The organism is Pseudomonas tolaasii NCPPB 2192, from assembly GCF_002813445.1.
In the GTDB taxonomy this organism is placed as follows: Bacteria; Pseudomonadota; Gammaproteobacteria; order Pseudomonadales; family Pseudomonadaceae; genus Aquipseudomonas; species Aquipseudomonas tolaasii.
Genome location: NZ_PHHD01000001.1, coordinates 2,178,369 through 2,236,039, shown reverse-complemented (window position 1 = coordinate 2,236,039; position 57,671 = coordinate 2,178,369). Strand labels below are relative to the sequence as shown.

41 protein-coding genes (2 of these 41 cut by a window edge) are annotated in these 57,671 nt (G+C 62.5%); 31 read left to right on the top strand and 10 right to left on the bottom strand.

The genetic code is table 11. The annotated features are described in order from the left end of the window. From accC to ATI14_RS10235, 9 genes are all read left to right on the top strand, one after another. Positions 1–230, top strand: partial view of an acetyl-CoA carboxylase biotin carboxylase subunit gene (gene accC / locus ATI14_RS10275; RefSeq protein WP_017253856.1) — the 3' end only. Its footprint begins 1,132 nt before the window's first position; only the last 230 of its 1,362 coding nucleotides appear in the window; its start codon lies beyond the left edge, outside the window; it ends in the stop codon at positions 228–230. Positions 231–501: 271 nt separating this feature from the next. Beyond that, the gene (gene prmA / locus ATI14_RS10270) at positions 502–1,380 is read left to right on the top strand and encodes a 50S ribosomal protein L11 methyltransferase (RefSeq protein WP_016972519.1); all 879 of its coding nucleotides are present in this window, start codon (positions 502–504) and stop codon (positions 1,378–1,380) included. 30 nt (positions 1,381–1,410) lie between these two features. Next, positions 1,411–2,646: a DUF3426 domain-containing protein gene (locus ATI14_RS10265; RefSeq protein WP_080520625.1), complete on the top strand. Its 1,236-nt coding sequence runs from the start codon at positions 1,411–1,413 to the stop codon at positions 2,644–2,646. Positions 2,647–2,831: 185 nt separating this feature from the next. Beyond that, positions 2,832–3,845, top strand: a complete 1,014-nt coding sequence (gene dusB / locus ATI14_RS10260; RefSeq protein ID WP_016972521.1) for a tRNA dihydrouridine synthase DusB — start codon at positions 2,832–2,834, stop codon at positions 3,843–3,845. Next, positions 3,842–4,162, top strand: a complete 321-nt coding sequence (gene fis / locus ATI14_RS10255; protein WP_002555375.1) for a DNA-binding transcriptional regulator Fis — start codon at positions 3,842–3,844, stop codon at positions 4,160–4,162. The genes dusB and fis overlap by 4 nt, the downstream gene beginning before the upstream one ends. Positions 4,163–4,244: 82 nt before the next feature. After that, complete coding sequence (purH, locus tag ATI14_RS10250) at positions 4,245–5,852, top strand: bifunctional phosphoribosylaminoimidazolecarboxamide formyltransferase/IMP cyclohydrolase (RefSeq protein ID WP_016972522.1); 1,608 nt, start codon at positions 4,245–4,247, stop codon at positions 5,850–5,852. Between the two features lie 167 nt (positions 5,853–6,019). After that, positions 6,020–7,312 (top strand): phosphoribosylamine--glycine ligase, encoded by a 1,293-nt coding sequence (gene purD / locus ATI14_RS10245; protein WP_016972523.1) that lies wholly within the window; start codon positions 6,020–6,022, stop codon positions 7,310–7,312. Between the two features lie 101 nt (positions 7,313–7,413). After that, positions 7,414–10,185 carry a hybrid sensor histidine kinase/response regulator gene (locus ATI14_RS10240; protein ID WP_080520626.1) on the top strand — a complete coding sequence of 924 codons (2,772 nt, stop codon included), beginning with the start codon at positions 7,414–7,416 and terminating at the stop codon, positions 10,183–10,185. A gap of 164 nt (positions 10,186–10,349) precedes the next feature. Beyond that, positions 10,350–10,946, top strand: coding sequence for a MarC family protein (locus ATI14_RS10235; RefSeq protein ID WP_017253590.1), 597 nt, complete (start codon positions 10,350–10,352; stop codon positions 10,944–10,946). On the opposite strand, the gene ATI14_RS10230 is transcribed toward ATI14_RS10235, so the two are convergent. The 5 genes from ATI14_RS10230 to cobG form a co-directional block, all read right to left on the bottom strand. Next, positions 10,943–11,722, bottom strand: coding sequence for a hypothetical protein (locus ATI14_RS10230; protein WP_031320111.1), 780 nt, complete (start codon positions 11,720–11,722; stop codon positions 10,943–10,945). The genes ATI14_RS10235 and ATI14_RS10230 overlap by 4 nt on opposite strands. A 238-nt stretch (positions 11,723–11,960) precedes the next feature. Then, positions 11,961–13,598 carry a precorrin-3B C(17)-methyltransferase gene (cobJ, locus tag ATI14_RS10225; protein WP_016972525.1) on the bottom strand — a complete coding sequence of 546 codons (1,638 nt, stop codon included), beginning with the start codon at positions 13,596–13,598 and terminating at the stop codon, positions 11,961–11,963. Continuing rightward, on the bottom strand, positions 13,598–14,329 hold the full coding sequence (locus ATI14_RS10220) for a precorrin-2 C(20)-methyltransferase (protein ID WP_016972526.1): 732 nt from the start codon (positions 14,327–14,329) through the stop codon (positions 13,598–13,600). The genes cobJ and ATI14_RS10220 overlap by 1 nt, the downstream gene beginning before the upstream one ends. Then, entirely contained in the window at positions 14,329–14,955 is a 627-nt protein-coding gene (locus ATI14_RS10215; RefSeq protein WP_016972527.1) for a precorrin-8X methylmutase, read from the bottom strand. The genes ATI14_RS10220 and ATI14_RS10215 overlap by 1 nt, the downstream gene beginning before the upstream one ends. Further along, positions 14,948–16,294 carry a precorrin-3B synthase gene (gene cobG / locus ATI14_RS10210; protein WP_016972528.1) on the bottom strand — a complete coding sequence of 449 codons (1,347 nt, stop codon included), beginning with the start codon at positions 16,292–16,294 and terminating at the stop codon, positions 14,948–14,950. Before cobG ends, ATI14_RS10215 begins: the two co-directional genes overlap by 8 nt. Positions 16,295–16,332: 38 nt before the next feature. Between cobG and ATI14_RS10205 the strand changes: the two genes are divergently transcribed. Continuing rightward, the gene (locus ATI14_RS10205; RefSeq protein ID WP_016972529.1) at positions 16,333–17,538 is read left to right on the top strand and encodes a bifunctional cobalt-precorrin-7 (C(5))-methyltransferase/cobalt-precorrin-6B (C(15))-methyltransferase; all 1,206 of its coding nucleotides are present in this window, start codon (positions 16,333–16,335) and stop codon (positions 17,536–17,538) included. Further along, positions 17,535–18,311 (top strand): cobalt-precorrin-6A reductase, encoded by a 777-nt coding sequence (locus ATI14_RS10200; RefSeq protein WP_016972530.1) that lies wholly within the window; start codon positions 17,535–17,537, stop codon positions 18,309–18,311. Before ATI14_RS10205 ends, ATI14_RS10200 begins: the two co-directional genes overlap by 4 nt. A 47-nt stretch (positions 18,312–18,358) precedes the next feature. Here ATI14_RS10200 and ATI14_RS10195 read toward each other — a convergent pair whose 3' ends face one another. Then, positions 18,359–18,595 (bottom strand): DUF6124 family protein, encoded by a 237-nt coding sequence (locus tag ATI14_RS10195; protein ID WP_080520627.1) that lies wholly within the window; start codon positions 18,593–18,595, stop codon positions 18,359–18,361. A 491-nt stretch (positions 18,596–19,086) separates the two neighbouring features. Between ATI14_RS10195 and ATI14_RS10190 the strand changes: the two genes are divergently transcribed. The 9 genes from ATI14_RS10190 (at position 19,087) to ATI14_RS10150 (ending at position 29,217) form a co-directional block, all read left to right on the top strand. Beyond that, the gene (locus ATI14_RS10190) at positions 19,087–19,482 is read left to right on the top strand and encodes a DUF2946 domain-containing protein (RefSeq protein ID WP_016972532.1); all 396 of its coding nucleotides are present in this window, start codon (positions 19,087–19,089) and stop codon (positions 19,480–19,482) included. 46 nt (positions 19,483–19,528) lie between these two features. Beyond that, positions 19,529–20,011: a copper chaperone PCu(A)C gene (locus ATI14_RS10185; RefSeq protein WP_016972533.1), complete on the top strand. Its 483-nt coding sequence runs from the start codon at positions 19,529–19,531 to the stop codon at positions 20,009–20,011. A 10-nt stretch (positions 20,012–20,021) separates the two neighbouring features. Next, positions 20,022–20,423 carry a DUF2946 domain-containing protein gene (locus ATI14_RS10180; protein WP_016972534.1) on the top strand — a complete coding sequence of 134 codons (402 nt, stop codon included), beginning with the start codon at positions 20,022–20,024 and terminating at the stop codon, positions 20,421–20,423. Between the two features lie 93 nt (positions 20,424–20,516). Further along, positions 20,517–22,577 (top strand): TonB-dependent copper receptor, encoded by a 2,061-nt coding sequence (locus ATI14_RS10175; protein WP_080520628.1) that lies wholly within the window; start codon positions 20,517–20,519, stop codon positions 22,575–22,577. Positions 22,578–22,699: 122 nt separating this feature from the next. Further along, positions 22,700–24,082: a PepSY-associated TM helix domain-containing protein gene (locus tag ATI14_RS10170; RefSeq protein ID WP_016972536.1), complete on the top strand. Its 1,383-nt coding sequence runs from the start codon at positions 22,700–22,702 to the stop codon at positions 24,080–24,082. Between the two features lie 149 nt (positions 24,083–24,231). Beyond that, entirely contained in the window at positions 24,232–26,340 is a 2,109-nt protein-coding gene (locus tag ATI14_RS10165) for a TonB-dependent receptor (RefSeq protein ID WP_016972537.1), read from the top strand. A gap of 137 nt (positions 26,341–26,477) precedes the next feature. Continuing rightward, positions 26,478–27,266: an ABC transporter ATP-binding protein gene (locus tag ATI14_RS10160; protein ID WP_016972538.1), complete on the top strand. Its 789-nt coding sequence runs from the start codon at positions 26,478–26,480 to the stop codon at positions 27,264–27,266. After that, positions 27,263–28,210, top strand: coding sequence for an ABC transporter substrate-binding protein (locus tag ATI14_RS10155; protein ID WP_080520629.1), 948 nt, complete (start codon positions 27,263–27,265; stop codon positions 28,208–28,210). Before ATI14_RS10160 ends, ATI14_RS10155 begins: the two co-directional genes overlap by 4 nt. Further along, entirely contained in the window at positions 28,207–29,217 is a 1,011-nt protein-coding gene (locus ATI14_RS10150; RefSeq protein WP_016972540.1) for a FecCD family ABC transporter permease, read from the top strand. Before ATI14_RS10155 ends, ATI14_RS10150 begins: the two co-directional genes overlap by 4 nt. 2 nt (positions 29,218–29,219) lie before the next feature. Here the strand turns inward: ATI14_RS10150 and ATI14_RS10145 are convergent, their stop codons facing one another. Continuing rightward, positions 29,220–33,821, bottom strand: a complete 4,602-nt coding sequence (locus ATI14_RS10145; protein WP_016972541.1) for a DUF4329 domain-containing protein — start codon at positions 33,819–33,821, stop codon at positions 29,220–29,222. 291 nt (positions 33,822–34,112) lie between these two features. On the opposite strand from ATI14_RS10145, the gene urtA reads away from it, so the two are divergent. From urtA to ureC, 11 genes are all read left to right on the top strand, one after another. Further along, positions 34,113–35,378 carry an urea ABC transporter substrate-binding protein gene (gene urtA, locus ATI14_RS10140; protein ID WP_016972542.1) on the top strand — a complete coding sequence of 422 codons (1,266 nt, stop codon included), beginning with the start codon at positions 34,113–34,115 and terminating at the stop codon, positions 35,376–35,378. Between the two features lie 107 nt (positions 35,379–35,485). Then, positions 35,486–36,988: an urea ABC transporter permease subunit UrtB gene (gene urtB / locus ATI14_RS10135; RefSeq protein WP_016972543.1), complete on the top strand. Its 1,503-nt coding sequence runs from the start codon at positions 35,486–35,488 to the stop codon at positions 36,986–36,988. Continuing rightward, positions 36,988–38,055 (top strand): urea ABC transporter permease subunit UrtC, encoded by a 1,068-nt coding sequence (gene urtC, locus ATI14_RS10130; RefSeq protein WP_080520630.1) that lies wholly within the window; start codon positions 36,988–36,990, stop codon positions 38,053–38,055. The genes urtB and urtC overlap by 1 nt, the downstream gene beginning before the upstream one ends. Before the next feature lie 8 nt (positions 38,056–38,063). Next, a complete protein-coding gene (gene urtD / locus ATI14_RS10125; protein ID WP_020372600.1) occupies positions 38,064–38,885 on the top strand; it encodes an urea ABC transporter ATP-binding protein UrtD in 822 nt (273 codons plus the stop codon). Positions 38,886–39,013: 128 nt separating this feature from the next. After that, positions 39,014–39,712: an urea ABC transporter ATP-binding subunit UrtE gene (gene urtE / locus ATI14_RS10120; protein WP_016972546.1), complete on the top strand. Its 699-nt coding sequence runs from the start codon at positions 39,014–39,016 to the stop codon at positions 39,710–39,712. A gap of 30 nt (positions 39,713–39,742) precedes the next feature. Continuing rightward, positions 39,743–40,582 carry an urease accessory protein UreD gene (locus ATI14_RS10115; protein WP_016972547.1) on the top strand — a complete coding sequence of 280 codons (840 nt, stop codon included), beginning with the start codon at positions 39,743–39,745 and terminating at the stop codon, positions 40,580–40,582. 177 nt (positions 40,583–40,759) lie between these two features. After that, positions 40,760–41,062 carry an urease subunit gamma gene (locus ATI14_RS10105; protein WP_010213535.1) on the top strand — a complete coding sequence of 101 codons (303 nt, stop codon included), beginning with the start codon at positions 40,760–40,762 and terminating at the stop codon, positions 41,060–41,062. Between the two features lie 9 nt (positions 41,063–41,071). Then, positions 41,072–41,584 (top strand): GNAT family N-acetyltransferase, encoded by a 513-nt coding sequence (locus ATI14_RS10100; protein WP_016972548.1) that lies wholly within the window; start codon positions 41,072–41,074, stop codon positions 41,582–41,584. Between the two features lie 5 nt (positions 41,585–41,589). Beyond that, on the top strand, positions 41,590–42,123 hold the full coding sequence (locus ATI14_RS10095) for a GNAT family N-acetyltransferase (RefSeq protein ID WP_016972549.1): 534 nt from the start codon (positions 41,590–41,592) through the stop codon (positions 42,121–42,123). Next, positions 42,120–42,428, top strand: a complete 309-nt coding sequence (locus tag ATI14_RS10090) for an urease subunit beta (protein ID WP_016972550.1) — start codon at positions 42,120–42,122, stop codon at positions 42,426–42,428. The genes ATI14_RS10095 and ATI14_RS10090 overlap by 4 nt, the downstream gene beginning before the upstream one ends. A gap of 125 nt (positions 42,429–42,553) precedes the next feature. Continuing rightward, a complete protein-coding gene (gene ureC, locus ATI14_RS10085) occupies positions 42,554–44,254 on the top strand; it encodes an urease subunit alpha (RefSeq protein ID WP_016972551.1) in 1,701 nt (566 codons plus the stop codon). Here ureC and ATI14_RS10080 read toward each other — a convergent pair. From ATI14_RS10080 to ATI14_RS10070, 3 genes are all read right to left on the bottom strand, one after another. Beyond that, on the bottom strand, positions 44,251–49,314 hold the full coding sequence (locus ATI14_RS10080; protein ID WP_016972552.1) for a dermonecrotic toxin domain-containing protein: 5,064 nt from the start codon (positions 49,312–49,314) through the stop codon (positions 44,251–44,253). The genes ureC and ATI14_RS10080 overlap by 4 nt on opposite strands. Positions 49,315–49,391: 77 nt before the next feature. After that, positions 49,392–55,109, bottom strand: coding sequence for an NEL-type E3 ubiquitin ligase domain-containing protein (locus ATI14_RS10075; RefSeq protein WP_080520631.1), 5,718 nt, complete (start codon positions 55,107–55,109; stop codon positions 49,392–49,394). A 70-nt stretch (positions 55,110–55,179) separates the two neighbouring features. Then, a protein-coding gene (locus tag ATI14_RS10070) for an NEL-type E3 ubiquitin ligase domain-containing protein (RefSeq protein ID WP_080520632.1) crosses the window boundary here: on the bottom strand, positions 55,180–57,671 show its 3' portion. The gene runs 4,363 nt beyond the window's last position; only the last 2,492 of its 6,855 coding nucleotides appear in the window; its start codon lies beyond the right edge, outside the window; its stop codon occupies positions 55,180–55,182.

The window sequence follows — 57,671 nt, the reverse complement described above, 5'->3', positions numbered from 1 at the left end:
ACAGCGGCTACAAGGTTCCGTCCAACTACGACTCGCTGATCGGCAAGCTGATCACCTGGGGCGCCACCCGCGACGAGGCCATGGCCCGTATGCGCAATGCCCTGGACGAAATCGTGGTGGACGGCATCAAGACCAACGTCCCGCTGCACCGGGACCTGGTGCGTGATGAAGGCTTTTGCGAAGGTGGTGTGAACATTCACTACCTGGAACACAAGCTGGCCAACCAGTAAGTGCTCTGAAACAACAAAGCCGCCTCCGGGCGGTTTTGTTGTTTCAGGGATATAAAAGACACCAGCAAACCCTGTGAGAGCTGACTTCTGTGGGAGCTGGCTTGCCTGCGATAGCATCGACTCGGTTTGACTGATAAACCCAGGTGCCTGCATCGCGGGCAAGCCCGCTCCCACACTTGTTATGTGTACACCCCTCCCGCCGCTCGCGTAAACTTGCGCCCTTTCGCAGCCCCACCCCGCTGCACACTCATTATTTTCAAAGGTGCCCGCCATGCCTTGGCTGCAAGTCCGTCTCGCCATCAGCCCAGAACAAGCCGAAACCTATGAAGACGCTTTCCTCGAAGTCGGCGCTGTCTCGGTCACGTTCATGGACGCCGAAGACCAGCCGATCTTCGAGCCCGAGCTCAACACCACCCCACTGTGGTCCCACACCCATTTGCTGGCCCTGTTCGAAGACGGCACCGATGCCGCCGCCGTGCTGGCCCATATGGAACTGCTCACCGGGAGCCCGCTGCCCGAGCACCACAGCGAAGTCATCGAAGACCAGGATTGGGAACGCAGCTGGATGGACAACTTTCAGCCGATGCGTTTCGGCCAGCGCCTGTGGATCGTGCCCAGCTGGCACGCCGCACCTGAGCCAAACGCCGTGAACCTGTTGCTGGACCCGGGCCTGGCGTTCGGCACCGGCACCCATCCCACCACTGCGCTGTGCCTGGAATGGCTCGACGGCCAGGATCTGAGCGACTGCAATGTGCTGGATTTCGGCTGCGGCTCGGGGATTCTGGCCATTGCCGCGCTGCTGTTGGGCGCCAAGGAAGCCGTCGGCACCGACATCGACGTGCAGGCGCTGGAAGCCTCGCGCGATAACGCCGGGCGCAACAACATTCCCGAAGGCAAATTCCCGCTGTATCTGCCGGAGCAATTGCCCCAGGTGCAGGCCGACGTACTCGTGGCAAATATTCTCGCCGGGCCGCTGGTTTCGCTGGCGCCGCAACTGTCGAGCCTGGTCAAGCCGGGTGGCCGCCTGGCGTTGTCGGGCATCCTCGCCGAGCAAGGCGAAGACGTGGCCGCCGCCTACGCGCAGGATTTTGATCTGGACCCGATCGCAAACCGCGATGGCTGGGTACGCATCAGTGGTCGTCGGCGCTAGAATGAGTGCTTGCCTGAATCGGATGGCCGCATGACCGACAGTTTCGTCACCCAGTGCCCGCATTGCCAAGCCCGCTTTCGCGTCAGCCACGCCCAATTGAGCGTGGCCCGTGGCGTGGTTCGCTGCGGCTTGTGCCTGCAAGTGTTCAACGCCGCCCGTCAGTTGCTGGAACAACGTGGCCAGGCGCCAGAACCTGAACAGCCCGCCACGGTTGAGCCGACGCCCGAGCCACCACGGGCCATCAGCCAGAAACAGTGGACAGCCGAAGAGCTGGACCTGGACAACCTGGACCTGGACGAAGAACTGGCCAAACTGGAACGCCGCGAAATTCAGCACACTCAACCCGTGAGTGCCGAACGCCGCCAGGCCGGCGCCGACCGCAGGCAAAAAGAAGAGCCCCTCAGCGCCAGCCGTGACACGGTCAAGGCCGAAGAAGAAAAGTGGGCGGCCAGCCTGTTCAGCGAACCGCCCGAGGAGCGTGCACACGCCCCCGAAGACGAACCTGAACCCGTCAAGGCAGCTGCCGCCAGGCCGCGCACCGAACCGTCGATGTCCTTTCATGTTGATGAGGTCGATGACGAACCGACGCTGCGCTCAACCTCCGACGATGACGACCTGGACCCACCCTTCAGCGCGGTCACCGACGAGCTGGACGAACCGGAACCCGAGGACCGTCCGCAGCCTCGCCGCAAGCGCCCACGCCCCGACGCCAGTGTTCACGACGACGTCCTGCAGGACCTGGAAGACGACCCGCTGCACCTGTATGCACACAAGCGCCCTTCCAGCTGGGCGCGCCGCCTGTTCTGGATCGTGTTGGTATTGCTGGCCGCCGCAGGCCTCGCCGGCCAATACATCGCCTATCAGTTCGACGACCTGGCCCGCCAGGACGCCTACCGCCCGTGGTTCCAGCAGCTGTGCCCGAGCCTGGGTTGCACCGTGCCATCGCGCGTCGACATCGCCCATATAAAAAGCAGCAACCTGGTGGTGCGCAGCAACCCGGAATTTGCCGGGGCGCTGGTGGTGGACGCGATCATCTATAACCGCGCGACGTTCTCCCAGCCGTTCCCGCTGCTGGAACTGCGTTTCGCCGATTTGAATGGCGGCCTGATTGCCAGTCGTCGCTTCAAACCTGCCGAATACCTGAGCGGTGAGCTGGCCGGAGTGAGCGAAATGCCCTCTCAGACCCCCATTCACATCTCCCTGGACATCCTCGATCCGGGCAGCAAAGCGGTGAATTACAGCCTGAGTTTCCACTCGCCCGAGTGAATCGCTTCACGTCCAGAGGTTTGACGGCGGATTCTTGACTGAGCCCGGCGCGACCAAACCGCTGGCGATAAAGAAATAACTGCTCAGATTTTATCCAATTCAGCCTTTATCCAGTCATCGAGAGCGGGTATCATGCCAACCCTTTTTCGAACTCTAATGATCCGGCCCCACAACAGGGAAGTCCTATGTCGGCGGTACGCATCGGCCCATACACATTGCAGAACGGCTTGATCCTCGCCCCGATGGCGGGTGTCACCGACCAGCCCTTTCGTCAGCTGTGCAAGCGTTTGGGCGCAGGTCTTGTAGTCTCGGAAATGGTCACCAGCGACATGAGTTTGTGGAACACCCGCAAATCGCGGATGCGCATGATCCACGAAGGTGATCCCGAGCCCCGCTCGGTACAGATCGCCGGTGGAGATGCACAGATGCTGGCGGAGGCGGCCCGGGCCAATGTGGAGCTGGGCGCGCAGATCATCGACATCAATATGGGCTGCCCGGCCAAGAAGGTCTGCAACAAGGCCGCCGGTTCCGCGCTGTTGAAAGATGAGCAATTGGTAGCCGAGATCCTGCAGGCCGTTGTCGCCGCAGTGGATGTGCCGGTTACCCTGAAGATCCGTACCGGCTGGGACCGGGACAACAAGAACGGCCTGACGGTGGCGAAGATCGCCGAACAGGCAGGCATTACAGCGCTGGCGGTGCATGGCCGCACCCGCGCCGACCTTTACACCGGTGAAGCCGAGTACGACACCATCGCCGCGATCAAGCAGGCGGTGTCGATGCCGGTCTTTGCCAATGGCGACATCGATTCAGCCGAGAAAGCCCGGCGCGTGCTGCACGCCACCGGCGCCGATGGCCTGTTGATTGGCCGTGCCGCCCAGGGGCGGCCGTGGATTTTTCGTGAGATCGAGCATTTTCTGCGTACCGGCGACGTGTTGCCGGCACCGGAGCTGATCGAGGTGGAACGTATTCTGCTAGAGCATCTGGCCGCCCTGCACGCCTTTTATGGAGACGTGATGGGAGTACGCATTGCTCGCAAGCATGTCGGCTGGTATCTCGCAACCTTGCCGGGCGCCAGGGAATTTCGCGCCCACTTCAATCGTTTGGATGATACGGAAGCACAGTGCGCCAACGTTCGTGAGTTTTTCAGCGAACGTTACAAGAGCCTGGGGACAGGGGACGGAGAGGGGGTGGCCGCATGACGATGATGACCGAGACTTTAGTGAGTGGAACAACACCCGTGAGCGACAACGTCAATTTGAAACAGCACCTCAACACGCCGAGCGAAGAAGGCCAGACCCTTCGCGGGAGTGTCGAGAAGGCGCTGCACAATTATTTCGCCCACCTTGAGGGCGCTTCCGTCACGGACGTGTACAACCTGGTGCTCTCCGAAGTCGAGGCGCCGCTGCTCGAAAGCGTGATGAACTACGTCAAGGGCAACCAGACCAAAGCCAGTGAGCTGCTGGGCCTGAACCGTGGGACCTTGCGCAAAAAGCTCAAGCAGTACGATTTGCTGTAAGCATTCAATCAAACCAGAAAGGCGCCCGCGTAAAAAACGGTCGCCTTTTTTGCTGACTCCTTTGCTTTTGATGGAAATTGAAATGACCGACCAGACTACCCGCCTGCCGATCCGCCGCGCCTTGATCAGCGTTTCCGACAAGACCGGCATCCTCGAATTTGCCCGGGAGCTGGAAGCCCTGGGCGTGGAAATCCTCTCCACAGGCGGGACCTTCAAACTGCTGCAGGACAACGGCGTGGCCGCAGTGGAAGTGGCGGACTACACCGGTTTTGCAGAAATGATGGACGGTCGGGTCAAGACCCTGCACCCGAAAATCCACGGCGGCATCCTCGGCCGTCGCGGCACCGACGACGCCATCATGGCCGAGCACGGCATCAAGCCGATCGACCTGGTCGCCGTCAACCTCTACCCGTTCGAAGCCACCATCAACAAGCCAGGCTGCGACCTGCCGACCGCCATCGAAAACATCGATATCGGCGGCCCGACCATGGTGCGCTCGGCAGCCAAGAACCACAAAGACGTGGCCATCGTGGTCAACGCCAGCGACTACGCCAGCGTGCTGGAAAGCCTCAAAGCCGGCGGCCTGACCTACGCCCAGCGTTTCGACCTGATGCTCAAGGCGTTCGAACACACCGCCGCCTATGACGGCATGATCGCCAACTACATGGGCACCGTGAACCAGGCCGCCGAAACCCTGAGCACAGAAGGTCGCAGCCAGTTCCCGCGCACCTTCAACAGCCAGTTCATCAAGGCCCAGGAAATGCGTTACGGCGAGAACCCGCATCAGAGCGCGGCGTTCTACGTGGAAGCCAAGCCAGCCGAAGTCGGCATCGCCACCGCGACCCAACTGCAAGGCAAAGAGCTGTCGTACAACAACGTGGCCGACACCGACGCCGCGCTGGAATGCGTGAAGAGCTTCGTCAAGCCGGCCTGTGTGATCGTCAAGCACGCCAACCCGTGCGGCGTGGCCGTCAGCCCGGACGCCGAAGGCGGTATCCGTCAGGCCTACGAACTGGCCTACGCCACCGACACCGAATCGGCGTTCGGCGGCATCATCGCCTTCAACCGTGAACTGGATGCCGAGACTGCCAAGGCGATCGTCGAGCGTCAGTTCGTTGAAGTGATCATCGCCCCAAGCGTCAGTGAAGAGGCTCGCGCCATCGTGGCCGCCAAGGCCAACGTGCGCCTGCTGGCCTGCGGCGAGTGGTCGGCCGAGCGTGCCGCTGCCTGGGACTACAAGCGCGTCAACGGTGGCCTGCTGGTACAAAGCCGCGACATCGGCATGATCGGCAGCCAGGACCTTAAAGTGGTGACCCAGCGCGCGCCGACCGAGCAAGAGATCAACGACCTGATCTTCGCCTGGAAAGTGGCCAAGTACGTTAAATCCAACGCCATCGTCTACGCCAAGAATCGCCAGACCATCGGTGTCGGCGCCGGCCAGATGAGCCGCGTGAACTCGGCACGTATCGCCGCGATCAAGGCTGAACACGCCGGTTTGCAGGTGGCGGGTTCGGTGATGGCCTCCGATGCGTTCTTCCCGTTCCGCGACGGCCTGGACAACGCCGCCAAGGCGGGTGTGACCGCCGTAATCCAGCCGGGTGGCTCGATGCGTGATGCTGAAGTGATTGCGGCTGCCGACGAAGCCGGCATCGCCATGGTGTTTACCGGCATGCGTCACTTCCGCCACTGATCCAACACAGCCGGTGGGCCCTGGCTTGTGTGGGAGCTGGCTTGCCTGCGATGGTATCGACTCGGTGCATCTGATACACCGAGTCGCCCGTATCGCAGGCAAGCCAACTCCCACAGAAAAGCAGCCCACGGTGTACCCCAGAATTTGCGTCATCCGAGGTTTTTGAAATGAATGTTTTGATCATCGGCAGCGGTGGCCGTGAACACGCCCTGGCCTGGAAAGTTGCCCAGGACCCGCGCGTCCAGAAAGTCTTCGTCGCACCCGGCAACGCCGGTACCGCCATTGAAGCCAAGTGCGAAAACGTCGCCATTGACGTGCTGGCCCTTGAGCAACTGGCGGATTTTGCTGAAAAGAATGTGTCCCTGACCATCGTCGGTCCGGAAGTGCCGCTGGTTGCCGGCGTCGTGGACCTGTTCCGCAGCCGTGGCCTGGACTGCTTCGGCCCGACTGCCGGCGCTGCGCAGCTGGAAGGCTCCAAGGCATTCACCAAGGATTTCCTGGCCCGCCACAAGATCCCGACCGCCGACTACCAGAACTTCACCGAGATCGAGCCGGCCCTGGCTTACCTGCGTGAGAAAGGTGCGCCGATCGTGATCAAGGCCGACGGCCTGGCTGCCGGCAAAGGCGTGATCGTTGCGATGACCCTGCAGGAAGCCGAAGACGCCGTGCGCGACATGCTCGCCGGTAACGCTTTCGGCGACGCCGGTTCGCGCGTGGTCATCGAGGAATTCCTCGACGGCGAAGAAGCCAGCTTCATCGTGATGGTCGACGGCAAGAACGTATTGCCGATGGCCACCAGCCAGGACCACAAACGCGTCGGCAACGGCGACAGCGGCCCGAACACGGGTGGCATGGGTGCTTACTCCCCTGCCCCGGTGGTCACCAGCGAAGTGCACCAGCGCGTCATGGACCTGGTGATCTGGCCAACCGTGCGCGGCATGGCTGACGAAGGCAACGTGTACACCGGTTTCCTGTACGCAGGCCTGATGATCGACAAGGCCGGCAACCCGAAAGTCATCGAGTTCAACTGCCGCTTCGGCGACCCGGAAACCCAACCGGTGATGCTGCGTCTGCAATCGAGCCTGGTACTGTTGGTAGAAGCTGCGCTGGCCCAGGCGCTGGACAAGGTTGAAGCGCAATGGGATCCACGCCCAAGCGTTGGCATTGTGCTGGCTGCCGGCGGTTACCCTGCCGACTACGCCAAAGGCGATGTAATTGAAGGTCTGGACGCGGCTGCTACGCTGGAAGGCAAGGTGTTCCATGCAGGCACCGCGCTCAAGGACGGCAACGTTGTAACCGCCGGTGGCCGCGTGTTGTGCGCCACCGCAATGGGTGCCAGTGTCGACGCCGCACAGCAACAGGCGTACAAGCTGGCTGCAAAAATCGACTGGAAAGGCTGCTTCTACCGCACAGACATTGGCTATCGCGCCATTGCCCGTGAACGCGGCGAGAGCCACTGAGTAGCTATCCGTTCGGTTAGGTGAGGGCCTCTGGCCCTTGCCGACTATATGTCGCCCCGCGCATAGTTAACCCGTGCATCAACCTACGAAGGGATTTCGCCGTGCGCTGGCTCAGGATCGCCATAGGTTTCACAGTCAGCCTGCTGACCCTGCTCTGCTTGTTCCCGGCCCAGGCCGCCGCGCAAGGCAGTGGTTGGGCGGTATTGCTTGATGAACAGGCCGACCTGCAACTGAGCGACATCCGTTCCGCCCGCTACACCAACCAATTCAGCCCCATCGAACTCGACCGGATTACCGCTGCGGAACCGGACGGTGCGCTGTGGGTACGCTTCAAACTGCAACCCGGCAAACACGAACAATTGCTGCGGGTATTCGCCCCGGACCTGTCCCACTTGAGCCTTTACGTGCTCGATGGCGATACCCTGATCGAGCAACAAACCACCGGCACCCGCCAACCCCAGGCGGAACGCCCGCTGCCCAGCAGCGACTTCATGTTGCCAATGCCCCAAAGCCAGAAGCCCCTCGAGGTCTATCTGCGCCTGGTCTCGGAACACGAACTGCGCCCCTACATCACCCTCGAACCGGCCGTATTGGCCGCCGCGGACCAGAACCAGACGCTGATCTATGGCCTGTTGTTCGGCGTGCTGTTGATGCTGATCCTGCACAACCTCACACGCTTCGCCTACCACCGCTCACGCAGCAGCCTGTGGCTGGCCGCCTGCGAAGTGCTGCTGATGCTCAGCCTGGCGCTGTTGCTCAACCTGGTGGGCCCGTGGCTGCCCAACTGGCACGCCGTGCAAACGCCCGGGGCCTACCTGGCCCTGCTGCTGACGGCACCGTGCGGGTTGATGTTTGCCTACCGCTTCTTCATGCCACTGGGCCCGCACCCGCTGAACAAACTGCTGATGGCCGACATCCTGTTTATCGTGCTGTGCGGCCTGCTGCTGTTGTTCGTCAACACTTTGCCACTGAACATCATTACCTACGCGCTGGTGGCCCTGGCCGGGTTGAGCATGTTGTTTGTCTCGGCCTATCACTGGCAAAAAGGCTATCGCCCGGCGCGCCTGTTCGTGGCCGCGATGGTGGTGTTCAACATTGGCACCCTGATCATCTTGCCGGCCCTGCTGGGCCTGACGCTGGTGGCGCCGCAAGGTCTGATCGTCACCCTGCTCGGCTTTATCTGCCTCAGCGGCCTGCTGATGAGCCTGGCCCTGGGCGAGCGCCAACGCGCCATTGTCGAAGCGCGCTTCAGCCTCAGCCGCGACCTGGCCGCCAGCAACGCCGAAATCGCCGCCAAGGCCGAGTTCCTGGCGAAGATCAGCCATGAAATCCGCACCCCCATGAACGGCGTGCTGGGCATGACCGAACTGCTGCTGGGCACACCGCTGTCGGTGAAACAGCGTGATTACGTGCAGACCATCCACAGCGCCGGCAACGAACTGCTGACGCTGATCAACGAAATTCTCGACATTTCCAAGCTCGAATCCGGGCAGATCGAACTGGATGACGTGCAATTCGACCTCAATGCCTTGATTGAAGATTGCCTGAGCATCTTCCGCGCCAAGGCCGAGCAGCAGAATATCGAGCTGATCAGCTTTATCCAGCCGCAGGTGCCGCGCGTGATCAGCGGTGACCCAACGCGCCTGCGCCAGGCGATGTTGAGCCTGCTGGAAAATGCCCTGCAAAAAACCGATGAAGGTGAAGTGCTGATCGTCGTCGCCCTCGACGAGCGCAGCACCAAACCGCGCCTGCGCATTGCCGTGCAGGACAGCGGCCTGCCGATGGAAGCCGCCGAGCGCGACGCACTGCTGCACAGCGAACTGCACAGCAAGAATTTCCTCTCGGCCACCCGCCTGAGCGGCCACCTCGGCCTGGTGATTGCCCGCCAGTTGATCCTGTTGATGAACGGCGAATTCGGCATCAAAAGTGGCAGCCACCAGGGCAGCACCCTGTGGCTGACCCTGCCGCTGGACCCGGAACGCCTGGAACACCCGACCTCCGACCTCGACGGCCCGCTCAAAGACGCGCGGGTACTGGTGGTGGACGACAACGACACCTGCCGCAAAGTGCTGGTGCAGCAATGCTCCGCCTGGGGCCTGAACGTCAGCGCCGTGCCGTCGGGCAAGGAAGCCCTGGCGTTACTGCGCACCAAGGCGCACCTGCGTGACTACTTCGACGTGGTGCTGCTCGACCAGAACATGCCCGGCATGACCGGCATGCAACTGGCGGCGAAGATCAAGGAAGACCCGAGCCTGAACCACGACATCCTGCTGATCATGCTCACCGGCATCAGCAACGCGCCGAGCAAGATCATCGCGCGCAACTGCGGGATCAAACGCATCCTCGCCAAACCGGTGGCCGGCTACACACTCAAAACCACCCTGGCCGACGAACTGACTCAGCGCAGCAAGGGTGTGATGCAGCCGCGCCCGGTCATCAGCGCGCCGGCGGCCGTTGCGGTACCCAGCGATTTCCGCATCCTGGTGGCCGAAGACAACAGCATCTCGACCAAAGTGATCCGCGGCATGCTCGGCAAGCTCAACCTCAACCCGGACACCGCCAGCAACGGCGAAGAAGCGCTGGAAGCCATGAAGGCCCAGCGTTACGACCTAGTGTTGATGGACTGCGAAATGCCGATCCTCGACGGGTTCTCCGCCACCCAGCAATTGCGCGCGTGGGAAGTCAGCCACCAGCGCATTCGTACGCCGGTGGTGGCGTTGACGGCGCATATTCTTTCCGAACACAAAGAACGCGCACGCCAGGCCGGGATGGACGGGCACATGGCCAAGCCGGTGGAGCTGTCCCAGTTGCGTGAGCTGGTGGAATTCTGGGTGGCGCAGCGTCAGCAACGCCCGGAACACGCGCCATCCTGATGATCGTTCCCACGCTCTGCGTGGGAATGCATCCCGTGACGCTCTGCGTCACTTTCGGAGCGGGACGCGGAGCGTCCAAAGCGGCATTCCCACGCTGAGCGTGGGAACGATCATCCGAGACTGTTAGACTCCCCCACGACCTCCCCAGCCCGCGAGCCGCCTCCATGCTCCACGTGTTATTCAGCGTCTACCTGAAAATGCTGGTGCTCTACAGCCCGTTCTTCGTGCTGTCCTGCTTCATCAGCCTGACTCGCGGCTACTCCAGCAAGGAACGCCGGCGCCTGGCCTGGAAAGTCGCGTTGGCCACGCTCGTGTCCAGCGTGTTGCTCTACCTGTTCGGCCGGGTGATTTTCAGTGTGTTCGGCATCACCGTAGACGCCTTCCGCATCGGCGCCGGCAGCGTGCTGTTCATCTCCGCCCTGGGCATGGCCCAGGGCAAATCAGCGGTGCAGACCGACAACGTGCAGCAGGATGTCACCATCGTACCGCTGACCATCCCGCTCACGGTCGGCCCCGGCACCATCGGCGCCCTGCTGGTGATGGGCGTCAGCCAGCCGCATTGGGACGACAAGATCATGGCGATTCTCAGCATCGCCCTGGCCAGCCTCACGGTGGGCGTGGTGCTGTACCTGTCCAACCGTATCGAGCGCATCCTCGGCGACCAGGGCTTGCAGATTGTCAGCCGGTTGATGGGGTTGTTCGTGTGCGCCCTGGCCGCGCAAATTATCTTTACCGGGGTTCGCGGCTACCTGGTGCCCTAGATCCGGTATTTGGCAATCGCCAGTTGCACCTTGTCACCCGCGCTTTCGCGCATCAGGCGGATGGTTTTTTCGTTGACCACCGAGGTATTCAGCGCCAGGCAGGTCTGCCCGCTGAAGGCCTCGAACGAGGAGCTGTCCCACTCCAGAAACGGCAACCCCGCCTGTTTGTTCACGCCATGGCTGCTGTACGTCACCAGCACCATCATGACCTCGCCATCGGTTTCGGCGCAGGACGCCAGGCCAAAATCGCCGCCCTGATGCACCGTACTGTTGCGTTTGAACAACTCGAAAGACGCCGGTTGCCGCTTCAACGCCTCCAGCGCATCGGCGGCCAGTTTCGGCAGCACGGCAAGCAGCGGTCCGGCCAGCGAGCTGGTCGCCAGCATTGCCGCAATCATGTTCAGCGCCGCCAACTGCACCGTCAGCCCCTTGCCGGCGCTTGAAACCCGCTCGAAACTGCTGCGCACCGGCAGCCAGCCCAGGCTGATCATGACCTGGATAAATTCGTCGTACCAACGCTCCGTGCCCCGGCTGACCTTCAGCACATCGCTCACATAACTGCTGGCCAGCAGATAGCTTTTGCGGATGTACTCGCGGTTCAACGCCGACATGCCCTCCACAAACGAAATCACGCCGTTGTTCACCACGGCTGCGTTGCTGTCATCTTCGCCGTCCAGTGGCACCGTGGCAGGCAACCCCGGCGCCCCTGGCAGCTTATAGGCGGCGATCAGCTTGCGTCGTTTCACGCTGTTGATCCTGCGGTGATGTCGCTCCATTTTCTGTTCTCCACAAACACCCCGACACGGGGCTTGTGCTCACACTAGTCCAGGCAAAGAAGCGCTTTCCAGACGACAAACATCGCTTGGTCACAGCGTCGAAAAAGCGCTGCCCAGCCAGGCCGGGACTCGCGCAGCCGCTTTCCACGATTCATCGGCAAAAAAAGAAAAAGCCCCGAGTCATGACCGGTTTTCACCCGGCATCACTCGGAGCTTTCTTTCGCCTGACAGGCCGTTTTCAGGAGACGGGCTTTTCGCCATACCAGCGCGGTGTATACACCCACTCACCCCCACCGGCACGCGGGAATGTGCAGGTGGTGGACGAGCCGATCAGCACCATGGTGCGCATGTCCACCTGTTCCGGAGTCAGTTGCCCCAGTGTCGTGACGCGCAGGGTCTGGCCGGGGCGGCCGATGTCACGGCCCAATACCACCGGCGTATCAGCGGTGCGATGCAACGCGACAATTTCCAGTGCACGCCCCAATTGCCAGGGCCGTGAACGCGAGATCGGGTTGTAGAACGCCAGCGCCAGATCAGCCTGTGAAGCCAGGTCCAGACGCTTTTCGATGATCGACCAGGGCTTGAGGTTGTCCGACAGCGACATCACGCAGAAGTCATGGCCCAACGGCGCCCCCGCCTGTGCCGCCGTGGCCAGCGAAGCCGACACACCCGGCAAAATTTCCAGGTCGACCTGATGCCAGGCCGGGTCGCCCGACTCATGCAACGCCTCGATCACCGCCGCGGCCATGGCGAACACCCCCGGATCACCGGACGACACCACCACCACCGAGCGACCTTGCGCAGCCAGTTCGAAGGCGTGCCGGGCGCGCTGCATTTCTTCACGGTTATCGGTGCAGTGTTGAACCTGGTCGTCACGGAACGGCCCGGCCATACGCACATAGGTCTCGTAGCCAAGCACATCGGTGCAGCGCGCCAGTTCCGCCTTCACCGCCGGCACCATCAACTCGGCAGCGCCGGGGCCCAGGCCGATCACGGCAAGGCGGCCGCGAATACGGCCGACTTGCGCCAGGTCCAGCGGTTGCTCGGCGACGCTGATTACGATATCCGCATCCTGCGCCACCTGTGCAAAGCGCAGCGGCACACCCAGCTCCAGTGCCGCGGCGTGCAGCGACGCCTCGGCCATCTGCCCATCGCTGGCCAGCAGGCACGCCAGGGATTGCAGGGCGATGCCCGCTTGCTGCAACGCCGCTCGCACACGCTCGGCCAGTTGCTCACCCGGCTTGCAGGTGACGCACACGTTCTTCGGGTAAATCAGCAGTTCATTGGCGGCCGGTTCCCGGGCGTCACTGCCGATATGAATCGCCAGGCGCGCTTGCTGGTCCTGCGGCAGATTGGCCTGGTCCAGCCACGGCGCGGCGCCTTCGATACGCACGCTTTCACCGGCCAGCAGGTCCGAGACAAAACGCTTGCCCAGTTCCAGGTCCGCCAGCGCATAGCCCTTGGGCGGGTTGAGCAGGCAGGTGCCGAAACGCAGCTCGCCACTGGTGGTGATCGCTGCAGCCACATCCAGCGCGGTGGCAATCTCGCGCGCCATCACATTCACGCCACCCAGCCCACCGAGCAACGGCACCACCGCGCTGCCGTCTTCGGCAACGGCCAGCACGGCGGGCTCCTCGCCCTTCTCCAGCAGCAACGGCGCCAGCGTGCGGATCACGATGCCCGCCGCGCACAGCGCAATCAGCGGCGTGCCTTGTTGATACAGCTCGCGCAGGGTCGCTCCGAATTCGCTGTAGGACTGGTCGGCACCATCAACCCGCCCGGCCAAGCCGTGAATCAGGGAGCCCGGGTAGACCTGCTGGATCTTGCGCGCAGTGGCCAGGCTGCCCTGGCCCAGAATAACGATCGCTGGCTTCATCACCCCTGCCACCGTTCGCCGGGCACGATGATCAGCGAGAAGTACGGCGACGAAGCCGGGTCCACCTGATCCAGCGGCACGATCTTCTGGTTGGCCATGGTCGCGCGCTCCACATACAACGCACGCCCGGCCAGGCCGAGTTCTTCCAGCACCTGGCGCACTTTCGGGAAATTGCGACCGAGCTTCATGATCACCGCCGCATCGGCGTCCGCCAGGCGGCGCTTGAGGTCGTCATGGGGCAGCACACCGGAGAGTACCGACAAGCTCTGATTGCGATACACCAAAGGCGCGCCGAGTACCGAGGCGCCGCCCAACATCGAGCACACGCCGGGAATCACTTGCGCTTCGTAGCGCTCGGCCAGGCGATCATGCAGGTACATGTAGGAGCCGTAGAAAAACGGGTCGCCCTCGCAGATCACCGCCACATCGCGCCCGGCATCCAGATGCGCGGCCACTTCCAGGCTGGCGGCATCGTAGAAATCACTGATTACCTGTTCGTAGGACATCGGTGCCGGCAGCACTTCGGTGGTCACCGGGTACACCAGCGGCATCAAGGTTTGCTGTGGCACCAAATGATCTTCGATGATGCCGAAGGCGTTGCCTTTCTTGCCCTTGGCCACGAAGTACGCCACCACCGGCGACTCACGCAGCAGGCGCAGCGCCTTGAGGGTGATCAGTTCCGGGTCGCCGGGGCCGACGCCCAGGCCGATCAAACGTCCGCGTGCCTGCATTATTCGACCTCCGTGGCCAAGGCGTTGACGGCTGCGGCGGCCATGGCACTGCCGCCCAGGCGCCCTTGCATGATCACAAACGGCACGCCACGGCTGTCCGCCGCCAGCATCGCCTTGGACTCGGCGGCGCCGACGAAGCCCACCGGGAAGCCGAGGATCAACGCCGGTTTGGGCGCGCCTGCATCGAGCATTTCCAGCAGGTAGAACAAGGCGGTCGGCGCGTTGCCGATCACCACCACGCTGCCTTCCAGGTGCGGGCGCCACAGCTCCAGTGCGGCGGCGGAGCGGGTGTTGCCCAATTCGCGCGCCAGCTCCGGCACGCTGTCGTCGCGCAGGGTGCAGATCACTGCATTGTTGGCCGGCAGGCGCGCGCGGGTCACGCCTTCGGAGACCATCCGCGCATCACATAGAATCGGCGCGCCGGCGGCCAGCGCGTCGCGCCCGGCCTTGCCCGCGCCTTCGGAAAACTGCAGGCCGTCGATGGCCTCGACCATGCCGCAGGCATGAATCACGCGCACCGCGAGTTTTTCCAGGTCGGCCGGGATGCGGTCGAGTTTGGCTTCCGCGCGAATAATGGCGAAGGAGTTGCGATAGATCTCCTGACCGTCGCGGATGTAATCAATCATCGGTGTTGCTCCGTGGGTGGGCGCGCAACAGGGCGCCCGCCGCTTCAATGGAAAGGGTGCGCGCGTGCAGCCGGCCGAAACCCGGGTGGGCTGCATCGCGAAAATAGAGGTCGTAGTGGCCGGGGCTGACGGCCAGCAAGGTGACCGGCGCGGTGTGCGCAGCGGCGCAGGAGCGTGGGCAGCCGGACAGGTGCACATCGTGCTGCGGTTGCAACGCGGCCAGCCGTATGGCGTCGGCCTTGGTGTCGGCCAGGCCTTTGGCGCAACCGCTGGAGCCGGTACAGGCGACCATGCGCGCCAGGGGTTGGTCGATCGAGCAGAGAAAGCCCAGCGTCTCCAAGCCTTGAGTGACGGCTTCAGGATGTTTAACGCCAGGCAGCAACACGCCCTGCCAGGGCGTGAAACGCAGGGTGCCGTCGCCGAACTCGCTGGCCAACTGTGCAACGCCGTTGAGCATGCTCGAATCCAGACGGCCCAAGGGCGCGACCGCGGCAACGTAGAATTGTTTTTTTTGCAGCTGTGGATAAGTGCCGAGGTGCAACAGGGCGCCACTGGCCGGGCGTTTGAAGCCATCTGCCGGCAGCAACGGCAGGCGCAGATGGCTCAATAACTTATCCACAGCCAGATGGCGCATGCGGATTTGCTCGGGGGTGGCGAGGTCGAGAAACGCTTCCAGCACAGCCACCACCAGCGCATGCCCCTGTTCCAGCGGCACGGCGGCCAGCGGCGCATCCAGCCCCGGGCAACCGGCCAGGCCGAACGCCAGCAAGGTTTCGCCCTTGCGCTCAAACGCCGACAACCACAGGTCATGGTGATGCTCCAACATCGCCAGGGCCTCGCCGCCATCGAGTTGCACGGCGAACTTGGCCGACAGCTCATGGAAACGCGGGTGATTTTGCAGGGTCGCGAGGATTTGGGCCGCCAGCGGGCGGGTGTCGAACAGCATCTGCGGGTCGATGCCGGCGCCGGGGCTGAGCATCAGGTTGCGCACGTCGTCGCCAGCCGCATGGCTGGGGCCGAGGTCCGCAGCCAGGAGCGTCGCGATCAGGGCGTCCTGTTCAGCGCCGATGCCGCGAATCTGCAGGTTGGCGCGGTTGGTCGCCTCGATCACCCCGCCCGCATGGGCTCGGGCTGCGTCGGCCACCGCGTGAGCCTGCTTTGCGGTGATGGAACCGCCGGCCAATTTGATCCGGCAAATGCCGCCATCCAGCGCCTGGACAATACGCAGCAACCCCGGGCAAGCCGAGGGGCGCAAGGTGTTCGGGGCGGGCGTTCGGTTCACGGGGCTACCGGTTGACGGGTAAAGGCGCGGTATTATGCCTGCTTTGTCCGACGGCATGAAAAGCCTGCCCGTCGGATGTCGTTCAAGGAATTCTTATGTCGCCCTGGCTGACGGTTGTAGGCATCGGTGAAGACGGCTTCAAGGGGCTGGGCAGGAATGCCCGGCATGCCCTGTTGCGCGCCACGCGGATTATAGGTGCTCAGCGCCAGTTGGACCTGCTGCCGGTGTGTATTCGCGGCGAACGCCAGCTGTGGCCGAGCCCGTTTTCGCTGGATCCGGTGCTGGCCAGGCGTGGCGAACCGGTGTGCGTACTGGCCAGCGGCGATCCAATGTTCTATGGCGTGGGCGCCAGCCTGGCGCGGCAAGTGACGGCGGATGAGTTGCTGATTTTGCCGGCGCCGTCGTCCGTGTCGCTGGCGGCGGCGCGGCTGGGTTGGCCGTTGCAGGACGTGGTGACCTTGTCTGTGGTGGCTCGGCCAATGGCGGCGCTGAATGCGCATCTGGCCAGCGGCGTGCGGTTGTTGGTGTTGAGCAATGACGGCGGCAGCCCGGCGTTGATTGCCGCTTTACTGACTGAATCCGGTTTCGGGCCGAGCCGGCTGAGTGTGTTTGAGCACTTGGGCGGCACAGATGAGCGGCGCATCGAGGGTGTGGCGAGTGATTGGCAACAGGCTTGCGTCGCCGATTTGAATCTGGTCGCCATCGATTGCGTGGCCTCCAGCGAAACACCGCGCCTGTCGCGCCTGGCAGGCCTGCCGGATTCAGCCTTCAAACACGACGGCCAATTGACCAAACGCGACGTACGCGCCATGACCCTCGCCCGCCTCGCGCCTGTGCCCGGTGAGTTGCTCTGGGATGTGGGCGCGGGCAGCGGTTCCATCGGGATTGAGTGGATGCGCACCCATCCGAGTTGTCGCGCGTTGGCGATTGAAGCCGATGAAGGCCGCCAAGGGTTGATCGAACATAACCGCGATGCCCTGGGTGTACCCGGCCTGCAACTGATCCGCGGCAAGGCGCCTCAGGCGCTGGACGGCCTGGAAGCCCCGGACGCGATCTTCATCGGCGGCGGCGTAACGCGCGAAGGCGTGCTCGATAAGTGCTGGCAACAGCTGCGGCCCGGTGGCCGCTTGGTCGCCAATGCCGTGACCCTGCAAAGCGAGATGACCTTGATGAACTGGCGCGCCCGGCATGGCGGCGAACTGACGCGCATCCATGTCGCCCAGGCCCAGCCGTTGGGCGAATTCGACACCTGGCGCCAGGCATTGCCGATCACCTTGCTGGACGTGGTCAAGCCGTTATGACGCGCATTCTGTTGCTGGGCGGTGTGACCGAGGCGCTGGCGATTGCTCGCACGCTCGGCCCGGAACATATCTACAGCCTGGCGGGCGTCGGGCGGGTGCCGACTGACCTGAACTGCCAGGTGCGCGTCGGCGGTTATGGCGGGGCTGAGGGGCTGGCGCAGTTTGTTCGGGACGAAGGGATTGGCCTGGTTCTCGATGCGACCCATCCCTATGCGGCGCAGATCAGCCGCAATGCCGCCGAGGCTGCGCGTGTTTGTGGCGTGCCGTGCTGGGCGCTGCGGCGTCCGGCGTGGCAGCCACAGGCGGGAGATGATTGGCGGGAAGTCGGTGATTGGGCCGAGTTGATTGAAGCGCTCAAACCCTTCAAGCGCCCGCTGTTCACGCTGGGGCGTGAGCCGTTGCAGCATCTGAATGAAATCCCGCCGGAGCAGTTCTGGACGCTGCGCGCGCTGGACGTGTATCCGGGGAATGAGCGGTGTGAAGTGATCGGCGCGCGTGGGCCGTTTTTGATCGAGGATGAACGCGCGCTGTTCGAACGGCGTGGCATCGATGTGCTGATCAGCAAGAACAGCGGCAGCACGGCAACCGAACCGAAGCTGGAAGTGGCACGGGAGCGCGGTGTGCCAGTGCTGGTGTTGAAGCGGCCCGTGCTGGCGGCTGTCGACCGAGAGTTCACCGCCGTGGCAGCGGTGCTGCAGGCAATCACTGTCTTCCCCTGTGGGAGCGGGCTTGCCCGCGATAGCAGACTGTCAGTCGCCAGAGGTGCTGACTGACCCACCGCCATCGCGGGCAAGCCCGCTCCCACATTGGGTTTGTATAGCTAGGCCTGCCCAGTGCCTTCCTGCACACGATCAGCCAGCAACTGCGCCAACTCCATCAACTGCACAACACCCAACAACGCCTCTCGCTTGGAGCCGTCCAGATCAAATGCAAGATCGCAGCTCAGCGCATTCGCCGAGGCGAGGGTTTCGTTAAGGTTGACCAGCAGGTCTTCGGTGGTGATGCCGTCGGCCACGGTGAATAGCCGAATGGGGGGATTTGGTGTGGGTTTGATCATTGTGAAGCTCCTTGATCTAAGTGGAGCTGCCACAGATCGCCGCGATGCGATTGGGGGTGGCAGCTGTGCGCAGGTTCGCGGACCGGAGATCAAGGAAGCCGGCATACCCGAAGGTATCCCGCGCACAGCCACCATAGAGCCGCACAGTAGACGATAAAAAAGCGTCAACTGAAAGGAGGCAATGCTTGATCTGTCCGGGCCGCGACGCCCGACCGCTGAGTGTGCAGCGGTGTCCGGAGACTAGAGATCGAGTGTCCTAGGGACGCCCTTAAATCCATGTCGGAAATTTCTGGTTGCTGCTTGCACACATTCCACCAGCAACCGACAGCCTCAAGCCAACCCACAGTGTGGAGTGCAAAATTGGCAATCCGCGTTTCCCGTCTATCCTGAAACCTGTCACTGCGACACCAAACCACACCGCCCCTTTTTACTTATCCACCCCGATCAGGCTAAATACCCCCCTGATCGTTTAACCCTACGGATTGTCCGCCATGGCCCGTCAACGCTTTGCAATTGTGTGGATCGCCTGCTTTGCAGTGCTGTTCAACGCCTTTGCCATGCCGATGGCCAGTGCGATGCAGCAGTCGGACGACCCGGTCAAACAGCTGTTGTGGGGCAGTTTCTGCTCGTCCAATGGCGCCAGCCTGAAGACTATTGCCCTGGGCAAGCTGGAGATTCCGGCGCCGGCACAGGAAGACCATTCGGCCATGCAGCATTGCTGGTGCTGCTCGGGCTCGGCGCCGGTGGTGGCGTTGCCGGGGCATGCGCCGCAGTTGTATATCACCCGTTTTGATGCAGTGCTGGGCCTGACCCAGCCCGCCCTGCAAACCCCTACCCCGCGCCAGCAATGGCCGAGTCTCAACCCGCGCGCCTCTCCAACGGCCTGATTTCTTCGCAAGTGAACTGCGTTTAGAACCGTTCTGGAGAACTGCCATGCTCAAATCTTCCCTGCTTCTGGCTGCGTTACTGTTGCCGGTGTTCAGTGCTGCCAATGCCGATGACTACAAGGCCGGCGACCTGTTGGTCAGCGACCCCTGGTCCCAGGAGTTGCCGCCCAACGCGCCGACGGTGGCGGCGTATTTTGTGATTCACAACACGGGCGAAACGCCGGACCGCCTGCTCAGCGTTGAAACACCGGTGGCGGACAAGGCCGAGTTGCATGAGCACGTCATGCAAGGCGACCTGATGAAAATGCAGCAGGTGCCCAGTGTCGCCGTACCGGCCAAGGGTGATCTGACATTCGCGCCCATGGCCTATCACGTGATGCTGCTGGGCCTCAGAGACCGCAGCCTGTTGGCGGACGGCAAGCAATTTCCGCTGACCCTGACCTTCGAAAAGGCCGGCAAGGTGGAAGTAGAAGTCTCGGTGCAGAAGGCGCCCCCCATGGCCACCCACGAGCATAAGCACGCCAGGTAAGCCAACCTCGATGGGCGCCCCTCGCGCCAGGTTTTCTCCACACGCCCGCGTAAGACGCGGCCGTTGGATCAGCCTGTTCGCCATGCTGATGATCTTTATCGGTCCGCTGATTTCCCAAGCGATGCCGATGAACCATCACGCCGGTATGTCGATGAGCATGTCCATGGACATGCCGATGGACCACGGCGATTCCCATCACCCCAAAGCCCCCGACGAACACCACGCCCTCTGGTCCAAGTGCGGCTATTGCGACCTGCTCTATAGCTGCCCGGCCCTGCCCGGTGGCATTTCAACCTTCACCCTCGGCACACTGCCACCCGCTAACGCCCTTACCGCCGCCACCCGCCTGGGCCACGCGCGGCAAAGCATCTTCCCCGGCGCCCGCAGCCGCGCACCGCCCGTCAACGCGTAAGCCCTTCACCGCGTTACTTCACCCCGGCCGACTTTAGACAGACAGCCGCAGGCTGCTGGCCGTGTTGTTTACGATTGATTGATGGAATTTGTCATGTCCAGGTTTTCTGCTGACACCCGTTTGGGAAGCACTCGCGTGGTCGCCGTTCTGTGCGGCGCCCTCTTGGTTCCACTCGCCCACGCCGACGAGCACGAACTGAGCCCCACAGTCATCACCGCGATCGCCCCCAGCTCGCCGCTGACCGTAGTCACCAACCCGAAAGACCCACGCCAGCCGGTGCCCGCCAGCGACGGCGGCGACTACCTCAAGACCATCCCCGGCTTCGCCTTGGTGCGTAACGGTGGCACCAACGGCGACCCGGTGTTGCGCGGCATGTTCGGCTCGCGCCTGAATATCCTCACCAACGGCAGCATGATGCTCGGCGCCTGCCCGGGCCGCATGGATGCACCCACCTCGTACATTTCCCCGGAAACCTACGACAAGCTCACCGTGATCAAGGGCCCGCAAACCGTGCTCTGGGGCCCGGGCGCCTCCGCCGGCACCATCCTGTTCGAACGTGAGCCCGAGCAGTTCGGCGAATTGGGCACACGCCTGAATGCCAGCGTTTTGGCCGGCTCCAACGGGCGTTTTGACAAAGTGGTCGATGCCGCTGCGGGCGGGCCTTTGGGCTACGTGCGGGTGATCGGCAACCAGGCCCACGCCGATGATTACAAGGACGGCAACAACGACACCGTGGCCTCACGCTACGACAAATGGAACGGCGACGTGGCCGTGGGTTTCACCCCCGACGCCGACACGCTGCTCGAACTCACCGCCGGCCGTGGCGATGGTGAAGCGCGCTACGCCGGGCGCGGCATGGACGGCTCGCAGTTCCTGCGCGAAAGCCTGGGGCTGCGCTTTGAAAAGTCCAACATCGGCGAGGTGCTGGACAAGGTCGAAGCCCAGGTTTACTACAACTACGCCGACCACGTGATGGACAACTACACCCTGCGCACGCCGTCCGGCACCGGCATGATGGCCGGGCCCATGGCGGCCAACGTCGACCGTCGCACCTTGGGCGCACGCATCAAGGCCACCTGGCGCTGGGCCGACGTGCAACTGATCGGCGGCCTGGATGCGCAAACCAATGAACACCGCCAGCGCAGCAGCATGGGCATCGACACTTATAAAGACTTGCCCCGGGAAAAGGACGCCAACTTTCACAACTACGGCGTGTTCGGCGAGCTGACCTGGTACGCCGCCGACCGCGACCGCCTGATCACCGGCGCACGCGTGGATCGCGCCTCGGCCAGGGATTTTCGCCAGACCACCGGCTCGGGAATGATGAGCCGCCCCAACCCGACCGCCAACGACACCCGCGCCGATACGCTGCCATCGGGCTTCGTACGCTTTGAACACGACCTGGCCGACAGCCCGACCACCGTCTACGCAGGCCTGGGCCATTCCGAACGTTTCCCGGACTACTGGGAGCTGTTCTCGCCGAACACCGGCGCCGCAGGCTCGGTGAACGCCTTCGATGGCGTGAAGCCGGAGAAAACCACCCAGTTCGACTTCGGCGCGCAATACAAAACCGCCGACCTCGAAGCCTGGACCTCGGGTTACATCGGCCGCGTGCAGGACTTCATCCTGTTCGACTACACGCCCGGCATGATGGGCACCACCTCCCAGGCCCGCAACGTCGACGCGCGCATCATGGGCGGCGAATTGGGCGCGGCGTACAAGCTGACGCACCAATGGAAAGCCGACGCCACCCTCGCCTACGCCTGGGGCAAGAACACCAGCGACGGCAAGGCCCTGCCGCAAATGCCGCCATTGGATGCGCGCTTCGGCCTCACCTACAGCGAAGACGACTGGAGCGCCGGTGCCTTGTGGCGTGTGGTTGCGGCGCAGAATCGCATTGATCAGAACAAGGGCAACGTGGTCGGCAAGGACTTCGACAAGAGTGGCGGCTTTGGCGTGTTCTCGCTGAACGCGGCGTACCGCATCAACAAACACTTCAAGGTCAGTACCGGCGTAGACAACCTGTTCGGCAAGGCATACGCCGAGCACTTGAACCTGGCCGGCAATGCCGGGTTCGGCTACCCGGCCAATGACCCGCAAGCCATCAAGGAGCCGGGGCGTACGCTCTGGACCAAGGTGGATATGAGCTTCTAAGAGCATCGCGGGCAAGCCCGCTCCCACATTTGATTTGTGAATACATTCAAAGGTGGGAGCGGGGTTGCCCGCGATGGCGGCATAACTGACAAAAAACTTTTAAAGCCTTGCGGAGCACCCTGATGACCACCCAAAAAGTTTCCTTCTACAACCTCGCCTGGCGCTGGCACTTCTACGCCGGGCTCTTCGTCGCCCCATTCATGGTGCTGCTGGCCCTGACCGGCATCATCTACCTGTTCAAACCCCAGCTCGATCCATTGATGTACGGCCACCTGCTGAAGGTCCAAACCGCCGAACACGCATTGAGCGCCGACGAGCAACTGCAACGCGCCAAAGCCGCTTACCCTCAAGGCACGATCAGCAAATACCTGCCGCCCGCCGACGCCACCAGCAGCGCACAATTCGTGATGCACAACGGCGGCCGTGAGGTGACCGTCTTCGTCGACCCGTATCGCGGCACGGTCCTCGGCGAGCAGGACTCCAAATACAACCTGCAAGCCATCGCCCGCGCGCTGCACGGTGAGCTGATGATCGGCACCGTCGGCGACCGTCTGGTGGAACTCGCCGCCGGTTGGGGCGTGATGCTGGTGGTGTCGGGCGTGTACCTGTGGTGGCCGCGCGGCAGGTCTTCGGCGGGCGTGCTGTGGCCGCGTTTCAACACCCGTGGCCGCGTGTTCTGGCGCGATCTGCACGCCGTCGCCGGCTTCTGGGGCGCAGCCTTTTTGCTGGTGATGCTGCTCAGCGGCATGACCTGGACCGGCTTCTGGGGCAAGCAATACGCCGACCTGTGGAACACCTTCCCGGCAGCGATGTGGAACAACGTGCCGCAGTCGGACCAGCAGGCACGCAGCCTCAACACCGCGAGCCAGCAGACCGTGCCCTGGGCCATGGAAAACACCCCGATGCCGATGTCCGGCGAGCATGCCGAACACATGAACCACGGCGCCACGCATGCAGGTCCGGCCGCGCCGACGGTGAGCTTGCAGCAGGTGGTGGACCTGGCAGGTGCACGCAAGGTCGAGCCCGGCTACAGCATCACTTTCCCGACCACCGCTACCGGTGTATTCACTGTTTCGGTGTTCGCCAACGACCCACGCAATGACGCCACGCTGCATGTGGACCAATACACCGGCAAGGTCCTCGCCGACGTGCGCTGGGAACACTACAACATGGTCGCACGCGCCACCGAGACCGGCGTGATGCTGCATGAAGGCAAGATGTTCGGCTGGGTCAACCAACTGATCGTGCTGCTGATTTGCCTGATGATCCTGCTCAGCGCCGTCAGCGGCGTGGTGATCTGGTGGAAGCGTCGCCCGGCGGGCGGGCTGGGTGTTCCGCCGCTGCGCCATGACCTGCCGAAATGGAAAACCGCGATGGTCATCATGCTCGGGCTGGCGATTGTTTTTCCTCTGGTGGGCGCGTCGTTGATTGTGGTGTGGGCGCTGGACCGCCTGGTGCTGTCGCGCCTGTTTGGCCAACATGAATCTGCCTCAGGTTCCGCATGAATCAGGCGAGATGCCCGTGGCAGAGGCCTTCTGTAGCCTTGCGCGACTTTCGTCGCGCAGCCAATAAGTGTTAACTTATAACACTTTCTGCGTTATCGTTGCTCGCCGCACACTGCGGCGAGCATCCCTCCAAGAAGACTGATCGACCGATGAACAAGTACCTCGCGTCTGGCCTGTGCCTGCTCGCCCTGCATAACAGCGCCCACGCCCTGACCCTGCCCGCCAGCCCCGTCACCGCCCCGGCGGTGGACGAAGAACGTATCGACCTGGACACGCCGACCACTGCCGGCTCACGCCTGAAGCTGACGGCCCGGCAAACCCCGGGCAGTGTCGAAAGCCAGACCGGCGAAAAAATCCGCGAACGCGGCGATGCCAGCGTGCAGGACGCCATCTCCCGCGCCACCGGCATCAGCCGCACCGGCACCCCGGGCGACGGTGGCACCTCGTTGCAGGCGCGCGGGTTTACCGGCCAGGGTTCGGTGATGCAGCTGTACGACGGCAACCGCATGTACATGGGCATGGGCACCTCGACCTTCCCGGTGGACACCTGGTCGGTGGAGCGCGTGGACGTACTGCGTGGCCCGGCGTCAGTGTTGTACGGCGAAGGTGCCACCGGTGCAGTGATCAACACCGTGCCGAAAAAACCCTTTACCGGCGAGATCGAAAACCACATCCGCCTGGGCTATGGCTCTTACGACCGCCAGCAGCAAGCCCTCGACAGCGGCGGTTCGCTGACCGACACCCTGAGCTACCGCCTGAACCTCAACCGCTTGCGCAGCAACGGCTTCATTGACCGTGGCGACTCGGCCAGCGACTTCGTCAGTGGCGCCCTGCGTTGGCAGGCGGCGGACAACCTGAGCTTTACCCTGGCCAGTGACTATGGCGACCAGCGCCCGCAAAATTACTTTGGCACCCCGCTGATCAACGGCCATTTGTACAACAGCCTGCGCGACAAGAACTACAACGTCAGCAACGACACCCAGCATTACAACGACCAGTGGACGCGCCTGACCAGTGAGTGGCAGATCAACGACAGCGTCAGCGCCACCAATGAGCTGTTCTACCTGAAGAACCAGCGCCGCTGGCAGAACGCCGAAAACTATAATTTCACCGGCGGCCAGCTGACCCGCAGCGGCAACTTCGGCATCAAGCACAACCAGGAACAGGTGGGCGACCGCCAGACGTTCACCTTCAAACACACCCTGTTCGGCCTCGACAGCCAGACCGTGGCCGGCGTGGAATACAACCGGATACGCTTCCGCCTGGCGAGTAACTCGCCGTTTGATGATGTACTCAGCGGCGGCCAACCCATCGACATCAACTACCCGGCCGCCACGCCGTTTACCAGCCAGGACCCGTTCAAACCGCTGTTCGCCACCACCACCAAAACCGTCGCCGGCTTCGCCGAGAACCGCCTGCAACTCACCGACCAGTTGTCGCTGGTCACCGGTATCCGCCGCGACTACGCCCATGTCGACCGCGATGACTTGCGCAACGGTAGCCAGACTGAAAAAACCCTCACCGGCAATAATTGGAAAGCCGGTCTGGTCTACGCAATCACACCGGATACCTCGGTCTACGGCCAATACTCCACCAGCACCGACGGCGTCGGTGGCCTGATTTCCCTGAGCCCGAGCCAGCAACAATTCGACCTGTCCACCGCCAAGCAAACCGAAGTCGGCATCAAGCAAGCCTTCTGGGACCAGCGCGGCGAATGGACCCTGGCCGCCTACCACATCGTCAAAAAGAAACTGCTTACCGATGTACCGGGAGACCCGGACCTCAAGCAGCAAGTCGGGCAACAATCTTCCCGTGGCCTGGAGGCCAGCCTCGACCTGCAACTGCCGCACGCCTGGCAGTTGCAAGCCAACGCCGCCATCGTTCATGCGCAGTATGACGACTTCAAGCAAGACGTAGGCGGCGTGCAAGTGTCCCGTGATGGCAATCGCCCCGTGGACGTGCCGCGCCGCACTGCGAACCTGTGGCTGAGCAAAGCCGTGACCGATGACATCCGCGCCGGCGCAGGCGTGCGTTACGTCGATTCGCGCTACGCCGACATGGCCAACACCCGCGAAGTACCGAGCTACACCGTGGTTGACGCCACCGTGTCGTGGAAAGCCATGCGCAACACCACGTTGGGCCTGCAACTGAACAACCTGTTTGACCGCACCTATGCCGTGAGCCAGTACAACGACGGGCAGCAGTGGATCCTCGGCGAGCCGCGCTCGTTCTTCGTCACGGCGGATTACACCTTCTAACTGAACACACAAACCCAATGTGGGAGCTGGCTTGCCTGCGATAGCGGTCTATCCGGCCAAGGTGTATCGCCTGACTCACTGCTATCGCAGGCAAGCCAGCTCCCGCATTTTGAACAGCGTTAAATCAGAGAGCTTTAATGACCTCACTCACCCTCACCCGCCTCACCTGGACGCCTCAGGTTCACGGCCACTGCCGCCACCAGTTCCACCTGTGTGACGCCAGCCTGCAGGTCGGCGCGGGGGAGTTTGTGGGGCTGATCGGGCCCAATGGCAGCGGCAAGACCAGCCTGTTGCGCTGTGCCTACCGGTTCACCCAGCCCGATCAGGGCGACGTATTGCTCGCCCACCAGAACGTGTGGAGACAAAGCGCCAAATGGTGCGCGCAACGCGTCGCGGTGGTGCTACAGGAGTTCCCCGATGCCTTCGGCCTGCGAGTGGACGAGGTGGTCGCCATGGGCCGCACGCCGCACAAAGGCTTGTTCGACAGCGACACGCCACACGATCAACAACTGATCCGCCAGGCGCTGGAATCCGTCGGCATGCAGGGCTTCGAAGACCATGCGTTCGCCACCCTTTCCGGCGGCGAAAAACAACGCGTGATCCTGGCGCGGGCCCTGGCCCAGCAACCGCAGTTGTTGATCCTCGACGAACCGACCAACTACCTTGACCCGCGCTACCAGCTGGAACTGCTCAGGCTGGTCAAACGCCTGAATATCGGCACCCTGGCGAGCATCCACGACCTCAACCTGGCCGCCGCGTTCTGCGACCGTCTGTACGTGATCAACCACGGGCGCATCATCGCCAGCGGCACGCCCCATGAAGTATTGACCGCTGAACTGCTGCGCGACGTTTTCGGCGTCGAGGCACTGATCGACACTCATCCCTTGTCCGGCTACCCCCGAATCACCTGGATAACCCAACCATGATCCCTCGCGCCCTTCTCGCCCTTGCCCTGTTGCTCGGCACCTCCCAAGCGTTCGCCGCAGCCACCCATTACCCGGTGACCGTCAAAAGCTGCAACCGCGACGTGACTTTTCAGGAAGCGCCGAAGCACGCGGTCAGCCACGACATCAACATGACCCAGATGATGCTCGCATTGGGCCTCAAACCGCACATGGCCGGTTACAGCGGCGTGACCGGCTGGAAATCCGTGACGCCGGAAATGGCCGAGATCCTCGACGGCCTGCCGGAGTTGGCCAGCAAGTACCCGTCGGTGGAAACCCTGCTCAACGCCAACGTGGATTTCTTCTTTGCCGGCTGGGATTACGGCATGCGCGTGGGCGGCGACCTCACGCCGGCCACCCTGCAACCGCTGGGCATCAATGTGTATGAGCTGACCGAGTCCTGCGCGTTCGTGATGAAGCGCCCGGCCGCGACGCTGGAAGACACCTATAACGACCTGCGCAACCTCGGCAAGATCTTCGACGTGCAAGACCGCGCCAACGCGCTGATCGCGCAAATGCAGGCGCAGGTGGCCGACATACAAAAAGATTTGCCCGCTGATAAACCGCGCGTATTCCTGTACGACAGTGGAGAAGACCGCGCCATGACCTCCGGCCGTTTGGGCATGCCTCAGGCGCTGATCGAGGCGGCGGTTGGACGCAATATTCTCGACGACATCGACGCCAGCTGGACCCGGGTCAATTGGGAAACCGTGGTGGAGCGCAACCCGCAGGTGATCGTGATCGTCGACTACAGCGAAATCACCGCCGAGCAAAAGGAACAATTCCTGCTCAACAACCCGGCGCTGCAAGCGGTGGACGCGATCAGAAACCAGCGGTTCATCGTGATCCCCTACGTGCAGGCCACGCCGGGCATCGATAACGTGCTGGCCGTCGAGACGCTGGCCAAGGGGTTCCACGGCGAATGATCACCCGTCGCTACGCCTTGTTGCTCGCCGCCCTCGCGGCAGTCTTGCTGGTCTCCTGCGTGATCTCCCTGGGCTTTGGCCCGGCGCGGGTGCCGGTGGACGTGGTGTGGCGCATCGTGCTGTTCAAAGCCTTTGGCCTGGGTGACGTGAGCTGGTCGGCCGGGCAGGAACATATCGTCTGGTTGATCCGCGTACCGCGCATGCTGCTGGGTGCGCTGGTGGGTGCCGGGTTGGCGTTGATCGGCGCCGTGTTGCAGGCGGTCACGCGCAACCCGCTGGCCGACCCGCACTTGCTCGGCGTGACCTCCGGCGCCACCCTCGGCGCAGTCATCGTGGTGCTGCATGTGGGTGAGATTGCGGGCCTGCTGACTTTGCCCATCGCCGCCTTCATTGGCGCGCTGCTGAGCATGCTGGTGGTGCTGGCAGTGGCCAGCCGCAATGGGCGGCTGGAGAGTGATCGCCTCTTGCTGTGCGGCGTGGCGGTGTCGTTTGTGATGATGGCGGCAGCCAATTTGTTGTTGTTCATGGGCGACCATCGCGCAGCCTCGGCGGTGATGTTCTGGATGCTCGGCGGCCTCGGCCTGGCGCGCTGGGAGCTGCTGGCGATTCCCGCCGCCACGGTCGTATTGGGCCTTGCAGTACTGACCGGCATGGCCCGGCCGTTGAACGCCTTGATGGCCGGCGAGCAGACTGCCGTGACCCTCGGCCTGAACGCCCGCACTGTGCGCTTGAAAGTATTCCTGGTCGCCTCGTTGATGACCGGCGTGCTGGTGTCCATCAGCGGCTCCATCGGCTTTGTCGGGCTGATGGTGCCGCACATTGCCCGGCGTCTTGTTGGCGCCGAGCATCGGCGCTTATTGCCGGTGTGCGCGCTGCTCGGCAGCCTGTTCCTGGTGTGGGTGGACGTGGCCGCACGCACCCTGATCGCCCCCGAGGATTTGCCGATTGGCGTGGCCACGGCGGCAATCGGCGGGTTGTTTTTTATCGGGTTGATGCGCAAGCGTTAACGTCAAAGCTCGTCTTTGGCGCGGCCATACCAAGGCTCCCCGGCATCCGGGTCCTCGGCGCTCCAGGAGTCATCCAGGCGCCCGCGTTTTTTCCAGAAGTTATCGCTGACCAGCACAAACAGACTGCCCAGGCGCCTCAATTGGCTGACCAGCGCACTCGGAGAGGCCGCAGGCTGGGCGTTGAGCAATGTCGTCTCTGCGGCCGATAGCGCCGGCACATACTTGAGCAAGCTCCCACCCCGACAGGACAAATAAACAGCGTCGGCATTTGGCGAATTGCTCGACACCACCGACAGGTAGCTTCTCAAATCCTCACTGGAAGCAAAATTGGGCAGCAGCCGGGTATCGATCGTGTTCGCGCTGGTGGTGGACGGTATTGAATTGTAAAAGGCATGCACGGCTGCAATGGTGTAATTGCGCAATACGTTGTTCTGCGGCACATCAAACCCGGCATGGTCGACCCAGAACAACAGCTCAAGCGTGCTGTCGCCGAACCCGGGCCGATTTTCCACAGGATCAATCGCGACATACGCTGACAAACGCGGCGGTACCAATATCGCGCCCAGATACTGTTTACCCGCAAATGGCCCGATCAGCCGTTGTGCATAGCGCGCAGCGTCATCTGCATAGAAGTACAGAGGCCCGCAAAACGAATGAAAGTAGGGATCGTCACGGAAAGCATGCGGCGGCCTTTTCGGCCACCATTGCGCGTCGACACGCTGCTTGCGGCTCCAGACTTCACTGGTCACCCGAATTTCCAACGCCCCCATCGTCGCCATCCTGCGCACATAGTCCCGTACGCTGAGTGAGCCATTGCGCAGTTGCAAGGAGTCATGGCCCACTTGAGCCGCCCAATCAGTAACGGGTGCGGTCTTCGGCACGGTATACCGCAGCAATGCACCGTCTGCGCAAAGCAGGTACAGCGGTAAAACGCCTCCATTGCGCAGGGAAGTGATGAATACCAGCGCCTTGGTAACAGCCATGGGAGCAAAAAAGCTTCGCGCCATGTCATCGTCGGCCGGGGCAATTGTCTTAGTCGATCCACACAGGTAAAAACCGTCCAGCATATAGCCCTGAGGTAATTTTCCGTCCGTAAAAACCGAACGCAAATTGCCGTAGGCCTCTCTGACAAGCGGCAGCGTCGCCATGTAGAGTTCCCTGCCCATTGCCTTGAGTACGTAACCGACCGCAACGTGATCCTGAGGTTGCCAGCTACGCTGCACATGCCTTACGGCGTCCAAAGCACGCGTGAATAGAGGGCTGCACGCAGAGTCGGCAGCTACCGCAACGATAGCCAGAGGATCCGCTCGGTATTGATTCAAAGCAAAATTGGGTTTTAACGTCCTGGGGATTCCCCACAGCGTGTCGCCCTCCACTACCCGCAAGGCGCCAGCCTTGGCCACCACATTGACAAAATCCTGAGGCGACAGCGTGCCTGAGCGAATGTGTTGTTCGATCGCGTTGTCGGCCAAATCACCTTTAACGGGGTTCAGGGGTGCAAGCTGGCCCTTCAATAACGTCTCTTGCGCAGAGTTCGACAACTGGTAGCTGAGAATCGAGCCGCTCGGCCCCAATACGTATTCACATTTAATGTGCGCTTCTCGGCGTAACAGGTTTGCCAGTACATCGCTGGGCACCATGCTTTGGTACACAGCCTTTTGAGTCGTCGAAAGCAACAGTTGGACTTCCTGAACCGCCAAAGACCGGTAGCGCGCAACGATAGTGCTGCCACCCGGGTAGAGCCCCGCTGAAACAGTCGGATCAGGATAGATCCAGTCCAGCGTAATTCCACGAGGGGGCATGACCAGGGGTTCGGTCGCGACGTACAAGCCATTGACCAATTTAAGAATGACGCCCCCATAAGCGCGTTTGAATGCCCTGCCTACAGAAACCATGGCATGGCGAGCCGCGTCATCGGGCGAGGCAAATGCGGGGCTCAAGCTCCGAGGACTGATCGTCTGAAAACCGGCCCACGCCCCGCCAACATCTCCGGCCATGTCCCAGCACAGGCTCGTACGCAGCACCCGCAACTCCCCCTTCAGCGCCCACGCTCTGACAAAGTCCACAGGCATCGTTACACCGGAATCCAGCTGCGACCTCGCGTTTATCAACGACGTGTCCGCCTCACCACCGGCTTTCACGTCAATTGTGTAGGGCACGTACCGCAACAACGCACCATCAAGCATGGACAAATAAACCGGCAGGCTGAGCGCCCGATCACGCCGCGCTTCATACAGCGTTATGTACATCACCTCAGGCACGAGGAAATACAACGTCAGCCACTTGTTCGCTGCGCTCAACCCCTGTGGCGACCACTGCTGTGACCTGAACAGAGCATGTAACTCGTAACCCTCAGGTACCAGGAACCCGCCGCCGGTTTTTCGGGAAAACAAGCTTCCAAGCTTGAATAAATCATTTGAAAAAAACACGCCAACCGCTTCAGTGGCAACGTACTTCTCTTGGCGCTTGAAGATGAATGCAAAGTAAGCCTGCGCAGGAAGATTGCGGCCATGCACGCGCTGGTGCAAGTCACGGGCGGCCTCATCAGCACTGTCAAATACAGCGCCATAGCACACATAGTCGGGCGGGGAGAGTCTGGGTGCATATTCAAAGTTGGGCGTCCAGTCGCTGTAGACGACGCCACGAGGTCCCCATAAAGCGTTGCCCTGGATAATCTTGAAGTCTCCGGCGCCGGCCAGTCGGACGACCCAATCGGCCGGTTTGATGCCCCCATGCCCGGATCCACGGCCAAGTCGCCGACTCTCGACCGCGGCACTGATGTTCGCCAGCAGCAATTGCTCCTGCGGCGACTGATTCGGCGTGTACTCCAGCAAGCAGTCTTCGGCCCCGGACAGGTACGCTACGCGTTTGTCCAGGATGATCGAATGGATCTCTTCATCAGAGAAAACCTGCAGATTGATCAGTGCTTCATCCTGGGTCCAATTTCGTCGCCGCACCCATGCTGGATCAACCATCGACAGCGCCGTGTGGGAACCATAGCGCGCATGCAGCTCATAGGACTCCGGTGGAATCAACGGTCCTTGCCCGCCCACTGGAAAAAACAACGTGGACGCAAATGGATGATCAAGGGTCTGCAGTGGCTGCGTTATCACAAAAAAGCCGTCGGCTTTCTTGAGTACATACCCGCCGTAATAGAGGGCGCGCCGGTTGCCGATTTGTTCATGGGCATGCAGCGCCGCGTCGCGGGAGGACACAAATGCGCCGCTCAAGGCAATGGAAGGCGTCAGCGCCAGGAGCGCAGATTGCCGGTGTACTTGCCCGACATCACGCCACAACTCGCCCGCCTGAACCACCCACAACGCGGTGTCATTGATCACCCTGCGCACAAAGTTGCGCGGTGTCAGGGTGCCGTCTGCAAGCGCCGCCTGCGCCCCGTTATCGCTGATCACCCCCTCACTGTCGAACTTGAACAACGAAGTGGCAAGCGTGGCTGAAGGCACTTTGAGTTTGAGCAACGATTGGTCAGAAGCTTTCATGTAGAGGTCCAGGCCACGACCAGGATTCTGCAGCCCTGAAGTTCGTTGCCCCTGAAGGACAGCGGCCACTATCTGGGCAGGAGAGAAGAACGCACTGGCCAACCAGTTTTCTCTCGCGGCAACTTCGCCTGCCTCATACCAATCGCTGAAATAGAGAGCATCCAGGCGGTACCCGACGGGCAAGCGCGGCTGCCCATCCGGCCCGGCCGGAAACATCGCATCAAGCGAAAACAACGGTTCCTGTTTGGGCGAGGCAACCGTTGCTATGTAACGTTCTTGACTGAGGTGCTTGAGCACCATGCCGATTCGCGGTTCCGATGCGAAGGTGGTTGGCGAGGTCAGCGCGGCCGTCACTGCCAATGGCGCCTGGTCAAAGACGGCTGTGAACAAGGGCTGCTCAGTCACCGCAGTCGACGAAAAGGGTTCAAAAACCTTCCAGTCAGCGGGTATTCGACCTCTAGAGCCGCCCCAGAGAGCTGTGGGCACAATCAGACTCAGTGAGCCGAACGTTGAAATTTTCTTGATGAACTCATCAAAGCCGCCATACACCCCCACAGGGTTATTCGCTGGTTTTCCGGCCTGCACCCACAGGGCAAAACTGAATTCCGCAGGCGAGCCCGTGGGCGTGTGTCGGATCAGTGAACCATCTGGCCCGGACAGGTAGGAGGAAGGGAAGAAATCTCGATCATGCACATCCCGATAAAAGTCCGCACCGGACAGAAACCCCAGAAATGCCTTGGCCATGCGCTCATCAAAACTGCGGTTCTTCTGAAGAATCAGCGCGTGCTGTGCAGGGTGCGAATGGTAGGTCGCAACGCACGTGTACCCTGGCGGCTGGAGATAACGACCATCGGCACCGATCCCCACAACCGTGCGTAAATCAAACTGCATACCCTCGCCCGCCACCGGCTGGGTAGCGAAATACAGGCCTGCGGGGTCTCGCACAATAACCCCGCCGTATTCCACGGCTCGTCGTTGACCTATTTCCTGATGGGCCCAGTTCGCGGCATCCACCTCATGCACAAACCCAGGGCTTAAAGGCGGCAGTTGGGCAGCTCCCCGGTTTGAACTGGCAGCCCGCTCTTCACGTGACAATCTGATAGCCATGAAAACTCCTGAAAAAAAAAGCCTGGGCACGGCGCCCGGTTCTTTCATTCTCGGAGTGAAGAGCCACGCCCGACCGGTAGATAAATAATGGTCGCCCCGCAGCACCACAACTGCACATCGTCGTGCCCCGCCGCCGAAATCGGGCGCCACATTGGTGCAGTAAATCGGCACACAGGTTTATCGAGCCCTTGGCAATCAGGGTTGGATAAGTTCGGCACACCCCTTGCTATCACCTCTGCAACGTCCCTCATCTGCCACCCATAACAAAACATCGGTATCGGAGATCGCACCATGAAGCGTCGCAGCTTGATCAAGGCTTTCACTCTTTCGGCATCCATTGCCGCCATGGGCCTGACCTGGACCGTGCAGGCCGCCGAGACCATCAAGGTCGGCATCCTGCACTCGCTGTCCGGCACCATGGCCATCTCCGAAACGTCGCTTAAAGACATGGCGCTGATGACCATCGACGAGATCAACGCCAAGGGCGGGGTGAACGGCAAGATGCTCGAACCGGTGGTCGTCGACCCCGCGTCCAACTGGCCGCTGTTCGCTGAAAAAGGCCGCCAGTTGCTGACCCAGGACAAGGTCGCCGTGGTGTTCGGTTGCTGGACCTCGGTGTCGCGCAAATCCGTGCTGCCGGTGTTCGAAGAACTCAACGGCCTGCTGTTCTACCCGGTGCAGTACGAAGGTGAAGAAATGTCGCCAAACGTGTTCTACACCGGCGCCGCGCCGAACCAGCAAGCCATCCCTGCGGTGGAATACCTGATGAGCGAAGAAGGCGGCGGCGCCAAGCGCTTCTTCCTGCTGGGCACCGACTACGTGTACCCGCGCACCACCAACAAGATTCTGCGTTCGTTCCTGCACGCCAAAGGTGTGGCGGACAAAGACATCGAAGAGGTCTACACCCCGTTCGGCCACAGCGATTACCAGACCATCGTGGCCAACATCAAAAAATTCTCGGCCGGCGGCAAAACTGCGGTGATCTCCACCGTGAATGGCGACTCCAACGTGCCGTTCTACAAAGAGCTGGCCAACCAGGGCCTGAAAGCCACCGACGTCCCAGTGGTGGCGTTCTCCGTGGGTGAAGAAGAACTGCGCGGCATCGACACCAAGCCGTTGGTGGGCAACCTCGCCGCCTGGAACTACTTCCAGTCGGTGGAGAACCCGGTGAACAAGAAATTCGTCGCGGACTGGAAAGCCTACGCCAAGGCCCACAACCTGCCGGGTGCGGATAAAGCCGTGACCAACGACCCGATGGAAGCCACCTACGTGGGCATCCACATGTGGGCGCAGGCAGTTGAAAAAGCCAAGTCCACCGATGTCGACAAAGTGCGCGAAGCCATGGCCGGCCAGACCTTCGCCGCGCCGTCGGGCTTCACCCTGGAAATGGACAAGACCAACCACCACTTGCACAAGCCGGTGATGATCGGCGAGATCCAGTCTGACGGGCAGTTCTCGGTGGTATGGCAGACCGAAAAACCGATCCGCGCCCAACCGTGGAGCCCTTACATTCCGGGCAATGACAAGAAGCCGGATTACGCCGTCAAGAGCAACTAAGCCCTGTGGGAGCTGGCTTGCCTGCGATGCAGACGACCCGGTGTAGCTGATACACCGCCATCGCAGGCAAGCCAGCTCCCACATTAGTTTGAGCAAGGCCCAAAACTATGCCCACTGCCCTGTACCGCTTCATCCTCACGGCCCTGCTGTTGCTGCCTTTGGCCGCACACGCCAGCGACGCCGAAGACTTCCTTGCCGCCAACCCGATGCAACAAGCCAAACTGCTGCAGGACTGGGCTGCCCAGCCTGATCCGGCGCGCATCGAATTGGTGGACGCCCTGCAACAAGGCCAGCTCACGGTTAACGGTGAAAGCAAAACCGTGCGCCTGAACAACCGGTTGCGCGGCTTGATCGACAACGTGCAAGCCAGCCAGCAACTGCTCGCCGCCGACCCCAAAGTCCGGCTGGCGGCGGCGGTGACCCTGCAAAAAAGCGCACAACCGGCGCAGTTGAAATTCCTCGACCAGCAGCTCGCGGCCGAAACCAACGAGGACGTGCACACCGCCCTCGGTCTGGCGCTGGCCAATTTGCAACTGGTCGACCCCGACCCCGTGGTACGCCTGGCTGCCGTGCGTTTGCTCGGCGGCACCGGAGACCCGCTGGCCCGCACGCGCCTTGAAGCACTGCTGGCCCCCGGCGTTGAAACCGATGCCGCTGTGCACACTGCCGCCGAAACCAGCCTGGCCCAAGTCAAACGCAAATTGATGTTCGGCGAAATCCTCGGGCAGGCCTTCAGCGGCATGTCGCTGGGTTCAATCCTGCTGCTGGCGGCCCTTGGCCTGGCCATTACGTTCGGCCTGCTCGGCGTGATCAATATGGCCCACGGCGAGATGTTGATGCTCGGCGCTTACTCCACCTACGTGGTGCAATTGCTGATGCAGCGCTACGTGCCGGCAGCCATCGAGTTCTACCCGTTGATCGCGCTGCCCGTGGCGTTTTTCGTCACGGCAGCCATCGGTATGGCGCTGGAGCGTACGGTGATTCGCCACCTCTACGGCCGCCCGCTGGAAACCCTGCTCGCCACCTGGGGCATCAGCCTGATGCTGATCCAGCTGGTGCGCCTGGTGTTCGGTGCGCAGAACGTCGAAGTGTCCAACCCCGAATGGCTGTCCGGCGGCATTCAGGTGCTGCCGAATCTGGTGTTGCCGTACAACCGCATTGTGATCATCGCCTTTGCGCTGTGCGTGGTGGTGCTGACCTGGCTGTTGCTGAACAAAACCCGCCTGGGCCTCAACGTGCGCGCAGTGACCCAGAACCGCAACATGGCCGCCTGCTGCGGCGTGCCCACCGGGCGCGTGGACATGCTCGCCTTTGGCCTGGGTTCCGGCATCGCAGGTCTGGGTGGCGTGGCGCTGAGCCAGATCGGCAACGTCGGTCCGGACCTGGGCCAGAGCTACATCATCGACTCGTTCCTGGTGGTGGTGCTCGGCGGTGTCGGCCAGTTGGCCGGCAGCGTGACGGCGGCCTTCGGGCTGGGCATCGCCAACAAGATTCTCGAACCCCAGATCGGTGCCGTACTCGGCAAGATCCTGATCCTCGCGCTGATCATTCTGTTTATCCAGAAACGCCCGCAAGGACTCTTCGCACTGAAAGGACGGGTGATCGACTGATGAACCAACCATTGATGCTGACGGCCACGCAAAAGGCCGGCCCGAAAGTGACAATTGCAGTGGGCGCGGTGATCCTCGCGCTGCTGCTCGCCCTGCCGCTGCTGTCACTGTTGCCGGCGGACAACGCCTTGCATGTCTCGGCCTACACCTTGACGCTGGTGGGCAAGATTCTGTGCTACGCCATTGTCGCCCTCGCGCTGGACCTGGTGTGGGGCTATGCCGGCATGTTGTCGCTGGGCCACGGTTTGTTCTTTGCCCTGGGCGGCTATGCGATGGGCATGTACCTGATGCGCCAGGCCTCCGGCGACGAATTGCCGGCGTTCATGACCTTTCTGTCGTGGACCGAATTGCCCTGGTACTGGGCAGGCACCGACCACTTCCTCTGGGCCATGTGCCTGGTGGTGTTGGCACCGGGCTTGCTGGCGCTGGTGTTCGGCTTCTTCGCCTTCCGCTCGCGGATCAAGGGCGTGTATTTCTCGATCATGACCCAGGCCCTGACCTTTGCCGGCATGTTGCTGTTCTTTCGCAACGAGACCGGGTTTGGCGGCAATAACGGTTTCACCAACTTTCGCAGCATCCTGGGCTTCGGCATTACGGAGCCGGGCACCCGGGCCGTGCTGTTTTTTGTCACCGTGCTGTTGCTGGTCGCCAGCCTGTACACCGGCTGGCGCCTGGCGCAGAGCAAGTTTGGCCGGGTACTGACGGCCCTTCGCGATGCGGAAAACCGCCTGATGTTCTGCGGCTACGACCCGCGCGGTTTCAAGCTGTTCGTGTGGGTGTTGAGCGCAGTGCTGTGCGGTTTGGCAGGCGCGTTGTACGTGCCGCAGGTGGGCATCATCAACCCCAGCGAAATGTCGCCGACCAACTCGATTGAAGCCGCCGTGTGGGTGGCCCTGGGCGGGCGCGGCACCTTGATCGGCCCGCTGCTTGGCGCCGGCGTGGTCAATGGCATGAAGAGCTGGTTCACCGTGGCCTTCCCGGAATACTGGCTGTTCTTCCTCGGGGCGCTGTTCATCATCGTCACCCTGTACCTGCCCAAGGGCATCATCGGCCTGCTGAAGAAATGAGGAACGTCATGCTCGAACCTATTCTCGACGCGGGCAGCGGCCGCGACGCCATCGGCATTGGTCAGGCGGCCGGCAAGGGCCTGAACACGCGCCACGGCACCATCCTGACCCTGGAAGACATCAGCGTCAGCTTCGATGGTTTCAAGGCGCTCAACGACCTGAACCTCTACATTGGCGTTGGCGAGCTGCGCTGCATCATTGGCCCCAACGGCGCAGGCAAGACCACGTTGATGGACGTGATCACCGGCAAGACCCGCCCCAGCCACGGCAACGCCTGGTTCGGCGAAACCCTGGACCTGACCGGCATGAGCGAAGTGCAGATCGCCCAGGCCGGCATCGGTCGCAAGTTCCAGAAGCCCACGGTGTTCGAAGCCTTGAGCGTGTTTGAAAACCTGGAGCTGGCGCAGAAAACCGACAAATCGGTGTGGGCCAGCCTGCGCGCACGCTTGAGCGGCGAGCAGAAAGACCGCATCGCTGAAGTCCTCGACACCATTCGCCTGAGCACCTCGGCGCAACGCCCGGCCGGTTTGCTGTCCCACGGCCAGAAGCAGTTTCTGGAAATCGGCATGCTGTTGATGCAAGACCCGCAACTGTTGTTGCTGGACGAGCCGGTGGCCGGCATGACCGACGCCGAAACCGAATTCACCGCCGAGCTGTTCAAGCGCCTGGCGGGCAAGCATTCGCTGATGGTGGTGGAGCACGACATGGGCTTTGTCGGCTCGATTGCCGACCACGTGACCGTGTTGCACCAGGGCAGCGTGCTGGCCGAAGGGTCGCTGGAGCAAGTGCAGGAAAACGAGCGCGTGATCGAGGTGTACCTCGGTCGCTGAATGATCGTTCCCACGCTCCGCGTGGGAATGCAGCCCGGGACGCTCCGCGTCCCAAAGCGTGACGCAGAGCGTCACAAGAGGCATTCCCACGCAGAGCGTGGGAACGATCTATCCAGGAGAATTTGAACATGCTGCAAGTCGACAAGCTGCACCAGTACTACGGCGGTAGCCACATCCTGCGCGGGCTGAGCTTTGACGTGAAGATTGGCGAGGTCACCTGCCTGCTCGGCCGTAACGGCGTGGGCAAGACCACTCTGCTCAAGTGCCTGATGGGTTTGCTGCCGGCCAAAGAAGGCGCGGTGAACTGGGAAGGCAAGGCCATCACCGGGTTCAAGCCGCACCAGCGCGTGCACGCGGGCATTGCTTACGTGCCACAGGGCCGGGAGATTTTCGGGCGGTTGACCGTGGAGGAAAACCTGCTGATGGGCCTCTCGCGCTTCCCCGGCGCCGAAGCCAAAGAAGTGCCCGCGTTCATCTACGAGCTGTTCCCGGTGCTGCTGCAGATGAAACATCGGCGCGGCGGCGACCTGTCCGGCGGCCAGCAGCAACAGCTCGCCATCGGCCGTGCCCTGGCCAGCCGCCCGCGCCTGTTGATTCTGGATGAGCCCACCGAAGGGATCCAACCGTCGGTGATCAAGGAAATCGGTGCGGTGATCAAAAAACTCGCCGCACGCGGCGATATGGCGATTTTGCTGGTGGAACAGTTCTACGATTTTGCCGCCGAGCTGGCCGACCAGTACCTGGTGATGTCCCGCGGGGAAATCGTGCAGCAGGGCCGAGGTGAAAATATGGAAAGTGAGGGTGTGCGCGGGCTCGTTACGATTTAATCTGTGGCGTCCCGATCATAAGCAATCACCATGACCCTGCCCGTTCCTCCTGCCCTGTTTACCCCCAGCTGGCACGCCGAGCTGGAACTCGGCTACGCGCGTTTTGGCGACACCACACGCCCGGTGATGCGCCGTCACCTCGGCCCGCTGCGGGTGCAAAAACACCTGTACGCCGAAGGCCCCGAGGTGTGCCAGCACATCATCGTGCACCCGCCGGGCGGCATTGCCGGCGGCGATCGCCTGGACATCAGCGCCCACCTCGGCGCGGGCGCCTGGGCCCAGTTGACCAGCCCCGGCGCGGCCAAATGGTATCGCGCCAAGGGTCCGGCCTATCAGCACGTCGAGCTGACGGTGGAAGCCGGCGCCACGCTGGAATGGCTGCCCCAGGAAACCATTGTGTTCAGCGCCGCCCAGGCCGAGCTGACCACGCGCATTGAGTTGCAAGGCGACGCGCGGCTGTTCTACTGGGACGTGGTCGCCCTTGGTCGCCCGGCCAGCGGCGAGCGTTTCGACCTCGGCCACTTTCAATCGCATCTGGATATTCGCCGCGACGGCCAGTTGCTCTGGCACGAGCGCCAGCGCATTGTAGGCGCCGACGGTTTGCTCGACTCGCCGATCGGCCTGGACGGCCAGCCGGTATTCGCCACCTTGCTGCTGACGGCTGACATCGCCCCTGAATTGCTTGAACACTGCCGCGCCCTGCCCCACGCGGTGCGCGGCGACCTGAGCCAATTACCGGGTTTGCTGGTGGCCCGCTGCCTGGCCAGTGAAGCGTTGCATGCTCGGGCATGGCTGATTGATTTATGGCGCCTCTTACGCCCGGCCGTACTGGGCCGAGAAGCCGTTCCACCCCGTATCTGGAGCACATGAAGATCCAAAAGTGGAATCTGCTTCCTGTGGGAGCTGGCTTGCCTGCGATGGCATCACCTCGGTCAACCAGAGACACCGAGCCGCCTGCATCGCAGGCAAGCCAGCTCCCACACAAAGCGGCTGTCACATTGGATCTCTGTTGTTTTTAAGAATGCTGTCTATGAGAGACCTTGAACCATGGATTTGACCCCACGGGAAAAAGACAAACTGCTGATCTTCACCGCTGGCCTGGTCGCCGAGCGACGCCTGGCGCGGGGTGTGAAGCTCAATTACCCGGAAACCATCGCCTACATCTCCGCCGCGCTGATGGAAGGCGCCCGCGATGGCCGCACCGTGGCCGACCTGATGCACTTCGGCACCACCCTGCTCAGCCGTGAGCAGGTGATGGAAGGCATTCCGGAAATGATCCCGGACATCCAGGTGGAAGCCACTTTCCCCGACGGCACCAAGCTGGTCACCGTTCACCAGCCGATCGCGTGAGGCCCGGCCATGATTCGTGATGCAACCCAAAGCGACCTGCCGGCGATCCGCGACATTTACAACGACGCGGTGCTGAACACCACGGCAATCTGGAACGAACAGCCTGTGGATTTGGGCAACCGTCAGGCCTGGTTCAGCGCGCGCCATGCCCAGGGCTATCCGATTCTGGTGTCGGTGGAAAACGCTGAAGTCACCGGTTACGCCTCGTTTGGCGACTGGCGCCCGTTCGAAGGGTTCCGCTACAGCGTCGAGCACTCGGTGTACGTGCGTAACGACCAGCGCGGCAAGGGCCTCGGCCCGCGCCTGATGGAAGCCCTGATCGAACGCGCGCGCGGGTGCGGCAAGCATGTGATGGTCGCCGCCATCGAAAGCGGCAACCTGGCTTCGATTCGCCTGCATGAGCGCCAGGGTTTTATCACCACCGGGCAGATGCCGCAGGTGGGCATTAAATTCGGCCGCTGGCTGGACCTGACCTTCATGCAACTGACCTTGAACCCGGGCGCCGAACCGCCCAAGGAGTGAGATCGATGAGCGCCGCGCAACTGCGTCGAGTCAATGCTGAAAGTTTTGCCCACTACCGCCTGGGCTTGATTGAGCTGTTGCTGGACGCGGTAAAGCATGGTGCTTCGGTTGGCTTCATGGCCGACTTCGATGAAACCCAGGCGCGTGATTACCTGGGCGGCGTGCAAGCCAGTGTCGAAGACGCCAGCCTGTTGTTGTGGGTGGTAGTGCGTGACGAGCAAGTGATCGCCAGCGTGCAATTGGCGCTGTGCCAGAAAGCCAACGGCCGCAACCGTGCCGAGGTGCAAAAGCTGCTGGTGCACAGCAGCGCGCGGCGTCACGGCCTTGGCCAGCAATTGATGAACACCCTGGAACTCGCCGCGCGCCAGCACAAGCGCGGCCTGCTGTACCTGGACACCGAAGCGGGTTCAGGTGCCGAAGCCTTCTACCAGTCGCTGCGCTACATCAAAATCGGTGAGCTGCCCGACTATTGCCAAAGCCCGGACGGGCGCTACAGCCCGACCGCCATCTACTTCAAGACCCTGGGGCAACCTGCATGATTCCTGGTGAATATCAGATCCAGCCTGGCGACATCGAGCTAAACGCCGGGCGCCGCACCGTCACCCTGAGCGTGGCCAACCGTGGCGACCGGCCGATTCAGGTGGGTTCGCATTATCATTTTTTCGAGACCAATGACGCGCTGACGTTTGACCGCGCGGCGAGCCGGGGCATGCGCCTGAATATTCCGGCGGGCACGGCGGTGCGGTTTGAGCCGGGGCAGAGTCGGGAGGTGGAGTTGGTGGATTTGAGCGGGGGCAGGCGAGTATTTGGGTTTGCCGGCCGGATTATGGGCGACCTCGACTGATCGTTCCCACGCTCCGCGTGGGAATGCCACCCTGGACGCTCCGCGTCCCCTCTTAACGTCGTGACGCAGAGCGTCACCCGATGCATTTCCACGCAGAGCGTGGGAACGATCAAGGATAACGTGCGATGAAAATTTCCAAACAAGCCTACGCCGACATGTACGGCCCCACCGTCGGTGACAAGGTTCGCCTGGCCGACACCGAGCTGTTCGTCGAAGTCGAACAGGACTTCACGATCTACGGCGAAGAAGTGAAATTCGGCGGCGGCAAGGTCATTCGCGATGGCCAGGGCCAGAGCCAGTTGCTCGCCCATGAAGTGGTCGACACCCTGATCACCAACGCGTTGATCATCGACCACTGGGGCATCGTCAAAGCTGACGTGGGCCTTAAAAACGGACGCATCCACGCCATCGGCAAAGCCGGCAACCCGGACGTGCAGCCCGGGGTAACCATGGCCATCGGCGCCAGCACCGAAGTGATTGCCGGCGAGGGCATGATCCTCACCGCCGGCGGCATCGACACCCATGTGCATTTCATCTGCCCGCAGCAGATCGAAGAGGCGCTGACCAGTGGCGTCACCACCATGATCGGCGGCGGCACTGGCCCGGCGACCGGCACCAACGCCACCACCTGCACTTCCGGTCCATGGCACATGGCGCGCATGCTCCAGGCCAGCGACTCATTCCCGATGAACATCGGTTTTACCGGCAAAGGCAACGCCAGCTTGCCGGAGCCGTTGATCGAGCAGGTGAAAGCCGGCGCCATCGGTTTGAAGCTGCATGAAGACTGGGGCACCACGCCCGCCAGCATCGACAACTGCCTGAGCGTCGCCGATGAATACGACGTGCAGGTCGCCATCCACAGCGACACCCTCAACGAGTCCGGCTTCGTTGAGGCCACCCTCGCCGCCCTCAAGGGCCGCACCATTCACACCTATCACACCGAAGGTGCCGGTGGCGGCCACGCGCCGGACATCATCAAGGCGTGCGGCTTCCCGAATGTGCTGCCCAGCTCCACCAACCCGACGCGGCCGTTCACCCGCAACACCATCGACGAACACCTGGACATGCTCATGGTCTGCCACCACCTCGACCCGAGCATCGCCGAGGACGTGGCCTTCGCCGAAAGCCGCATCCGCCGCGAAACCATCGCCGCCGAAGACATCCTGCACGACCTCGGCGCGTTCTCGATGATCAGCTCCGACAGCCAGGCCATGGGCCGCGTCGGCGAGGTGATCACGCGCACCTGGCAGACCGCAGACAAAATGAAAAAACAGCGCGGCCCGCTGCCGGGTGATGGCCCCGGCAACGACAACTTCCGCGCCAAGCGCTATATCGCCAAGTACACCATCAACCCGGCAATTACCCACGGTGTGAGCCATATCGTAGGGTCCATCGAAGTGGGCAAATGGGCTGACCTGGTGCTGTGGCGCCCGGCGTTCTTCGGCATCAAGCCGACCCTGATTCTCAAGGGTGGCGCGATTGCTTCAAGCCTGATGGGCGACATCAACGGCTCCATCCCCACGCCGCAACCGGTGCACTACCGCCCGATGTTCGCCAGCTTCGGCAGCTCGCTGCACGCCACCAGCCTGACCTTTATCAGCCAGGCCGCCCAGGACGCCGGATTGCCCGAGGCCCTGGGCTTGAAGAAGCAGATCGCGGTCGTCAAGGGCTGCCGCGAAGTGCAGAAAACCGACTTGATCCACAACGACTACCTGCCAGACATCGAGGTCGACCCACAGACTTACCAGGTCAAGGCCGACGGAAAGTTGCTGTGGTGCGAGCCGGCGGATGTGCTGCCGATGGCCCAGCGGTATTTCCTGTTTTAAGGCAGTAGCCCTGGCGCCCACGGCGCCAAGGCTCTGCTGGGGAACCGGCGGATTATCGTACCCGTCAACGTCACCAGCAACTGGTTGTACACCTCACTCAGGGTTGCCAATTCGGCGGTGTACTGCTCCTGGCTCATCACCTGCCCTTGCGCCAGTTGTTCCGACGTTTTGCCCAACACCTGGCCCGCCGAAAGAATGGTGTCGCGCAACGCCTGCCGGTGCGGCGCGGACAGCACGCTGCCAGCCTGCCATTCCTCTTGCGCGACGATCAAGTCGGTCAGCGCACCAATTCTGCGTTCAGCGTCGCGAAAACGTTCGGCATAGGCGTCTCGGATATAGCTCTCCCAAAACGGCTGCTGCGCGACTTGCACGCTCAACAAATCCCCCTGTTCGAGGGCTTCGATGTGCCTGTAGGCGTTTTCAAGCTGCACCGGCGTGACATTAGGCTCGACAAACATCATGGTTCGGGACTGCCAAGGCAGGTCCAGCGCGGTCGCCAGCCCAGTGTGATAGGCAAGGTCGATCTCCACCTCATCAATGGTCGCCAGTGGCTCACCGGCCGCGTCATATTGAGTGATTATCAGGCCCTGCTCATCGTAGATCGGATACGGCATACCCGCGTCCTTGAGCTCACGCATCCTGGCCTTCGCAATTTTGCCCAACTCATCCAGGCGCGACTTGCCGATTGCCAAGCCAAGCAATGTTTGCGTGCGCAACGGTTCATCAAGAATGCCGCGAGCTTCTTGCACCAGCACCTCGACCCCCATCGCATTGAACAACTGCGCCCCAGCATCCACGCAGGTGGTGGGCGCCAGCGCCATCAGGAACAGGTGCTCGCGCAAATCCGTGTCGGCCGCCATCGCCTCCAGCATTCGCCACACCTTGGCCGTCAGTTGCTCCTTGTAGTTCGGCTCCAGGGTATCGGAGGACGTGCTCAGTTTTTGCAGTTCGTTAAAAAAGGGCTCGGCGCCTTCGGCCTCTTCAACCGCATTCCAGACAGGCAGTTTTTCCAGCCACTGCTCCGGCGTCAGACCCGCCATCCAATGCCCACTGCCCTGTAACCGACGCGGCGGGAAGACACGCCCGGGATCCAGCCCGATAGACTCCATATACAGCTTGAGTTTTGCAGACACCTCGGGCGATACCTGATCATGGCTGACCGCCGTCCTGGCAAGTGTCTCGGCCCGCTCGGAACCCGGCGCCACCTCTGGAATCTGACTGAGCGGGTTGTACGACAGGTCGAGTACGAACTCCCGCGACCGATGCATGGCAAACAGGCCCGTGGGCCACTGGCTCAGTTCGCAACTGGCTAACATCAAAAATTTCAAGCGCCCCATGCGGCTGATATCGAGCGGCATGCCAAGTGGGTTACCGTCCAGAGACAGCATTTCCATCGCCCGCTTAGTGCGCAGGCTGGCGACCGATTCGGTGGTCAGCACAATCTCATTGTCCTCCAGGGCCAAGTGTTCGAGGAACGGCAGCTCGTCCACGACCGGCGGCAAACGCGTAAGCGCGTTGTTCGAGAGATCCAGCGCACGCAGCTTGCGGAAGGTCGATAAAAACTCCGTACCGGCCTCAGTCAATGCGCAGTCAATAAGCCGTATGCTCGTGACATGATTGAAATTGCCCGGCAGCACCGGCAGTGTCGCCAGCTCAGGGCCAAACTCTTCACCGGAGAGTTCAATACATTGCCCGCGATAAGCCCCCCTGACATCGTAATCCCAGTGCGGGCTGCTGTTACGCCACGCCGCCTTGATCGCACTGGAAATCCGGCGTCGCGTGCGCAAGGAAGCGTTATCTCGGTTGGCCCAACGCCATTCCGTCAGTACATCACCGAGTCGTTTGTAATCCACTTCCAATGCAAATAGCCACGCGGTGTTTTCCAGGTCTTTTCCTTGCAGGTAGTCAACCAGCGCCGCATCGCTCATCGCCGGAAACAACTCACGCACCCGACTTTCTATGGTGACTGGGCTGGTGCCTACGCCACGCCCGGTCAACGGGTAACCCAACTTGCCGGCAACCCGCACTGGTGTGTGGAAAAACGAGCGCGTCGGCGTCTGCATATTCAACACCGCCCGCAGCGACTCGCGGGACAGGGCATTGGCGATGATTTTTTGCTTGAGCTGGGCCCCCTGCCCGACATGGGGTAACCCCAGGGCGCGGCGGTGCCGGTCGGGCAAGGCGTGCTGGAGGGAGGCGTACAGGTCGTCGACACCATGCAGGTGCTGATCGCGCTCATCACGCGCCTCGTAACGGCCGTCACCCACGCGCACCAGCACCTTGCGTTCAGCGGCGTCGGGGTTGCCATAGCTGGCACGCAGCGCGCCCTGCAGGTCACCCTCGCGTACCTCCAGGCGAAGACTGTCGCTCCAGCCCGGCAGCCGGTGAAGCGTATTGAGCACCAGCGCCTCGGTGTCCTGATTGACCAGTGCGTCCAGGTACAGTCCTTCGTAGGCATGGGCCAATCGCGCCTGCTGTTGCAGCTGGCGCGCACGCTGGGCAACGTCCAACGGCAGGCGGGTGGCATGGTCCAGGGCCGTTCGCTGTGCGGGCGGCAACCTGTCCAGCATCTCCCGTACCATCAGCGTGGGCAGGTGTTTGAAGTCACGCTGCACCAGCGCTTCTGCCGCGTCGGTCGCAGGTTGCTGGTCGGCATAGAGGCTGCGCATCAGGCGTGCGCGCATTCGGCTTGCCTGGTCTTGCAGGCGGCTTTTCATCGCGTCGATACGTGCCGTGCGGTCACGCGCGGTATAGCGCCCCACCAGCCGATCCATTTGCTGCTCGTCGAAAAAATCCGTGATCCGTTCCGGCAACTTCCCGCCCATCAATTCTGCCCGATGGATTTTCAAGGTTCGCCCGGCAAGCGCGTCGACGTCACCGTATTTCACCGACGGCCCGCCGAGGTCAGCGCCCGCAAACGCCTCGATCGCATAACCAGCCGGCCAGCCCGGCAGCTCGACGGCCACGCTCGCCGCGTAACCGCACAAAACGTCCGGCAGGCCCCCGGCGCCAATGCCCGCGGCAACCTGAACCGCGCTGGCATAGGCGCGGAACTGGCGTACGGTATCGAGCAGAATCGCGGGCACGGGTGTGTGCTCTGCATGCAACCGGCGCAACGCGTCTTCATCGACTCCGCTGACATGGCGGATCTGCTCCAGCTCGGCATCACTGAAACCGCGCACCACCGGCCCCAACCGCCGCATCAGGCGCGCGCCTTGCCATGTCTGGGGCTGCTCCAGTTCGTGGCTCCAGGCTCCCTGACCATTGTGGGAAAGCCTGGGCTCGTAAGCACCTTCGCGGGATGGGTGACGTATGCGGTACTCACCTTTGGCCGGGTCCCGGACCACCCGATACATCCCGTCTTCAATGCCGAGCAATGCGTGCCCATTGTCGGTGTACAACCCGAGCGCATCGGGAAGGGCATCAACCGGCAGCGCAATGGGTACTCGATAGGCCTCAAGGTCGCCTCGCCACAGCTTCTGCTTGCCGTCGGCCAGGGTCACCGGCTGCAAACCGTCCACCAGACTCGACAGCCGGACCTGCGGCAACACCTTGGCCGCAGTGCCGGCCGCCGCGACATTCAACGCGATGCTGGCCAGGTGCGCCCACATTTCCTGCACCTCACCGTGCTCGAACGCTTCGATGCCGTCGAACACTTCGCCGCATAGTTGTGCGGCCCCCACCAGCAACATAAGCGGCCCCACGCCGGGCACCACGAATGCGGCCAGGTTAAACACATCCACCACCGCATCGTAAAAACCCAACAGCCGGGCCAGACGTGCTACGCGATCCTCATCGCCGGTGGGTACGGCCACTGCCCGCGCATCGGCGAAAATCTTGCGGGTCCGGGCCTGGCGCAGTTGGATCCAGGGGGTTGCACCGATTGCCTGTTCGCCCATGGGCAACCTGGGTGGGTGGGCCTGCAATGGGTAATCGCCATTCAAGCCGTCGAGTCGATACAACGTCTTGAAGCGATGAAAGAAGGTGCCTTGCTCGCGCAGGGGGATAAAGCGGCTGAAATACTCGCGATAAGACGCGCTGTGCAAGCGTGCTCGCAGGTCGGCCATGAACGCACCGCTGCTCGCGTATTCCTTGAGGGGGTGTAGCGGGTCATCGGGCAGGTAGACCACCAGACGCTCGGTCCTGCCACTGCCTTTACGTGCCGCCCCAATGAGCAAAGGCCCCACCAGTACCGAGTCGAAAACCACCAATGCAGAAAGCGTGACGGGCCGGCCATCGAGCGTGGCGGTTGCAGGATCAACCAGCAATTGCTCAAGCATGCGGCGAGCACTGGCGCTCACCGTCTGCTGCATCGCGGCGATTTGCAGGCTTAGCGTCAGTTGCTCGCGGTGATGCTGTTCAAGGGATTGTTCCAGGGCGGTACGCCGGACGCGGTCATCAGGTAGCAGCTGTGCCTGGATATGCGCCTGGTACTGCGCCCCCAGGTCGAGCTGGCGGCACAGACGCGCAAACTCATGGGCGGGGATGGCAATGGCGTGATCCTGCAGCACCGAGAACGAGGGAATGGCCTCATCGGTGTAGGAGCCCCAGGTGGTTATGATCTGGCAATCGGCGCATGGCAGAGCGCGTTCTTCACTGGGTTCAAAATTGGCCAGGGCCGTTTCCAGCAATGAGGTTCCCAGGTAGCGAGCCTGCAGTGAGGCGTCGCGGGTGGCGTCAATGTCCAGGAAAGCTGACACGCCACTGCGGTCTTGGGGTGCGTATTTGCGCGCGAAGTACACACTGCGCACATCCAGGTCCAGGTTGAACTGTTGCCGGATCGCTGCCTTGAGCAGCGGTTCGGCGAATGCCGCAATGTCTTCGATACGGCCCAGACTCTGGTCGACGGCATTCAAGCTTTCGCGATAACGGGCATGGCCCAGGCCCAATGTGGCTCTCGTGGCCGGCGTGGCCTCCCCGAACCAGTGCGGCAATTGCAGGGTATGGCTGCCCAGCTCCTCGCGGCGCCGGGCGTTGGCCTGGGTAAACCAGTCCGGGACTTTCGCCTTGATAAAGTCGTAGTGAGTGCCAAGCGGGGCACCATTGATCAGGGTAGGCATCGCATCACATCCGTCAGGATTCAAAGCCCACGAGCCTAACCAATGGCTGCGCCGCTAAAGCCTAGATAGATATTGCATCAGGCCTCGGGAGGACCGGGCTGGGGATATTCCTCCAGCTCGGTAGTGGTCAAACGCTCGATCAAGTCGGCCTCGGCAATGCCCAGTTGATCCTGCAAGCCCCGCGCCTGGGTGTCGTAGTCGGTACGGGACAGGGTGCCGGCTTCGACCTGTTCCAACCGCTGTGCAAGCTGCTCGTGGAAAGGCTTGCTCAGCGCGTCGAATTGCACGCGGTGCTTGCTGGTGACGTAGTCTTTCCAGAAGTCCCGGGATAGCAGGGCCTGGCGTTCCTGCGGGGAGTTGTTCAAGGCCAGGATGCGTTCGCGGGCGTTCGTCAGGTCTTGCGGGGTGACGTTACCCATGGCAATGAACCGCGCCTGGCCGGGCTGGCCCGGTAGCTCCAGATCGTCCTTCAACCCATAGCGATAGGCCAGGCGAACCTCGACCTCATCAAGGCGACCGATTGCTCGGCGTTTGGCCTGGTCTGACAACTGCGGGTCGTTCCGGATCTGCTCGGTGCGCTCGGCGATCCGTTGCAGCGCCGTCTTTTCCACCTCGTCCAGACGAAACAGGCCGCGGGCCAGCTTCAGCAGGGCCGGCCCTTGCGCCGCATCACCTGCCGCCGCCTTGGCGCGGTAAACCAACTGCATCACTTCCAGGTTACTGAACGACAAGGCGGCGCGGTCACAGCACGCGGCCCGCCCGGCCCAGGTGAACATGTCTTCGCGCAGCGCCGCCGACTCGGCGCTGGGTTCGGTGATACTGTCGATCACCTCCCACACCCGCCGTTGCAGGTCTTCACGGCCGGCCGCGGGCGCTTCCATATCAGCAAGCACCTCGAAAAACCCCTGGCTGCCGGGGTCATCCCGCAGGGTGGACCATTGGGCTCCACGGCCGGCCAACTCCTGCGCATCAAAGCCCCGCGCCCAGCGCTCGAAGGGGGCGCCCAAAGGCCTCACCACCACAGGTGAGCGCAAGCCCAATGCCGTGCTGATCAGCCTCAAGGGGCGGCCACCCTGCAACTGGCCGCCCTCTTCCAGGCGTTCGGCATACGCCCGCACCTGCTGCAGGGTGGCTTCGGTCAACGGGTTGTTGCCGACGTTGGTGATGGTACTCAGGCGTACGGAGCGCTCCAGTTGCTGCTCGGTGGGTGCAATAAGGCCTTCGGGCAGCGTGGTCAGTTGGTTATGGCTGAGGTCGATTTCGTCGAGCAACGTCTGTGATTCCAGCCCAGCGGGCCAGCGCGGAATGTCGGTACCGCTCAAGCGCACCGAACGGATATCCGGAATCCGGCTGAAGTCCGGGACCATGCCCAGCGGATTGCGGCTCATCCACAGTGCCCGCAACGTGGTGCGCTCGGCCAGGACCCGGGCGCTGCCGGCGGTCAAGCGGATCTGGTTGTCGTCCAGAAACAGCCGTGTCAAACCGTGCATCTGCCCCACCGCAGGCGGCAGTTCGCGCAATTGGTTGTTCGACAGATCAAGCCAGCGCACGCCTTGAAAACCGGAGAGAAACCCCTCCGGCGAGGTGCTCAGGTTCATGCCCGTGAGCTTGAGGGAAGCGACATGGCTGAAGTCCGCCTCCAGGTCGGGCAAGCTCGGCAGCGCCAGGCCGCTGAGGTCCAGCTCCAGCCCGATAGGCGTGCCGTCAGCGGCAAATTTCATCGGGGTTTCCTGGCGCCAGCATGCCAGGATGCGGGTACGGGCCATGACGCGGTCGTCACGTTGCGCCAGGTTTTCCAGGACCTGGTTCATGCGCACGTAGCGCTGGCGCGCGCCGCCGCCGGAAAACACCCAACCGTCCAGTTGCGCCTTGAGGTCGCTGTATTCCTGGAACTGGCGAGACAACTGCCCCTCGGCGTCCTCCCCCAGGTTCCAGATGTACTGTCGGCATCGGCCAATATCGTAATTGGGGTTCATCTGCCGCACTTGGGCGATGGCGGGAGACTCCACCGAGAAACGGTCTCCGCGACCGTTGAGCAGCAGCTCAGGATGGGTGTGGGACAACCGCCGCCAATAATCGTCCAGCGCCTGTTCCGCCTGGGCGGATAAATGATTGCCCCTGATCGACGTTACCTGGTTGATCTTGATCATTTGCTCAGCGTACTCGGCCGGCGGCTCCAGGTGCTCGGGCGGGATCGTGCGCAGGTGGTTGTCCTCCAGGTTGAGTTCGCGCAGACCACTCTGATCCCGCAACCCGGTGGGCCAGTGCTCCAGTTCGGTACTCCTGAGGAACACGTACCTCAAGTGCGGCATGTTGCTCAAATCCGGGGCCAGGCCGAGAGGGTTCTGCGACAGGTCCAGCCATTCCATCCGATTGAGGCGCCCCAGTTGTTCCACAGCCTGAGGCGTCAGGCGAATCCGGTTCTTGCGCAACTGCAACTGAGTCAGTTGACTCATCTGCTCCAGGCCTTCGGGCAGCTCGCTGAGGGCTGCTTCGCGGATACTCAGGCGCTTGAGCTGCCTGAAGTTATTCAGGAAGGTCCGGGCATCGCTGTTCCACGGCGTGTTGGCCAGTTCCAGCGCTTCGACATGGCTGAAATCCGCCGTGAGCGCGGGCAGGTTGAGCGGGTGGCCAGGGACGATGCTGAGGGTGTTGGTCTGGCGACGCCAGCAACGCTTGATGGCATCGGCGAATGTCTTGACGAACCCGCCCTGGCGATCGAAGGCCGTAGTGCTCACCGGCGGGGCGTTGTCCCGCACCCAGCGCTTGAGGTCGCGCTTGAGGGTGGTGTATTCGTCCTCAAGGCGCGACAACCCGCTGCGCACCTCGGAGCCGAGTGAGTGCAGCAAGGCCTGGGTCTGGTCCTCGGTAAAGTCCGGGAACAGCCGGCGCACGCGCTCGGCCGGTGAGCGCAGGGCGTTGGCGGCCGTGTCCATCAGCTGCCGTACGCCACGACCGCCGCCGAGCAAACGCATCGAAGGGTCGTAGGCCGGCTTGAGCAGCGGTTGCTCGAGCAACGCCGTGCGCAGGTTCGCGCGTGAATCGGTACCCAGGGCTTGCAGGCGCTGGGTGTCGGCATTGGCCAACGAGTCCGCGAACAGCCCTTCCCAGGCGCGGGTCAGGCGCAACTCCTGGACCTGCCATTGGGCCTGCTCCAGCACGTTGGGCGGCAACTGGCCGGCGCTGCGAAAACGCTGCAATGCGTCGTCATCGAGGGTTTTGAGCATGTGCTCGGCCATCGCGCTCGGCAGGCTGGGGAACTGCCCCTGGAGCCGCGTGACATCGGGGTTGGCGCTGAAATTGCGCGCCTTGTAGCGCTCCTCCACCAGCGCGCTTTCAAAGGATTGGGCCTCGGCGCCGAGGTAGTGACGCAGTTGGCGTGCGCGCTCGGGCAACGACTCACTCGCCTGGCTGGGAAACTCGCTTAGCGCCGGATCATCCGCTTGAAAGTAACCCAGCACCTCTTGCAACAACTCACCACGCGCTTGTGCACCCTCGGCAAGCACTATCGCCTGGCGAGACTGACCGGGCAGCACCGGATCACTCCAGACGTGTGTGCCATCGCGCTCAAGCACCACGTAGGACTCACCCGGCAGCATGCCCCGGCGGCGCAACAGGTCCATTTGCAGCACCGGGTCGGCCTTGGCGTACACCAAGGCACTCTCCGACTTCATCTGCGCAATAAAGTCCGCCACCTCCTCCGCACCCTTGAAGCGCTGCAACGTATCGGCGAGCGCCAGGGGCACCGGTTCCTGGTCCAGATGCCCGGCGCGCAAGGCATCGGCGTCGATGCCGCTGGCCTCACAGGCCTGGCGCAGGCGCTCGGCACTCAGGCCTTGCGCAGGCTGCCCCAGGCGGCGCTGGGTCGTCGGAGCATCCCAGGTCAACGGGTGTTCAAGCTCATGCTGCCAGGCACCCTCATGGTTATGCGCCAGGCGCGGCGCGTAGGCCTGAGGACGGGTCGGATGCTGGATGCGGTATTCGGCGCTTTGCGCGTCGTAGGCCACGGCAAAGTGGTCGCCCTCCAATGGCAACACGCTTTGCCCTTGATGGGCATACAGCCCCAGTACATCCGGCTTGGCATCGGGCGCCAGCTGCACCGACACCCTGTAGGGCGTCAGATCGGCCTTCCACAGTTTTTGCTGGCCATTGGGCAGCCTCACAGGCTTGAGTGACTCAACCACCGCCGGGGTGCTGAGCGCCTTGTGCACGACCCTGCCGCCAGCCGCCATCACGCCGATAAACACCAGGTTTTCGGCCACATCAGCCAGGTGCCCCAACGCCGCCTCGCGGTCGCCTTCATGCCACTCCACCACGCCTTCGAAGGTCTCGTAGAGCAGTTGCGCGGCCATGACCGCCATCATCACTTCCCCAAGCCCCGGCACAAACATTGAGACCAGGTTCAGCGCCAGCAGCCCGGCACTTTCCAGGGCGGCAACCTTTCTGGCACGCACCGCCGCGTCCACATCCGCCGTGGGCACGGCATGGCCACGGGCGTCGGCAATCAGCTTGTCGCGCAGCTTATCGAAGTTGTCCCCCCAGAGTTCGACATTGGCTTGCCACGGCTCGCGCTTGGCGATGACCTGGATGTAAAAGTTCGGATCCTTGATCGGCTCGCGAGCGGTGGGCGCGGGGGGCAATTGTTTGGGGCCGATCAGCAGCGAGACGGTCGCCGAGACGAACGGCAAGATGTATTGACCGATGCGCAGGGTGCCGTAGGGATCACCGGGCGCGTCGGACGCGTCCTCGGTGAGGCGGCGCAGGTAGGTCGGCTGGTCGGTGTAGGCAATGGAGTTCTTGAGAAACCCTTGATAGGCAGTGAGCCCCGTGCCCCGCTTGGCGTCAGCCATCAATTGGCGGGTCAGCTCTGCCTGCAAGGCTTGAAGGTTGGGATACTTTTTCAGCGGGTGTTGCGGGTCATGGGGAATGTACACCAGCACCTCTTGGGCGTGCTGGTATTTGTCGACGGCCACGAACGCGGTGCAGCCCGACAGGCGCAGGCCCATCAGGCTCAGGTCGTTGAACCAGACCGGCTTGCCGTTGTCGCGGATCTCTCGCTCCCCTGCGATCACCGCACCCATTACGGCGTAGTCACCGGGCCCGATGTCGTGCTTGAGCAATGCGGTGTAGGCGGCCGCTTGAAGGGCGTCTTTCTGGGCCTGGATCACCAGGTCGCGCAGGCCGCTGGCGTTGTGGAAAAACGCCGTCAGCCGCGCCTGATACTGCGCACCGATGTCGAGGCGACGGCACAGGCTCAGGAAGGCTTCGATGCTCATGCCCAGGGTCACACTGGCGTCGTGTTCAGCCGGCCCGCGCTTGAAACGTGACGTGGGGGCAAAGGCACCTGACGCGCATTCATCTTCTTCGAAGTTGTGCAGCGCCGCTTGCAGCAGGCTCAGGGTCAATACCGAAAAACTGCCGATGCGGATGCCAAACGCGCCCAGTTCGACGGGTTTGCGCAGGTCCAGATAAGTGCTGTCCAGGTCCGGCTCAATACCGAACTGCGCCTTGAGTGCCGCCGCCAGCAACGGCTTGGCGAACGCTTCGGCGCCGGGCAGGCCGGCCATGGCCTGGTCGAGGGCATTTTGCGAGTGCGCGCAGGCACTGGTGTACTGCTGCAACTGGCGGCGTTCGCTGCCGTTGAGGTGGTCGAGCCAATCGACTTCATGGGTGGGCGCGGCCTTGAGGGCCTCGCGGGTGCTGGCCGACGCCTGGGTCAGCCAGGCGGGCACTGTTTGTTTGATCACCTCGTAAGCGGCGGTTTGCGGTTCGAGGCTGGATGTATCAACGGGCATGGTGACTCCTCACTGATGCTCAGGAAACCATCAGCAGACCATGCCCGGCAGCCCTCGCTGCGGTAGGTAGTTAGCGTCTCAGGCCTGCGGACGTGCCTGGCTGGCTGGGGTCGTGCGCAGACGGGTTCAACGCCTCCTCCGCCCTGCGCGAGAGGGCCATCAGGGTTTGTGTTTCATCCGCCAGCAATTGCACGTTGAGGGTCTCCAGGCCCCTGACGTAGCCCACGTCATTGACACTGGCAAACGCGTCCTCCAGCGCGTCGCGTTTTTGTGCGTTGCGCTGCTCCAGCGCGGCGATGTCCTCGGGGTAGCGCTCCTTGAGGTACGCCACCCAATAGTCGCGGCTGATCAGGTTTTCGTGGAACGCGTCGGAGTGTTCCAGGGCCTCGATGGCACGCGCGTGACCTTCCATGGTCGCGCCGCCGATGGGGGTGGCGTAGCGCATTTTTTCCGGCACGCCTTGAAGGTCCAGGCGCCGACGCAGGCCGATCAGGTATTGCAGGCGCACTTCGGCCGCGTCGGAGTTGGGGCGGATATGCCTGGCCGCCAGTTGCTCGACCTGCTCCAGGCGAAACAGGTTGCGCGACAAGCTCAGCAGCGCCGAGCCTTTGCGAGCAAGATCGGTGGGGTCGAGGTCGCGCAAGATGTCGAACTCCAGCACCTTGATCTCCAGGGCACTGAAGGTCAGGATCCGCCCGTCGCTGCAGGTGCCGTGGGTGTTGGACATGCCGAACAGGGTTTCACGCAGTTCGGCATTGCTGCCCGCCGCTTCTATCACCCGCCACACCCGCGCAGTGAGTGAGGCTCGGGCCAGGTCGAAGTCCTTGGTCTGAGGCAGCAGCGACAGCAAGTTGAAGAACGCGGCATTGTCAGGCTCGTGCGCCAGTTGGTCCCACAGCTCGCCCAGTCGTGCCTGCTCATCGGCCGGCAGGTTGTGCAGCCAGGTTTCACGATCGGCAGCGGTGACAGGCGCTTCCCTCAGGACTTCATCAGGCAATACCGGAAACTCTTCGGCCTCATCCGGCTCGCTTTCCGTATCACTGGAGGTGGGATGCTCCAGCTCGCTGATTTGCTGCTGCACATCGGCACTGCTCATGCCCAAGGCAGTGTCGCTGCCGACGCGCCGGGCATAGGCCTGCAAGCGGCGCAGGTCTTCGAGGTCAAAATTGAAGTTTTCGGACAGGTCGGTGCCGGCCATCAACGCGTCGTGTTCGCCCTCAAGCGCGCCGGGCGGAATCGCTTCGAGCGGGTTGCTGCTCAGGTCCAGGGTACGCAGCTGCGTGGCCCGCAGCACGCCGTCAGGCCAATGGGCCAGCTCATTGTTGCTCAGGTTCAGGGATTCCAGGCCGTCCAGAGTGTCGAGGCTAAAGGTTTCCAGATCACAGTAACTGACATCCAGCCAGCGCAGGTTTTCGATTTGCTCCAGCGTGGGATAGAGCCGTTCGGGATCGCTGATGCCAACCCCCGACAGGTCCAGCCTCTCCAGTAAGGCCATGCCTTCCAGAGCCGGCGGCAGTGACACCAGTTGATTACCGCTGAGAGTGAGGGTTTTGACCTCGGGGAAGGCCCGCAGGAAAGCGTCGGACCCAGGCCCGGTAAGCTGCACACCGTTAAGGTTCAGGCGCTCGACAGGGTGCAAGGTAACGGGCAACGCGGGCAGCTCGCCAAGGGTCAGACCGTGGAAGTTGAGCTCGACGGCCGCCTCTCCCACCGGCCTGGACTGGCTCGCGCGCCAGCAGTCGAGGATGCGTTGCGCGGCCACTCGCCGGGCGCCGGCAGTCACCTTCAAAGTGCTACTTCGCGAGAACTCACGGGTGAACAGCCAACTGTTCAGACACCGGGTCAACCCGGCCTCGATCGCATCGGTTACAGGCATTGGCAACAACTGCCGGGCAATGGCGCTGCCGCTCTCGCGGGGCGGGAAAACCTCGCCCATCGGCTGTTGTTCAAAGCGGCTCAAGGTGGCGTCTTCCAGCCCCAGGTTGCGCTCGACCCGCTGGCGCGCCACACCCAGTTCCGCCCGGGCCTTGGGGGTCAGGGGCAAGCCGGAAAACTGGCTGTCGAGCAACAGGCGGTCTTCGGCCAGCGCCGTGGCCGGCAGTTGGGTAATCCGGGTATCGCGCAGGTCCAGCCAGGTGAGCTGCGGCAGGTGCTCGGCGCCGGTGGGCCATTGACTCAAGTGGCTGGCGCGCAGGTTGAGGGCTGTCAATTGATTCAGCCCGCTCACATCCAGCGTCTGCAACGGGTTGTTGGCCAGGTTCAGGTGTTCCAGCGCCGGCCACTCGCCCGGCGCCACCGTCAGTTCGGTCAGACTCGCGCCAGAGACATCCAGGCTGCGCAACCCGCCGAAGCCGCGCAGAAAGCGGCTCAGTTGTGCCGAGGGGACTATGGCATTCGGCATCTGCAGGGTGGCTACTGCATCGAATAGGCCGGCAGGCAAGTGGGGCATGTCACTGACGACCAGGCCCGGCACCGTCAACGTGACGGGGTCGAGCCGCCCGAAGCGTTGCAACAGACCGTCGTTCCAGGCCTTGCGCAGGCTTTCGGCAAGCCCCGTGCGGG

Bases quoted from the DNA above. Each gene is read 5' to 3' on its own strand.
- urtC (WP_080520630.1), top strand. From the start codon at position 36,988: ATGAACCAACCATTGATGCTGACGGCCACGCAAAAGGCCGGCCCGAAA.
- cobG (WP_016972528.1), bottom strand. From the start codon at position 16,294: ATGCCGTCGGACAAAGCAGGCATAATACCGCGCCTTTACCCGTCAACC.
- purD (WP_016972523.1), top strand. From the start codon at position 6,020: ATGAATGTTTTGATCATCGGCAGCGGTGGCCGTGAACACGCCCTGGCC.
- ATI14_RS10185 (WP_016972533.1), top strand. From the start codon at position 19,529: ATGCTCAAATCTTCCCTGCTTCTGGCTGCGTTACTGTTGCCGGTGTTC.
- ATI14_RS10220 (WP_016972526.1), bottom strand. From the start codon at position 14,329: ATGCAGGCACGCGGACGTTTGATCGGCCTGGGCGTCGGCCCCGGCGAC.
- ATI14_RS10175 (WP_080520628.1), top strand. From the start codon at position 20,517: ATGTCCAGGTTTTCTGCTGACACCCGTTTGGGAAGCACTCGCGTGGTC.
- ATI14_RS10195 (WP_080520627.1), bottom strand. From the start codon at position 18,595: ATGATCAAACCCACACCAAATCCCCCCATTCGGCTATTCACCGTGGCC.
- ATI14_RS10205 (WP_016972529.1), top strand. From the start codon at position 16,333: ATGTCGCCCTGGCTGACGGTTGTAGGCATCGGTGAAGACGGCTTCAAG.
- cobJ (WP_016972525.1), bottom strand. From the start codon at position 13,598: ATGAAGCCAGCGATCGTTATTCTGGGCCAGGGCAGCCTGGCCACTGCG.
- ATI14_RS10200 (WP_016972530.1), top strand. From the start codon at position 17,535: ATGACGCGCATTCTGTTGCTGGGCGGTGTGACCGAGGCGCTGGCGATT.
- fis (WP_002555375.1), top strand. From the start codon at position 3,842: ATGACGATGATGACCGAGACTTTAGTGAGTGGAACAACACCCGTGAGC.
- purH (WP_016972522.1), top strand. From the start codon at position 4,245: ATGACCGACCAGACTACCCGCCTGCCGATCCGCCGCGCCTTGATCAGC.
- ATI14_RS10235 (WP_017253590.1), top strand. From the start codon at position 10,350: ATGCTCCACGTGTTATTCAGCGTCTACCTGAAAATGCTGGTGCTCTAC.
- ATI14_RS10180 (WP_016972534.1), top strand. From the start codon at position 20,022: ATGGGCGCCCCTCGCGCCAGGTTTTCTCCACACGCCCGCGTAAGACGC.
- ATI14_RS10265 (WP_080520625.1), top strand. From the start codon at position 1,411: ATGACCGACAGTTTCGTCACCCAGTGCCCGCATTGCCAAGCCCGCTTT.
- ATI14_RS10150 (WP_016972540.1), top strand. From the start codon at position 28,207: ATGATCACCCGTCGCTACGCCTTGTTGCTCGCCGCCCTCGCGGCAGTC.
- ATI14_RS10190 (WP_016972532.1), top strand. From the start codon at position 19,087: ATGGCCCGTCAACGCTTTGCAATTGTGTGGATCGCCTGCTTTGCAGTG.
- ureC (WP_016972551.1), top strand. From the start codon at position 42,554: ATGAAAATTTCCAAACAAGCCTACGCCGACATGTACGGCCCCACCGTC.
- ATI14_RS10075 (WP_080520631.1), bottom strand. From the start codon at position 55,109: ATGCCCGTTGATACATCCAGCCTCGAACCGCAAACCGCCGCTTACGAG.
- ATI14_RS10230 (WP_031320111.1), bottom strand. From the start codon at position 11,722: ATGGAGCGACATCACCGCAGGATCAACAGCGTGAAACGACGCAAGCTG.
- ATI14_RS10080 (WP_016972552.1), bottom strand. From the start codon at position 49,314: ATGCCTACCCTGATCAATGGTGCCCCGCTTGGCACTCACTACGACTTT.
- ATI14_RS10095 (WP_016972549.1), top strand. From the start codon at position 41,590: ATGAGCGCCGCGCAACTGCGTCGAGTCAATGCTGAAAGTTTTGCCCAC.
- ATI14_RS10145 (WP_016972541.1), bottom strand. From the start codon at position 33,821: ATGGCTATCAGATTGTCACGTGAAGAGCGGGCTGCCAGTTCAAACCGG.
- ATI14_RS10115 (WP_016972547.1), top strand. From the start codon at position 39,743: ATGACCCTGCCCGTTCCTCCTGCCCTGTTTACCCCCAGCTGGCACGCC.
- ATI14_RS10100 (WP_016972548.1), top strand. From the start codon at position 41,072: ATGATTCGTGATGCAACCCAAAGCGACCTGCCGGCGATCCGCGACATT.
- urtB (WP_016972543.1), top strand. From the start codon at position 35,486: ATGCCCACTGCCCTGTACCGCTTCATCCTCACGGCCCTGCTGTTGCTG.
- ATI14_RS10155 (WP_080520629.1), top strand. From the start codon at position 27,263: ATGATCCCTCGCGCCCTTCTCGCCCTTGCCCTGTTGCTCGGCACCTCC.
- urtD (WP_020372600.1), top strand. From the start codon at position 38,064: ATGCTCGAACCTATTCTCGACGCGGGCAGCGGCCGCGACGCCATCGGC.
- urtE (WP_016972546.1), top strand. From the start codon at position 39,014: ATGCTGCAAGTCGACAAGCTGCACCAGTACTACGGCGGTAGCCACATC.
- ATI14_RS10160 (WP_016972538.1), top strand. From the start codon at position 26,478: ATGACCTCACTCACCCTCACCCGCCTCACCTGGACGCCTCAGGTTCAC.
- ATI14_RS10165 (WP_016972537.1), top strand. From the start codon at position 24,232: ATGAACAAGTACCTCGCGTCTGGCCTGTGCCTGCTCGCCCTGCATAAC.
- ATI14_RS10215 (WP_016972527.1), bottom strand. From the start codon at position 14,955: ATGATTGATTACATCCGCGACGGTCAGGAGATCTATCGCAACTCCTTC.
- ATI14_RS10090 (WP_016972550.1), top strand. From the start codon at position 42,120: ATGATTCCTGGTGAATATCAGATCCAGCCTGGCGACATCGAGCTAAAC.
- ATI14_RS10170 (WP_016972536.1), top strand. From the start codon at position 22,700: ATGACCACCCAAAAAGTTTCCTTCTACAACCTCGCCTGGCGCTGGCAC.
- urtA (WP_016972542.1), top strand. From the start codon at position 34,113: ATGAAGCGTCGCAGCTTGATCAAGGCTTTCACTCTTTCGGCATCCATT.
- ATI14_RS10105 (WP_010213535.1), top strand. From the start codon at position 40,760: ATGGATTTGACCCCACGGGAAAAAGACAAACTGCTGATCTTCACCGCT.
- prmA (WP_016972519.1), top strand. From the start codon at position 502: ATGCCTTGGCTGCAAGTCCGTCTCGCCATCAGCCCAGAACAAGCCGAA.
- dusB (WP_016972521.1), top strand. From the start codon at position 2,832: ATGTCGGCGGTACGCATCGGCCCATACACATTGCAGAACGGCTTGATC.